Source organism: Proteus faecis (genome assembly GCF_030286765.1).
In the GTDB taxonomy this organism is placed as follows: domain Bacteria; phylum Pseudomonadota; class Gammaproteobacteria; order Enterobacterales; family Enterobacteriaceae; genus Proteus; species Proteus faecis.
Genome location: NZ_JASVWV010000012.1, coordinates 57,672 through 115,342 on the forward strand (window position 1 = coordinate 57,672; position 57,671 = coordinate 115,342).

The 57,671-nt window shown below is 38.2% G+C and carries 39 protein-coding genes and 1 pseudogene (1 of these 40 only partly in view); 29 read left to right on the top strand and 11 right to left on the bottom strand.

From position 1 onward, the window contains the following. Positions 1 to 371: 371 nt before the first annotated feature. From ribF to carB, 8 genes are all read left to right on the top strand, one after another. Positions 372 to 1,313: a bifunctional riboflavin kinase/FAD synthetase gene (gene ribF / locus QSH13_RS14635; protein ID WP_109397106.1), complete on the top strand. Its 942-nt coding sequence runs from the start codon at positions 372 to 374 to the stop codon at positions 1,311 to 1,313. A 29-nt stretch (positions 1,314 to 1,342) separates the two neighbouring features. Next, a complete protein-coding gene (ileS, locus tag QSH13_RS14640) occupies positions 1,343 to 4,153 on the top strand; it encodes an isoleucine--tRNA ligase (protein WP_286039319.1) in 2,811 nt (936 codons plus the stop codon). Positions 4,154 to 4,156: 3 nt separating this feature from the next. Next, positions 4,157 to 4,672, top strand: coding sequence for a signal peptidase II (gene lspA / locus QSH13_RS14645; RefSeq protein WP_069368642.1), 516 nt, complete (start codon positions 4,157 to 4,159; stop codon positions 4,670 to 4,672). A gap of 69 nt (positions 4,673 to 4,741) precedes the next feature. Beyond that, positions 4,742 to 5,212, top strand: coding sequence for an FKBP-type peptidyl-prolyl cis-trans isomerase (fkpB, locus tag QSH13_RS14650; protein ID WP_286039320.1), 471 nt, complete (start codon positions 4,742 to 4,744; stop codon positions 5,210 to 5,212). Continuing rightward, the gene (gene ispH, locus QSH13_RS14655) at positions 5,193 to 6,146 is read left to right on the top strand and encodes a 4-hydroxy-3-methylbut-2-enyl diphosphate reductase (protein ID WP_023580932.1); all 954 of its coding nucleotides are present in this window, start codon (positions 5,193 to 5,195) and stop codon (positions 6,144 to 6,146) included. Before fkpB ends, ispH begins: the two co-directional genes overlap by 20 nt. A 232-nt stretch (positions 6,147 to 6,378) precedes the next feature. Next, a complete protein-coding gene (dapB, locus tag QSH13_RS14660; RefSeq protein WP_286039321.1) occupies positions 6,379 to 7,200 on the top strand; it encodes a 4-hydroxy-tetrahydrodipicolinate reductase in 822 nt (273 codons plus the stop codon). Between the two features lie 433 nt (positions 7,201 to 7,633). Continuing rightward, positions 7,634 to 8,797, top strand: a complete 1,164-nt coding sequence (carA, locus tag QSH13_RS14665; protein WP_109406833.1) for a glutamine-hydrolyzing carbamoyl-phosphate synthase small subunit — start codon at positions 7,634 to 7,636, stop codon at positions 8,795 to 8,797. 17 nt (positions 8,798 to 8,814) lie between these two features. Further along, positions 8,815 to 12,042: a carbamoyl-phosphate synthase large subunit gene (gene carB / locus QSH13_RS14670; RefSeq protein ID WP_286039322.1), complete on the top strand. Its 3,228-nt coding sequence runs from the start codon at positions 8,815 to 8,817 to the stop codon at positions 12,040 to 12,042. 147 nt (positions 12,043 to 12,189) lie between these two features. Here carB and QSH13_RS14675 read toward each other — a convergent pair whose 3' ends face one another. The 5 genes from QSH13_RS14675 to metC form a co-directional block, all read right to left on the bottom strand. Further along, entirely contained in the window at positions 12,190 to 19,266 is a 7,077-nt protein-coding gene (locus QSH13_RS14675; RefSeq protein ID WP_286039323.1) for an Ig-like domain-containing protein, read from the bottom strand. A gap of 211 nt (positions 19,267 to 19,477) precedes the next feature. Next, positions 19,478 to 20,308 (bottom strand): 2,5-didehydrogluconate reductase DkgA, encoded by an 831-nt coding sequence (gene dkgA, locus QSH13_RS14680; protein WP_109397113.1) that lies wholly within the window; start codon positions 20,306 to 20,308, stop codon positions 19,478 to 19,480. A gap of 27 nt (positions 20,309 to 20,335) precedes the next feature. Beyond that, positions 20,336 to 21,493, bottom strand: a complete 1,158-nt coding sequence (locus QSH13_RS14685; RefSeq protein ID WP_286039324.1) for an iron-containing alcohol dehydrogenase — start codon at positions 21,491 to 21,493, stop codon at positions 20,336 to 20,338. Positions 21,494 to 22,131: 638 nt separating this feature from the next. After that, complete coding sequence (locus tag QSH13_RS14690) at positions 22,132 to 22,800, bottom strand: DedA family protein (RefSeq protein ID WP_109397115.1); 669 nt, start codon at positions 22,798 to 22,800, stop codon at positions 22,132 to 22,134. A gap of 124 nt (positions 22,801 to 22,924) precedes the next feature. Continuing rightward, a complete protein-coding gene (gene metC / locus QSH13_RS14695) occupies positions 22,925 to 24,115 on the bottom strand; it encodes a cystathionine beta-lyase (protein WP_109397116.1) in 1,191 nt (396 codons plus the stop codon). Positions 24,116 to 24,444: 329 nt separating this feature from the next. On the opposite strand from metC, the gene exbB reads away from it, so the two are divergent. The 14 genes from exbB to yedF all read left to right on the top strand — a co-directional run bounded on the left by exbB (position 24,445) and on the right by yedF (position 39,091). Continuing rightward, positions 24,445 to 25,449: a tonB-system energizer ExbB gene (gene exbB, locus QSH13_RS14700; RefSeq protein WP_109397117.1), complete on the top strand. Its 1,005-nt coding sequence runs from the start codon at positions 24,445 to 24,447 to the stop codon at positions 25,447 to 25,449. Between the two features lie 6 nt (positions 25,450 to 25,455). Beyond that, on the top strand, positions 25,456 to 25,884 hold the full coding sequence (gene exbD, locus QSH13_RS14705) for a TonB system transport protein ExbD (protein ID WP_109406831.1): 429 nt from the start codon (positions 25,456 to 25,458) through the stop codon (positions 25,882 to 25,884). A 1,882-nt stretch (positions 25,885 to 27,766) separates the two neighbouring features. Further along, entirely contained in the window at positions 27,767 to 28,891 is a 1,125-nt protein-coding gene (hybO, locus tag QSH13_RS14710; protein ID WP_109397119.1) for a hydrogenase 2 small subunit, read from the top strand. Beyond that, a complete protein-coding gene (gene hybA, locus QSH13_RS14715) occupies positions 28,888 to 29,901 on the top strand; it encodes a hydrogenase 2 operon protein HybA (RefSeq protein WP_036911746.1) in 1,014 nt (337 codons plus the stop codon). Before hybO ends, hybA begins: the two co-directional genes overlap by 4 nt. Then, positions 29,888 to 31,069: a Ni/Fe-hydrogenase cytochrome b subunit gene (gene hybB / locus QSH13_RS14720; protein WP_109397120.1), complete on the top strand. Its 1,182-nt coding sequence runs from the start codon at positions 29,888 to 29,890 to the stop codon at positions 31,067 to 31,069. The genes hybA and hybB overlap by 14 nt, the downstream gene beginning before the upstream one ends. Beyond that, positions 31,066 to 32,769: a hydrogenase 2 large subunit gene (gene hybC, locus QSH13_RS14725; protein WP_109397121.1), complete on the top strand. Its 1,704-nt coding sequence runs from the start codon at positions 31,066 to 31,068 to the stop codon at positions 32,767 to 32,769. Before hybB ends, hybC begins: the two co-directional genes overlap by 4 nt. Beyond that, positions 32,769 to 33,257 carry a HyaD/HybD family hydrogenase maturation endopeptidase gene (locus QSH13_RS14730; RefSeq protein WP_109397122.1) on the top strand — a complete coding sequence of 163 codons (489 nt, stop codon included), beginning with the start codon at positions 32,769 to 32,771 and terminating at the stop codon, positions 33,255 to 33,257. The genes hybC and QSH13_RS14730 overlap by 1 nt, the downstream gene beginning before the upstream one ends. Further along, positions 33,254 to 33,748, top strand: a complete 495-nt coding sequence (gene hybE / locus QSH13_RS14735) for a hydrogenase-2 assembly chaperone (protein ID WP_286039325.1) — start codon at positions 33,254 to 33,256, stop codon at positions 33,746 to 33,748. Before QSH13_RS14730 ends, hybE begins: the two co-directional genes overlap by 4 nt. A gap of 61 nt (positions 33,749 to 33,809) precedes the next feature. After that, entirely contained in the window at positions 33,810 to 35,021 is a 1,212-nt protein-coding gene (gene hypB / locus QSH13_RS14740) for a hydrogenase nickel incorporation protein HypB (RefSeq protein ID WP_109397124.1), read from the top strand. Then, positions 35,012 to 35,278 (top strand): hydrogenase maturation factor HybG, encoded by a 267-nt coding sequence (gene hybG, locus QSH13_RS14745; protein ID WP_006535180.1) that lies wholly within the window; start codon positions 35,012 to 35,014, stop codon positions 35,276 to 35,278. Before hypB ends, hybG begins: the two co-directional genes overlap by 10 nt. Further along, on the top strand, positions 35,265 to 36,401 hold the full coding sequence (gene hypD, locus QSH13_RS14750) for a hydrogenase formation protein HypD (RefSeq protein WP_109397125.1): 1,137 nt from the start codon (positions 35,265 to 35,267) through the stop codon (positions 36,399 to 36,401). Before hybG ends, hypD begins: the two co-directional genes overlap by 14 nt. Then, positions 36,398 to 37,417: a hydrogenase expression/formation protein HypE gene (hypE, locus tag QSH13_RS14755; RefSeq protein WP_249718404.1), complete on the top strand. Its 1,020-nt coding sequence runs from the start codon at positions 36,398 to 36,400 to the stop codon at positions 37,415 to 37,417. Before hypD ends, hypE begins: the two co-directional genes overlap by 4 nt. Before the next feature lie 208 nt (positions 37,418 to 37,625). Further along, positions 37,626 to 38,852 (top strand): selenium metabolism membrane protein YedE/FdhT, encoded by a 1,227-nt coding sequence (gene yedE, locus QSH13_RS14760; protein WP_286039326.1) that lies wholly within the window; start codon positions 37,626 to 37,628, stop codon positions 38,850 to 38,852. After that, on the top strand, positions 38,849 to 39,091 hold the full coding sequence (gene yedF / locus QSH13_RS14765) for a sulfurtransferase-like selenium metabolism protein YedF (protein WP_006535172.1): 243 nt from the start codon (positions 38,849 to 38,851) through the stop codon (positions 39,089 to 39,091). Before yedE ends, yedF begins: the two co-directional genes overlap by 4 nt. Positions 39,092 to 39,165: 74 nt before the next feature. Here the strand turns inward: yedF and rdgC are convergent, their stop codons facing one another. Continuing rightward, positions 39,166 to 40,074, bottom strand: coding sequence for a recombination-associated protein RdgC (rdgC, locus tag QSH13_RS14770; RefSeq protein WP_109397128.1), 909 nt, complete (start codon positions 40,072 to 40,074; stop codon positions 39,166 to 39,168). Between the two features lie 1,327 nt (positions 40,075 to 41,401). Here rdgC and QSH13_RS14775 point away from each other — a divergent pair. The 4 genes from QSH13_RS14775 to QSH13_RS14790 all read left to right on the top strand — a co-directional run bounded on the left by QSH13_RS14775 (position 41,402) and on the right by QSH13_RS14790 (position 47,125). Then, a complete protein-coding gene (locus QSH13_RS14775) occupies positions 41,402 to 42,580 on the top strand; it encodes a porin (RefSeq protein ID WP_286039327.1) in 1,179 nt (392 codons plus the stop codon). Positions 42,581 to 42,666: 86 nt separating this feature from the next. Continuing rightward, a complete protein-coding gene (locus QSH13_RS14780) occupies positions 42,667 to 44,622 on the top strand; it encodes a bifunctional 2',3'-cyclic-nucleotide 2'-phosphodiesterase/3'-nucleotidase (protein ID WP_109397130.1) in 1,956 nt (651 codons plus the stop codon). Positions 44,623 to 44,706: 84 nt separating this feature from the next. Then, positions 44,707 to 45,483 carry a ribonuclease T2 family protein gene (locus QSH13_RS14785; RefSeq protein ID WP_109397131.1) on the top strand — a complete coding sequence of 259 codons (777 nt, stop codon included), beginning with the start codon at positions 44,707 to 44,709 and terminating at the stop codon, positions 45,481 to 45,483. A gap of 19 nt (positions 45,484 to 45,502) precedes the next feature. Continuing rightward, the gene (locus tag QSH13_RS14790; RefSeq protein WP_286039328.1) at positions 45,503 to 47,125 is read left to right on the top strand and encodes a bifunctional metallophosphatase/5'-nucleotidase; all 1,623 of its coding nucleotides are present in this window, start codon (positions 45,503 to 45,505) and stop codon (positions 47,123 to 47,125) included. Between the two features lie 248 nt (positions 47,126 to 47,373). Here the strand turns inward: QSH13_RS14790 and QSH13_RS14795 are convergent, their stop codons facing one another. From QSH13_RS14795 to sbcD, 3 genes are all read right to left on the bottom strand, one after another. Further along, the gene (locus QSH13_RS14795) at positions 47,374 to 47,973 is read right to left on the bottom strand and encodes a nitroreductase family protein (RefSeq protein ID WP_109406826.1); all 600 of its coding nucleotides are present in this window, start codon (positions 47,971 to 47,973) and stop codon (positions 47,374 to 47,376) included. Between the two features lie 158 nt (positions 47,974 to 48,131). Beyond that, positions 48,132 to 51,833, bottom strand: a complete 3,702-nt coding sequence (locus QSH13_RS14800) for an AAA family ATPase (protein WP_286039329.1) — start codon at positions 51,831 to 51,833, stop codon at positions 48,132 to 48,134. Further along, positions 51,833 to 53,062 (bottom strand): exonuclease subunit SbcD, encoded by a 1,230-nt coding sequence (gene sbcD, locus QSH13_RS14805; RefSeq protein ID WP_185901692.1) that lies wholly within the window; start codon positions 53,060 to 53,062, stop codon positions 51,833 to 51,835. The genes QSH13_RS14800 and sbcD overlap by 1 nt, the downstream gene beginning before the upstream one ends. Positions 53,063 to 53,282: 220 nt before the next feature. Between sbcD and phoB the strand changes: the two genes are divergently transcribed. From phoB to brnQ, 3 genes are all read left to right on the top strand, one after another. Continuing rightward, positions 53,283 to 53,972 (top strand): phosphate regulon transcriptional regulator PhoB, encoded by a 690-nt coding sequence (gene phoB, locus QSH13_RS14810; RefSeq protein ID WP_109397136.1) that lies wholly within the window; start codon positions 53,283 to 53,285, stop codon positions 53,970 to 53,972. A 23-nt stretch (positions 53,973 to 53,995) separates the two neighbouring features. Continuing rightward, a complete protein-coding gene (gene phoR, locus QSH13_RS14815; RefSeq protein WP_109397137.1) occupies positions 53,996 to 55,294 on the top strand; it encodes a phosphate regulon sensor histidine kinase PhoR in 1,299 nt (432 codons plus the stop codon). 478 nt (positions 55,295 to 55,772) lie between these two features. After that, positions 55,773 to 57,116, top strand: a complete 1,344-nt coding sequence (gene brnQ / locus QSH13_RS14820; protein ID WP_286039330.1) for a branched-chain amino acid transport system II carrier protein — start codon at positions 55,773 to 55,775, stop codon at positions 57,114 to 57,116. A 53-nt stretch (positions 57,117 to 57,169) separates the two neighbouring features. Here brnQ and QSH13_RS14825 read toward each other — a convergent pair whose 3' ends face one another. Both QSH13_RS14825 and QSH13_RS14830 read right to left on the bottom strand, forming a co-directional pair. Further along, positions 57,170 to 57,463, bottom strand: a complete 294-nt coding sequence (locus QSH13_RS14825; protein ID WP_006535148.1) for a helix-turn-helix domain-containing protein — start codon at positions 57,461 to 57,463, stop codon at positions 57,170 to 57,172. Between the two features lie 179 nt (positions 57,464 to 57,642). Next, positions 57,643 to 57,671: pseudogene (locus QSH13_RS14830) on the bottom strand (IS200/IS605 family transposase); its annotated part runs 59 nt beyond the window's last position; the annotation flags it as partial.

Sequence of the window (57,671 nt, forward strand, 5' to 3'; positions counted from 1 at the left end):
TCAACCTAAGTTTGTCAATGGATTTATACAAAATTAGCGTCGTTGTACGCGACACTTGTTTCGTTGTGATGGCGCAAGATTTTATCAGTTAAGACGGGTAGAATACAGTCTTTTGAGTGAAAAAATCATCAAAATCGTGTATATGAGTAATAAATAATAGATTCTAAGAGGATCTACGCTTGATTTTATGCGATTTTATAACCAAGAAGTGAGTGATAGTCCATTTTTTGTTTGATGTGAGCAATCAAATCTAAGAATAGCAGTGAATCGACTTGTCGAAATATTACTCATCAATAAACATTGATATATTGGGTTACTCTCAAGCCTTTGACAAGGTATAATCCAATAATTTCCACGGTATTGAGCCAGTTATGGAGCTAATTCGCGGTATACAAAATATTAGAGCGCTACACCACGGTTGCGTTCTGACAATTGGAAATTTTGATGGTGTCCATAGAGGCCATCAGGCATTATTAAAACACTTGAAGCAAGAGGCGTCACAGCGAGGATTACCTACGGTTGTGATGACATTTGAGCCTCAGCCACTGGAGTTCTTTTTACCAGAAAAGGCGCCAGCGCGCCTGACTCGGTTACGAGACAAAATTAAGTATTTAGCTGAATGTGGTATTGATTACCTTTTGTGTGTCAAATTTGATAAACAATTTGCGGCACAAACCCCAGAGGAATTTGTTTCATCACTATTGGTGAATAAATTAGGGGTGAAGTTTCTTGCTATTGGCGATGATTTTCGCTTTGGCAAAAACCGTGAAGGTGATTTTCACTTTTTACAACAAGCCGGTGAAAGATATGGATTTGAAGTCGCTAATACTGAAAGTTATTGCGATAAAGGATTACGTATCAGTAGCACTGCAGTAAGAGAAGCGTTACTCAATGATGATTTAGTCCTTGCTGAATCACTACTAGGGCATCCTTACAGTGTTTGTGGGCGTGTTGTTCATGGTAATGAATTGGGCAGAACCATTGGTTTTCCGACAGCCAATATTCCTATGAAACGCTTAGTTGCACCAGTTAAAGGCGTTTATGCCGTTGATGTCTATTTATCAGATAATCAATCACCTTTACCTGGTGTGGCAAATATCGGAAGTCGTCCTACTGTAAAAGGGAAGGGCGTACAATTAGAAGTTCATTTAATCGACGTTAATATGGATTTATATGGACGTCGTATTGATGTTGTGTTACGAAAGAAATTACGTAATGAACAGCGATTTGCATCACTGGATGCATTAAAGCAGCAAATCGCAGATGATGTGGCTACTGCTAGGGATTTTTTATCGCAGCGGTCGGAGTCATAAACTAGCGGAAAATTGGAACTGAGAATCGAATGAGTGACTATAAAAATACCCTGAACTTACCAGAAACAGGGTTCCCTATGCGCGGGGATTTAGCAAAGCGCGAGCCAGAGATGTTATCACGTTGGTACAAAGACGGTTTGTATCAAGCAATTCGTCAGGCTAAAAGTGGTAAGAAAACATTTATTTTGCACGATGGCCCTCCATACGCTAACGGCAATATTCATATTGGTCACTCAGTAAACAAAATTCTCAAAGATATTATTATTAAATCCAAAGGGCTGTCAGGCTTTGATTCTCCGTATATTCCAGGATGGGATTGTCACGGATTACCTATCGAACTAAAAGTTGAACAAATCGTAGGTAAACCAGGAGAGAAAATATCTGCAGCGCAATTCCGCGAGGAATGCCGTAAATACGCTTACGAGCAAATTGAAGCACAGAAAAAAGATTTTATTCGTTTAGGTGTTCTAGGAGATTGGGAAAAACCTTATCTTACAATGGACTATAAAACTGAAGCGAATACTATCCGTGCGTTAGCGCGCATTATCGCAAATGGTCACCTGTTAAAAGGGGCTAAACCTGTTCACTGGTGTACCGCATGTGGTTCATCACTGGCAGAAGCTGAAGTTGAATATTACGATAAAACTTCACCTTCGATTGATGTGCGTTTCACCGCAGTTGATCCAAACGCAGTTGCTGCAAAATTCCATGCAACAACAGATAAGCCTATTTCTTTGGTTATCTGGACAACAACACCTTGGACATTACCGGCTAACCGCGCTATCGCATTAAATGCAGAATTTAATTATGCCTTAGTCTCTTTTAACGATGAATGCGTGATTTTAGCCGCTGATCTTGTTGAAGATGTAATGAAGCGTATTGGCATCACAAGTTGGACTGTTTTAGGCGAATGTAAAGGTGCTGATTTAGAGTTATTGCGTTTTAATCATCCATTTATGGGCTTTGATGTACCTGCAATTTTAGGTGATCACGTTACTTTAGATGCGGGTACAGGTGCTGTTCATACTGCACCAGGCCACGGCCCTGATGACTTCGTTGTGGGTCAAAAATACGGTTTAGAAGTTGCAAATCCAGTTGGCCCAAATGGTTGTTACTTAGCAGGCACTTACCCAACATTAGATGGTATTTTTGTTTTTAAAGCGAATGATGTCATCGTTGAAATGCTAAAAGAAAAAGGTGCTTTGTTACATCACGAAGCCTTACAGCATAGCTATCCTTGCTGTTGGAGACATAAAACTCCGGTTATTTTCCGTGCTACACCGCAATGGTTTATTGGCATGGATAAAAACGGATTACGTCAACAATCATTAAAAGAGATCAAAGGTGTTAAATGGATCCCTGACTGGGGTCAAGCACGTATTGAATCAATGGTTGAAAACCGCCCAGACTGGTGTATTTCTCGTCAACGTACTTGGGGTACGCCAATGTCTCTGTTTGTTCATAAAGAGACTCAAGAGCCACATCCACGTACTTTAGAGTTGATGGAAGAAGTGGCAAAACGTGTTGAAGTGAGTGGCATTCAAGCATGGTGGGATTTAGATATCCGTGAAGTGCTGGGTGATGACGCTGACGACTATATGAAAACGCCAGATACACTGGATGTTTGGTTCGACTCAGGATCGACACACTCAACGGTTGTTGATGACCGTCCAGAGTACCACGGCAATTCAGCAGATATGTACTTAGAAGGCTCTGACCAACATCGTGGTTGGTTTATGTCCTCACTGATGATCTCGACTGCAATCAAAGGCAAAGCACCTTATCGTGAAGTGTTAACACACGGTTTTACCGTAGACGGTCAAGGTCGTAAAATGTCTAAATCTATTGGTAACACAGTAAGTCCACAAGATGTGATGGATAAACTGGGTGCTGATATTTTACGTCTATGGGTTGCATCAACAGATTATACTGGTGAAATCGCCGTATCAGATGAGATCTTAAAACGTTCTGCAGATACTTATCGCCGTATTCGTAATACTGCGCGTTTCTTCTTAGCTAACTTAAACGGCTTTGATCCGGCTAAACATCAAGTTAAGCCAGAAGAGATGGTAACACTTGACCGTTGGGCTGTAGGCCGTGCAAAAGCAGCGCAAGCTGATATTTTAAAACACTATGAAAATTACGATTTCCATAATGTTATTCAGCGTTTAATGCAGTTCTGTTCAGTGGAAATGGGTTCTTTCTACTTAGATATTATTAAAGATAGACAGTACACCGCGAAAAGCGATAGTGTTGCTCGCCGTAGCTGTCAAACTGCGTTATTCCATATCTGTGAAGCATTAGTTCGTTGGATGGCACCAGTTATGTCATTCACAGCAGATGAGATCTGGAATGAGTTACCAGGTGAACGTGCAAAATATGTCTTAACGGAAGAATGGTATACCGACTTATTTGGCTTAGATGCGTCAGAAACTTTAAATGATGACTACTGGGCTGAGTTACTTGCCGTTCGTGGAGAAGTCAACAAGGTATTAGAGCAAGCTCGTACAGATAAACAACTGCGTGGCTCTTTAGAAGCATCAGTCACTCTATATGCAGATAAAGCTTTAGCAGATAAGTTAAATGCGTTAGGTAACGAACTGCGTTTTGTTTTATTAACATCTCAAGCGAAAGTAGCAGATATTAATGAAGCACCAGAAACGGCATTAGCTTCTGATATGGCGGGGTTAAAAATCGCCTTTAACAAAGCAGATGGCGAAAAATGTCCTCGTTGCTGGCATTATGCGACAGATATCGGTCAAGTAGCGGAACACGCTGAATTATGCGGACGCTGTGTTACTAACGTAGCCGGTAACGGTGAAGAACGTAAGTTTGCTTAATTAATGAAGAAAACACTTTGCTCTACAGGTTTACGCTGGCTATGGCTAGCCGTCGCCGTAGTGGTGTTGGATTTAGGAACGAAACAGTATTTCATGCAGACATTTCGTCTGTATGAATCTGTTGCTGTGATGCCTTTTTTCAACTTCACTTACGCCCATAACTATGGTGCTGCCTTTAGCTTTTTAGCAGATAAAGGGGGATGGCAACGTTGGTTTTTTGCACTGATTGCATTGGCAATCTGCATTACTTTATTGGTAATGATGTATAAAAACAAAGCGAGTGCCAAACTAAGTAACGTTGCTTATGCGCTAATTATTGGCGGAGCATTGGGTAATCTCTCTGATCGTCTGATCCATGGGTTTGTCATCGACTTTCTTGATATTTATATCGGAGATTGGCATTGGCCTACCTTTAATATTGCTGATATGGGGATTTGTATCGGTGCAGGGCTTATTATTATTGAGAGCTTTTTCCCTGATAAAAATGTCAGTCCACAAGATACAAAAAAGCAAAAGTAATCAGACAAGAAGTTAACTAAAATAACCCCTGCCTTATGGCGGGGGTTACGCTTAATAGAAGGTATTAGTATGGTTATGCAGGTACTCAACGACAGCGCAGTGTTGCTGAATTTCACTTTAAAGTTAGCAGATGGCTCTGTTGCTGAATCTACACAAGCGCATGGTAAACCCGCCCTTTTCCGTTTAGGTGATGAAAGTTTATCACCAGCCTTAGAAGCTGAATTATTGGGATTATCTACGGGAGATAAAAAAACCTTTACGCTTGCGGGTGAACATCTTTTTGGTAAATACAATCCTGACTTGATCCAATACTTTATGCCTTCTGACTTTGCTGAGTCTGGTGTGCCAGAGGCTGGCACTATCATGTTATTTACAGCAATAAATGGCAGTGAAATGCCAGGCATTGTAAGAGATGTCACTGAAGATTCTGTAACAGTTGACTTTAATCATCCGTTAGCGTCAGAAGAAGTGACATTTGATATTGAAGTGGTCTGTATTAATCCGGAGGAGGAAACGGCGCATGCAAATACTGCTGGCTAACCCACGAGGCTTTTGTGCTGGTGTTGACCGAGCTATCAGCATTGTTGATCGCGCTCTGGAAATCTATGGTGCGCCTATTTATGTTCGTCACGAGGTTGTTCATAACCGCTATGTTGTTAACGACTTACGTGAACGTGGTGCTATCTTTATTGAAGAAATTTCAGAAGTACCCGATAACGCGATTTTAATTTTTTCTGCTCATGGTGTTTCTCAGGCTATTCGCCAAGAAGCTCGCTCACGTAATTTAACCATGCTTTATGATGCAACTTGCCCATTAGTCACCAAAGTTCATATGGAAGTGGCAAGAGCGAGTCGTAAAGGCAAAGAAGCAATTTTAATAGGTCATGCAGGGCACCCTGAAGTTGAAGGTACAATGGGACAATACAATAACCCTGAAGGGGGAATGTATTTAGTTGAGTCGCCTGCTGATGTTTGGAAATTAGAAGTGAAAGATGAAGATAATCTTTGCTTTATGACTCAAACAACGCTTTCTGTTGATGATACATCTGAAGTGATTGATGCTTTAAATGCACGTTTCCCTAAAATTATTGGGCCTCGTAAGGATGATATCTGTTACGCAACAACCAATCGCCAAGAAGCGGCAAGAGAGCTTGCTGAAAAAGCGGATGTTGTATTTGTAGTGGGGTCTAAGAACTCATCAAACTCAAATCGTTTAGCGGAGCTTGCACAGCGAGCTGGTAAGCCTTCTTATCTTATCGATAGCTTTGAAGATATTGATGAGTCATGGGTAGCTAATGCAAATATTGTTGGTGTTACAGCAGGGGCTTCAGCGCCAGATATTTTGGTTCAACAAGTATTAGAACGTTTAAAAACCTTTGGTGCTGATGATGTGGTCGAATTATCAGGGCGTGAAGAAAATATTGTTTTTGAAGTCCCTAAAGAGCTTCGTCTAGATTATAAAGTTATCGAATAATTTCACTTAAATGTGATCGTGGATTTAAAAAGCAGAGTGAATAACTCTGCTTTTTTTATGCTTAAAATAAAGTTAAATGAATAATCATGCTGTTCATCTCTTTTACTGATAATCACTCGGGTTTTGTGTGTTTTTCTTATCTTGAACGTTAAATGCTGGCATCAAGTGGATGACCTCGTTAATCTGTAAACAATAAATAGAGATAATAAGTATTGTTTAGGAGAATTTAGTTATGTCTGCGAAAGAACTTCGTCTTGCTGTTGTTGGTGCGGGTGGTCGTATGGGGCGCCAATTAATTCAGGCAATTTCTCAACAAGAAGGAACGGTTTTAGGCGCTGCTTTTGAGCGTACTAATTCTTCATTGATTGGCGCTGATGCAGGAGAGTTAGCTGGTATCGGGCATATTGGTGTCACAATTACGGATAATTTGTTGGCTCAAGCGGGTGAATTTGATGTGTTAATTGATTTTACACGCCCCGAAGGAACGCTTTCTCATATTGCATTTTGTGTAGAACAGAAAAAAGGCATGATTATTGGTACGACTGGCTTTGATGATGAAGGCAAAAAAGCGATTGAAAATGCGGCCAACATTATCCCAATTGTGTTTGCTGCTAACTTTAGTGTTGGTGTCAATCTGGTGCTTAAATTACTTGAAAAAGCAGCTAAAGTGATGGGTTCTTACAGTGATATTGAAATTGTAGAAGCACACCATCGTCATAAAGTTGATGCGCCATCGGGTACTGCATTAGCGATGGGTGAATCTATTGCAGATGCATTAGGTCGTGATCTTAAAGAGTGTGCGGTTTATGAGCGTGTAGGGCATACGGGAGAGCGTGATCCTCAAAGTATTGGTTTTGCAACGATCCGTGCTGGGGATATTGTGGGAGAACACACCGCGATCTTTGCTGATATTGGTGAGCGAGTCGAGATAAGTCATAAGGCGTCTAGCCGGATGACCTTTGCAAATGGTGCTGTTAAAGCCTCTATTTGGTTAAGTGATAAAAAGTCTGGTCTTTATAATATGAAAGATGTTCTTTCACTGAAAAATTTGTAGTTTATAGAAAATATAGTTCATTGAAAACTCATGATTATTTTTATAATTATGAGTTTTTTGTTTTATATGTTATTTGTTTTGTTCTTATTTCTTTTTTTTGTTAGTTATCTCTATTTTTTGTTCGTTTTTATCGCTCTTGATACGCGAATTTCTCATTTTCTTCCTTCTTTCTTCGGTTTTTAAATTATTTTGGTAAGCAAACGGTTAAATTTGTCAGATTGATTGTATAAATTGTCACTTGATTAATTAAATTGCTAATGAATGATATTTTTTAAATTAAAAGGTGTTTTTTCTAGACATCTGCTCATTCGATCTTTAGAATGCGCCCAATTTGCCAAAAATTTGCCCAATTTTATGTTTTTGGCATTGATTTAGAGGCTTAAATCTGAATTAATATGCATGAAATGTGATTTGTTATTCTCTGGAGGGCGTTTTGATTAGAAAAGCTATACTGGTTCTAGAAGATGGGACCGAATTCCACGGCAAGTCGATTGGCGCAGAAGGCGCCGCTATCGGTGAAGTCGTTTTTAATACTTCAATGACCGGTTATCAAGAAATACTAACCGACCCTTCTTACTCCCAACAAATTGTTACTCTTACCTATCCCCACATTGGCAACACCGGCGTTAATCATTCAGATGAAGAATCAGAAACAATCCATGCTCAAGGCTTAATCATTCGCGATTTACCATTAGTGATGAGCAATTATCGTGCTCAAGAAACGTTATCTGATTATCTTAAACGCCACAATATCGTTGCTATTGCAGATATTGATACACGTAAGCTAACTCGTTTGTTAAGAGAAAAAGGTGCACAAAACGGTTGTATCATTGCCGGTAAACATCCTGATACCAAACTTGCTCTCGAAAAAGCTAAGGCTTTTCCCGGCTTAAAAGGCATGGATTTAGCCAAAACAGTGACCGTCAAACAGCCTTATCAGTGGACTCAAGGCAGTTGGACGTTAGAAAATGAATTACCAGAGGCGAAATTGGCGACTGAATTGCCATTGCATATTGTGGCATATGATTTCGGTGTAAAACGTAATATTTTACGTATGCTGGTGGATAGAGGATGCCAAGTTACTGTTGTACCTGCTCAAACGTCAGCTCAAGAAGTTTTAGCGCTTTCTCCTGATGGTATTTTCCTTTCTAATGGTCCCGGGGATCCAGAGCCCTGTGATTACGCCATTAACGCCATTCAAACCTTTTTAGCTACTGATATTCCGGTATTTGGTATTTGTTTAGGGCATCAGCTATTAGCATTAGCTAGTGGTGCTAAAACCATCAAAATGAAATTTGGTCATCATGGTGGTAATCATCCTGTTAAAGATTTAGATAAAAATACGGTGATGATCACAGCGCAAAATCATGGATTTGCTGTTGATGAAACATCTCTTCCAGCCAATTTACGTGTGACACATAAATCACTGTTTGATGGCTCTTTACAAGGTATTCATCGTACAGATAAACCTGCATTTAGTTTTCAAGGCCACCCAGAAGCCAGTCCTGGCCCTCATGATGCTGCACCTCTTTTTGATCACTTTATCGAGCTTATCGCGCAATATCGTCAAAACCTGCAACCAGTGATAACAAAATAAATCAGGAGTGAAAGAAAATGGCTAAAAGAACAGATATCAAAACAATCCTGATTTTAGGGGCTGGACCGATTGTTATCGGACAAGCGTGCGAATTTGACTATTCAGGCGCTCAAGCATGCAAAGCCCTGCGTGAAGAGGGATATCGGGTTGTTTTGGTAAATTCAAATCCTGCAACCATTATGACCGATCCTGAAATGGCCGATGCAACGTACATCGAGCCTATTCACTGGCAAGTTGTGAGAAAAATTATTGAAAAAGAGCGCCCTGATGCGGTATTACCGACAATGGGGGGGCAAACGGCACTGAACTGTGCGCTAGAACTAGAGCGCCAAGGTGTTTTAGCTGAGTTTGGTGTCACCATGATCGGAGCAACAGCCGATGCAATTGATAAAGCAGAAGATAGACAGCGCTTTGATAAAGCGATGAAGAAAATCGGCTTAGATACTGCTCGTTCAGGTATTGCACATAACCTTGATGAAGCTTTTGCTGTCGCTGAACAAGTTGGTTTTCCTTGTATTATTCGCCCTTCATTTACGATGGGTGGAACAGGTGGTGGGATAGCCTATAATCGTGAAGAATTTGAAGAAATCTGTATTCGAGGTTTAGATTTATCGCCGACCAATGAATTGTTAATTGATGAATCACTCATTGGTTGGAAAGAGTATGAAATGGAAGTGGTGCGCGATAAAAACGACAACTGCATTATCGTCTGTTCTATCGAAAACTTTGATGCAATGGGAATTCATACGGGAGATTCCATTACTGTCGCGCCAGCACAGACACTTACCGACAAAGAATATCAAATTATGCGTAATGCCTCGATGGCGGTATTACGTGAGATAGGTGTTGAAACTGGCGGTTCTAACGTTCAGTTTGCTGTTGATCCTAAAACAGGACGTTTGATTGTTATTGAAATGAATCCTCGGGTTTCTCGTTCATCAGCGCTTGCATCTAAAGCAACAGGTTTCCCTATTGCGAAGGTTGCTGCAAAGTTAGCGGTAGGCTATACCCTCGATGAGCTGATGAATGACATCACCGGTGGGAGAACGCCAGCCTCTTTCGAACCTTCTATTGATTATGTTGTGACAAAAATTCCTCGCTTTAACTTTGAAAAGTTTGCAGGAACCAATGACAGATTAACAACGCAAATGAAATCTGTTGGCGAAGTGATGGCAATTGGTAGAACACAACAAGAATCCTTGCAAAAAGCGTTACGAGGCCTTGAAGTTGGGGCGACAGGATTTGATCCTAAAGTCGATTTAGATGACCCTGAAGCATTAACGAAAATTCGCCGAGAGCTAAAAGATGCAGGCTCAGACAGAATTTGGTATATCGCAGATGCTTTCCGAGCAGGATTGTCTGTTGATGGGGTATTTAACCTCACTAATATTGATCGCTGGTTCTTAGTTCAAATAGAAGAAATCGTTCGTCTTGAAGAAAAAGTTAGCGAAGTCGGTATAAAAGGATTAAACGCTGATTTCTTGCGACAACTAAAACGTAAAGGTTTTGCTGATGCGCGTTTAGCGAGAATACTTAACGTAAAAGAGCATACTATTCGTCAATTACGTGAACAGTATCAACTCCATCCTGTTTATAAACGTGTTGATACTTGTGCTGCAGAGTTTGCTACAGATACGGCTTATATGTACTCGACTTATGAAGAAGAGTGCGAAGCAAACCCAAACCAAGATAAACCTAAAGTGATGATCTTAGGTGGAGGGCCAAACCGCATAGGTCAAGGGATTGAATTTGATTATTGTTGTGTTCATGCGGCGCTTGCATTACGTGAAGACGGCTACGAAACCATTATGGTGAACTGTAACCCAGAAACGGTTTCAACAGATTATGATACTTCTGACCGACTCTATTTTGAACCGGTTACATTAGAAGATGTGCTTGAAATTGTGCGTATCGAAAAACCGAAAGGGGTTATCGTGCAATATGGTGGACAAACACCATTAAAATTAGCCAGAGCGTTAGAAGCTGAAGGTGTACCAGTGATTGGGACAACACCAGATGCTATTGATAAAGCAGAAGATCGTGAACGTTTCCAAAAAGCCGTTGATAAATTAGGACTTAAACAGCCTGAAAACGCGACTGTGACCGCTTTAGAAGAAGCGGTAGAAAAAGCACAATCGATTGGCTATCCGCTGGTGGTTCGTCCTTCTTATGTACTTGGTGGGCGCGCCATGGAAATTGTTTATGACGAAGTTGATTTACGTCGCTATTTCCAAACAGCAGTGAGTGTGTCGAATGATGCCCCTGTCTTATTAGACCGTTTTCTTGATGATGCGATTGAAGTCGACATTGATGCGATTTGTGATGGTAAACAAGTCGTGATTGGCGGCATTATGGAGCATATCGAACAAGCAGGTGTTCACTCTGGAGACTCTGCCTGCTCATTGCCTGCTTATACCTTAAGCAAAGAAATTCAAGATGTGATGCGTAAACAAGTCCGTGAACTTGCTTTTGAATTAGGTGTAAAAGGGTTAATGAATGCACAATTCGCAGTGAAAGGTGATGATGTTTATCTTATTGAAGTTAATCCTCGAGCCGCTCGTACTGTGCCTTTTGTGTCGAAAGCTACAGGTGTGCCATTAGCCAAAGTCGCTGCGCGTGTCATGATTGGCCAAAGCCTTGAAGAGCAAGGGGTAACAAAAGAAGTTATTCCACCTTATTATTCTGTAAAAGAAGTGGTTTTACCTTTCAATAAGTTTGCAGGTGTTGATCCTATTTTAGGACCTGAAATGCGTTCAACAGGCGAAGTTATGGGGGTTGGAGCAACCTTTGCTCAAGCCTTTGCTAAAGCGATGTTAGGTAGCAACTCGACCATGAAGCAAAAGGGGAGAGCGCTTCTTTCTGTGCGAGAGGGTGACAAAAAACGAATTGTTGATTTGGCAACGAAATTGCTAAAAAGTGGATTTGAATTAGATGCGACACATGGTACCGCTATTGTATTAGGCGAGGCAGGAATTAATCCACGCTTAGTCAATAAAGTTCATGAAGGTAGGCCGCATATTGAAGATAGAATTAAAAATAGTGAATATGACTATATCGTTAACACAACTTCTGGTCGTCAAGCTATTGAAGATTCTAAAATTATTCGCCGTAGTGCTTTAAGATATAAAGTTCACTATGACACGACGTTAAATGGCGGATTTGCGACAACACTGTCATTAACGGCGGATCCTACAGCAAGCGTTATTTCGGTTCAAGAGATGCATAAAAAGATAAATAAAGCTTAAGTTTATTTATTGTCATAATAATGATCCCGAATATAAGGAATCTTGTATTCGGGATTTTTCTATTTCTCTTCAAAAAAGAAAATTTCATGGAAAAAAAGCCACATTATCTTAAAAATAATGTGGCTTTGAATCTAATTTGTTTGTTTATTAATAGGCGCCGTTTGAGCCATTCCAGTTGAAATTCTTAGTGACTACTTGTTTATTTCCATATACATCTAAGATTAGTTTAAATACACCATAACCTGAGTCATTAATCTTACATTCTTTATCAATAGCATATTGTGATGATGTTGTCTTAAATTCATAAATTCCCCCCAAGTTTTTATTCAAGGTAAAAGAATCTGGATAATTTACATTTTTATTAATTTCTCCTTGTGATAAATTCGATGAATTTAACGTTATATCATTTATTGTTGCAGTTAACGTGATTGGATAAAGTAATTTTTTAGCATCACCCTTAAATTCAATTCTAGGTACTACTGTAAAGTGTACGGCGCTTGTTCCCCATGCGTCTTGGCAATTTGGTGCTGAGCTACCACTATCTGTATATAAAAATTGAGAATTGAGATGAATTAAAAATAAATTTGCAGCCGTTTGTGCGGAAATAGATTTAACCGCAATGTTATATTCTTTAGGATAAGATTTATTATTGGAATCAAAAGTGATCACTTTTAATTTCAAATTTTGTGGCTTATTAATATAAGATTCTGGTGGAGAGATAATAACAGGATCAGTTATATTGTTTTTAGGGCTATAATTTTGTCTTTCCACTAATTGAATCAAATTATTCTTGTCATCATACAGTTCAAAGTTAATAGCATGAGGTGTTTTTATTGAGCTCCAATTAACAGTAAAGCTATTATCTGAGATGTAAACAGGTTGCCAAGATAAATTGTTAGCATTTGAAGCAAGCGTTTCTCTACCGGCAGACTGAAATTTTACTGAATCAATCGTAATATAAGGTGCAGGTTCTACCATAATATTATAACTATTATCGTTGTCATGATAATAAACATCATCTTTAATTGATAATGTGAGCGTGGCTTTTCCGACACCTAAGTGGGTGATTGTACCTTCCGGAGTCACTTCTACAACACTTGGTTTACTACTACTCCAAATGGCATTAATACCAGTAGGCAGTGTAGGAGTAGGTGCCTGAGCAGTCAATAAGCCACTCGACAATGCATCAACAATTAATGTTTCATCTGAATTTTTAAAATGATAATTTATTGTGCCTTTATCTTGTGTGTAATTAATGATTATACTCGATGACTTAAATTGTTCTGTTGCTTGAGATAACACGGTAATAGGTGTATCGCCTGGTTTTATCGGTGTAATTTTTCCTTGTTCATCGACTGCTATTATAGCTTGTTTGTAATTGACAAATTGTTTAGGTGGTGGGTTGTTTGTAGCATCTTTATTGCTATATAAAAGCACCACTTGTTGGGGAATATTATCATTCCAAATGGAGTTTAATTGAGTTTCTTTTGCTGCTAGCCCAACATCCGCTTTCTCAATCACCAACGGATAACTACTTTGAGCTGGTTGATATTGATTATTACCTGATGTTTGTAGTGTGATAACAGTAGTACCTGCTTTTTTCATCGCAATGCTACCGGTCGCCGTATCAATAGAGGCAATGGTCGGATCTGAGCTAGACCACATCACGTTAATATTATTAGGTACTCCCGTATAACCTAGAGCGCTAATAGGTGCTGAAGCATAGGTTTCTTGCTGGATTTGTTTATCAAAAATAATATCAGGTTTCGGGATAGTGACTTTAATGGTTAATGGTTTTGCAATAGTTAATCCTTCCGCTTCAGCTGTTAAGATGATATCTGTTTTAACATTTGAAGTAAGATTGGTTTGATATTTACCATTTCCTAATGAATTTAGTGGGTTATCACTAAAGTTAGGCTTACCATTGGTTGTTTTTATCGAAACTTTTTTGCCATCAATAGTATTATTGTATTTATCCATTAAATTTACAGTGAGTAGAGCGCTATCTTTATTATCTCCCCCTATTGATTGACGGTTACTGCTAAAGGTTGATTTATTAGTATCAATATTCGTTGGATTTACAGTGACATCTTGAATTGACTTATGATTATTTAAATCAAGATAAGCACTCATTTTTAAGATACCAGCAACAGTACTGGTGACTTTTGTTCTAGCAATACCATTTGTATCTGTATAAGTACTAAAGTCATAGTCATTAGCTAAACCTTGTAACTTCCAAGATACAATAACATTAGGCAATATATTGTCATTAGCATCGACAATGGTTGCTTGATAATTAACACCGTTATCTCCGGCAATCATGCTTATTCTATCGACATTGACAGATTTGATTTGCCAGGTTGTTGCATCTGCACGAAGTTGTAAGGTTTTTTGTTTTTTAAAATCAACACCATTAACTTTAACACTTAATTGTGCTGTACCTGATTTAGTTCCCGTAGCTTCAATTTCATAGTGGCCCGGTGAGACTTGTTTAGCTGGGCTAAACTGAATTATTGGATTGTTAGAGATCCCCTCCACTTGCTGATCTGGCAGAATATTACCGCCTTTATCTTTAATCGTTAAAGTGAGTAATGCTTTATCTGTGCCGTTAGCGATGATTGTTGCCGGGATTAAGTTGATTTCTGAACTGTTTTCATCAACATTATCAGCGACAAAATTAACATCGGGTGCTGGGTAACTACCTGAAATTAATACGGCATTAACTTTAGCAATACCTGCCGGATTACGTGTTAATTCAACATCAGCAATACCTTTGTTGTCTGTAAATGTCAGCGGTTTAGCAAGTAAGCTATCTTTATCCGTCGTCCATGTCACACTGACGCCACTGTTAACAGGATTGTTATTTTTATCGCTGATATAAGCGTGATAAACGATGGTATCGCCAGCATGAGGTTGTGTATTACTTATCACAAATTTATCAACTTTGGCTGTCTGGTTATTAGGCAGAACAGTTAATCGCGCTGTTTGTGTGAGTGTGGACGAATTAACTTTAGCACTGATTGTGGTTTGACCTGCTTTTAATGCACTAACTTGAGCTTGATAAACCCCAGTTGAGATTTCATTAAATGCAGTTGTAGTTGCGGTTAAATCAGTACTGTATTTAATGCTGATTTTGCTCGCCAGTCCGGTTAATAAATTATCGTATTTATCTTTTAACGTTAACGTAATTTGAGAGTGGCCCGTTTCAGAAATAATAGTATCAGGGATAAGTGATAATTGAGATTTATCAACAGAAATCACATCAGTATTAAAGTTAATCAGATGGTCTGCATCAAGAGATTGTTGGCTATCAAGCATCGCTGTAACTTGTGCCGTACCTGCTTGTGTACTGCTTAAGGCTATTTCTGCAATCCCATTTTTATCTGTTTTACTGATAGGTAATGAAAGTTTGCCTAGAGAAGTTAACCAACCCACAGCAATACCTTCCATACTTGGATTACCTTGTTTATCAACAATTTTTGCACGGATAACAACTTTATCTGTTCCATTTGCGGTGACATCAAAAGGCGCGATAACATTAACCGCATTAATTATGGCATTTTGCTTATCTGCGATAAAACCAAGAGGTTGAGTTAAATTAAAGGTATTACTTGCATTCGTATATTGGGCACGAATAAGACTAACACCTTCTTGTTTACCGTTGATGGTTGTTTGATAAATGCCGGTATTGATTTCTTTGAGTGCACTAAATTTAATGGTGTTGTTATCACCAGAGAGAGCGATAAATTTATTTTGTTTCGGAACTGGATTACCAAATTTATCTTTTAAGTTTATTGTACCAGTAGCAAGTGATTGACCATTGGCAATAATAGATTGAGGTTCAATCAAAAATGAACTTTGTGATGCATTGACTTGACCAGCAATAAAACGAAGATTTTTTGTGGCGCTTTGGCTATTTTCCAGTGTTGCTGTGACAGTTGTAGTTTGTGCTTCAGTTCCTTTTATTACAACTTGTACATTACCATTGTCATCAGTTTTCACCATATTCTCACTCAACACATTATGAGTTGAATGCCAGAATACAGATTGTTTTATTAATGGATTATTTTGAGCATCCGTAACATGTGCCATTAAAGTTATTGTATCGTTATTATCTGCAATCGCTTCTGTTTTGTTATTTACAGTCGTTAAGACAATATTGGCACTATTGGGATCGGCAATAGCGGTGAGTGTTACTTGTGCTTTTTCTTTATTTGAAAGAGTAGCAATAATCTCTGTTGTACCTGCTTTTTTGGTTTGAATTTTATTGGTTGTCTGCCCTTGATTGTCGGTCACACTCTTTTGTTTATCGAGAGTGGTTGAGGCACTAGATTGCCATTCGACGGTGACATTAGGTAATTTATTACCAAATTTATCTTTCACCACTGCGGTGAGTATCGCTTGTTCTTTATTGTCTGCAATTAATTCGGTTTTATTCGAAGTTAAAGTGATTAAACCTTGTTGGTTATTAGCAACAAAAGTAATAGGTAATGCATCGAGTGATTCATTACTGATACTGGCTGTAACAATAACATCAAAGGCTTGAGTACTCGTTACTGTTGTTTGAGCAATACCTTGGTTATTTGTTGTTGAAACATCATTAATCGAAACAATCTGTTGATCACGGTTCGTAGACCAAATGACTTTCGCATTCGGTAAGATGTTGTGATTTTTATCTTCAACGACAGCAGTAAACGTTACTGCTGTTTTACCATCAGCAATATAAGGGGGAGCCGATGGTGTCACTGATATAATTTTACCGTTGGATAGATCGGCAATAAATTGCGTTGTCTTTTTCGTGTCTATTTTATTAACCCGTGCTATTACTGTGGTTATGCCCGCTATTTTGCTGGTCATAGTTGTTGATGCATTACCTTCACTATCTGTCAGTAATTCAGTTTTTTTAAGTTGAGCTTGATTATCTGCAAATAATTGAATTTTGGCATTGGGAACAGGGTTGTTATTTTTATCAATGATATTGAAAGTAATTAATTTTTCATCCGTTCCATTGGCAAATGAACTATTTGGACTAATAGTGAAAGTATTTATTTTTGCTGAATTAATATCGGCAATAAAATTAACACTAGTTGAATAGGTAATATTTTTAACACTCACATTAATGATGCTTTTACCTATATGTGTATTGGTGATTGGAACAATGATTTTACCTTCCGCATCTGTATTTGCTTGCCCAATAATCGTTGCCCCATTATCCGCAGTAAAAGAGACGGGATAGTTAGGAATTCTATTCGCATTAATATCAGTGACGATAACTTGAATTTTATTTTGGCTTTTACCATCAGCAGAAGCATTGTTTTTGATTACGGTTAATCCTCCTTTTGCAATAATGGCGGAATGCGTATCAGCGACAAAAGTCACTTGTGCCTGATTAAAGGTGTTATCCCTAAATTTAGGTGTCAATGTTACAATTTCAGGTGTACTTCCTGCGGTGATGGTGACTTGATATTTCCCCGCATCAATTCTACTGAAATGTGAAACTTGGCTATTACTGGCTGGGTTATCAGATTGAATATTTAATGACAGTTCTTTTAGATTGATATCAATGGGAAGTTTATCATTATCAAGGATTGATAAAGTCAGATTTTGTGCAGAATGATTATCCGCAGGCAGTTGTGTTGTTTTTGGCGTAAATTGACTGTTTTGCGTATTAATCGCAGATTGATCAACCGTGACTTGACTCTGTACTGGATCAGAACGATTACCTTGTTCATCAATAGCAACGGCACTTATTGTGTAGCTATTTTTTTCAGATGAACCAGCAATATGACGAGGAAGAATAATTGAGTAATTAAGATTATTATTATGATTAATCTTACCTCCATTGGCGATTAAGCGACTCGCAGACCATTCAATATGTTTAACTGGGTATTTAGAGTGAACTTGCACACCTAAATCTTTTTCTTCTTTTGCGTAACCATTAATTGTTGGTGCAATAGAGAGGAATACTAAGGTTTTCTTTTTATATTCAAGAACAATGTCGTTGTTTCTATTGACAAAATCATAGCGACTTCCTGACATTAAACGTGTTGCTCGAACATTATCAGGATTAAGTTGTGAAGAGAGTGATTCTCCAAGTCGATATTGGATATTCACATCAAATTTATTATCACTATTATCGTTTAAACCAAAGCGACGTTCAGCACCGAAGGTAATTAAAGGCACTGGCGTATAAGTAAGGCCTGCTGTATAAGCGTGAGGGTTTTCTTGACGATTATCTTTGCCAAATAATCCGACTTCTTTACCATAATATTGTTCAAAAATCAGTTTTGCACCTAATTGTGGATAAGTCGGCAGGTAGCCTTCTGTTCGAATATCCCAACCATTAGCAGGACGTTCGTTATAATCTATAACATCGTCAGAGGTACGCCAGTTAGATAGACGGTGGTAGTGATTTATACTTAATTTAAAATAGTCTCGCCATACTTCAGCACCGACACCAAAACGGCTGTGATAACGACTTAAATCGTAGTCATAAAAAGCGTTAAGACCAACCATAAATTTATCAGTAAAATGTCGGTAACCAATACCTTGGTTGAATTGGCTACGAGAATCTTTGCGGTGATAGCTGGTTTGAGAAAAAACTAAGTTCTTTTTACTATCATAGAGTGGAATAAGAAGATCTGCAGAGCTTCCTTCCAAAGTGAATTTTTTATCCGTTGAAAGTGAAACTTGAGCATGACCAAACTGATTTAGCCACTGTTCTATTTGTTGATTGGCTTTACTTGATATTTTGCTTATTGCATATTGTGTTGCATCAGTATCTTTATTTAATAAAGATGAGTTATCGACAATAATTTGTGCAAGCTCTTGCTCATTTGTCGTTGGAATAGCGGTATTTTGATTGTTATCTAACCATTTTTTTGTTGATAAAGGTTCACTAGGTATATTAAGAGTAATACCTGTTTTTATTTTTAATTTTCCAACTAAAGAAACATAATCAGGATTAGCTTCAATAAGTCTAAATAATTTTATATTGAATTTTTTCGCAATAGATTCAGGGGTATCATTAGCTTGAACCTGATAAGTGTTTTGGCTTTTTATTAAATTAATCGTTTGTTTTTCTAGATTATTTTCTTTTGCAAAAACATTAGCAGGGATCGTTGCCGAGATGGGAAATGCTAATTGAATAAAGATATTAAACCAAGCAACTTTCTTTGTGATAGAAGAAAGTTGAGGTGTTAGTCCACTTTTAAAATTTATCATTTTTAAACTCACCGTAACAAATAATGATGAGATTCTCGTATTTATAGATGTATTAGATATCAGAAAGTGAACGTCAATTAATTAATTTATAGATATATAAAAAATTGAGACCAGAAAATAAAAATGGAAAGCGAAAAGAGGACGGAATATTTTGTTATAGAAGAGCCAATAGAAAATCTATTCTATTGGCTTTTTAATTAAGGAATAAAAATTAGATATCGACAAAGAGGTCAGGATCAGGGCCTAAACGTTTTTTCTGTTCAAGAACGGTAATTTCAGCGACTTCTTCTTTTTCTAATTTAAAATCAAAAATATGGAAGTTTTCTTCAATACGAGAAGGTGTAACTGATTTTGGAATAACCACAAGCCCGCTGTCTAAATGCCAGCGCAAAACAATTTGCGCTGGGGTTTTATGGTATTTTTCAGCCAGTTTTTGAATAATGGGCTGATCAAAGACACCTTCACCACCTTGTGCTAATGGGCTCCAAGATTCCGTCACAATATTATGAGTAGTGTTCCAGGCTCTTAATGGTGCTTGTTGCATTAATGGATGAATTTCAATCTGATTAATAACAGGAGTTACACCTGTTTCTGTAATGATGCGTTCCAGATGTTCTTCTTTAAAATTACAGACACCAATGCTTTTTACTAATCCTTCTTTTTGCAGAATAATCATTTGTTTCCAAGCTTCGACATAAAGCTCTCGAGAAGGTGCTGGCCAATGCATTAAATAGAGATCGACATAATCAAGTTGTAAACGCTGGAGACTTTCTAATAAAGCACCACGGGCATGAGACTGATCGTTATTCCATAATTTCGTTGTGATAAACAGTTCATCACGAGGAACGGTGAGCTGTTTTAACGCTTTACCTACACCTTCTTCATTGTGATAAATCGCTGCTGTATCGAAAAGACGATAGCCTGTATCAAGTGCATGATGAATAGCTTTAACAACTTGATGATTATCTGCTTTCCACACACCAAGACCAAGTTGTGGGATGGTATTTCCATCAGATAATTTGATCAGTTTAGGTTTATCCATTTCTACCTCCAGAGTCGCATAAAGTACTTAGAGTGCCGCTGTATAAATACGTTGACTGACTTCTAATGTGATATCTTGATGCTCACCCAGTGCAATTTGTCCATGTTCTTCCAATTTTCGCACTAATGCGGGAATATCTTCTTCACTGATTTTGAAATCAGCCAGTCGAGTTCTAAGTCCCATTAATTCAAAGAATTTTCGAGTTTCATTAATTGCAGTTTCAATTTTAAACGCGTCAGAACCTTGGTTTATGTCCCAAACTTTTTGTGCATATTGAATTAACTTGCCGTATTTAGCTTGGCGTTTTTCATTTAATAATGCAGGTAAAACAATAGCGAGGGTTTGCGCATGATCGAGTCCGTGTAAAGCCGTGAGTTCGTGACCTAATGCATGTGTAGCCCAATCTTGAGGAACACCCACACCAAGAATACCATTTAGCGCTTGTGATGCCGTCCACATTATATTAGCACGGATATCATAGTCTGTAGGTGATGTCAGTGCTTTTGGCCCTTGATCAATCAAAATACGTAAAAGGCCTTCGGCATACTCATCTTGTACACGAGCATTCACTGGATAAGTGAGATATTGCTCTAAGATATGAATAAAAGCATCAACAACACCGTTGGCTGTTTGTCTTGGTGGTAAAGAATAAGTGGTTGTTGGATCTAAAATAGCACAATGAGGATAAATATGAGGACTGGCAAAGCTCTGTTTATCCATTGTCTGTTTTCTGCTGATAACAGAAAAACTGTTGGTTTCAGTGCCTGTTGCCGGAAGTGTTAATACACAACTTAAAGGTATCGCTTTTTCAATGACTTTACCGCGACTTGTTACAATTTCCCATGGTTCGCCTTTATAAGGGATAGCGGCTGCAATAAATTTAGTACCATCAATAACGGAACCGCCACCGACGGCTAATAAATGTGTGATACCGTGATATCTGGCGTAAGAAACTGCTTTCATTAGTGTTTCATAGGAAGGATTCGGCTCAATACCGCCAAACTCATGTATTTGGTAGCCTGGCAGTGCAGTATAGATTTGTTCTAAAACACCATTGCGTTTAATACTGCCCCCACCATAAGTAAATAGAATTCTTTCATTTTTTCCGATTTCAGAACGTAGTTTTTCTATTTGCCCTTGACCAAAATGAAGGCGAGTGGGGGAGTAATAAGTAAAGTTTTGCATTTGGTATCCACCTTAATTCATTGTTCTGAATATACAGTTATGACAAATCATCAGGAAAAAGTGTTTTACTGTATCTAGATAAAATAACATGACATCAATATAACTATAAGGTTATGGAAATGAGAATGGAATGGCTTTTCTTATGACCATAACGGTTCATATTGTTATTAATTTATAAGGAGTGATATGGAAAGTCATTATTTAACATTAAACCAAGGACACTGGGATAAACAAGCAGCAATGGAAAATCAGTGGTCGAAACCTGTTAATGATGACGATATTATCGCGGCTAAAAAGCCTTGAGGAAGTCCATTTAACGTCAAATCCCGTTAAAAATGAGTGGGTAGCGAATAGGTGCGCTTTTATAATCCCATTGTTTTTATTGCAAGATTTTATTGAAGACTTCGCTTCTTATACACGTTTTTGGGTTGATAACTATATTCCTATGTTTCTCGCATCAAAAGCGATTAAGCTTTAACGATAAACAGATTAAGACAAGAAGAGGATAGTGATAAATATAAACGGATTTTTACTAAGATATTAATAAATAAGAGATAAGATAATGAACAACAGAACGTTGCCAGTGTTAGATGATTAAAAACACCATTATAATGATTAAAATAATGGTGTTTTTTAAATTATTTATTGCTAGTGCTATTTTTACGATGGCGAATGTACATTACGACAGAGCCAATTAAACCTGCGCTTAACAATAATACTGGCAATGTCATCAGAATATTCATCACTAATGTTTCATGCTTTTGAATAAAAGGAATTAAATTCAATACATAGCCCAGTGAAACAATAATGCCTACCCATAAAAAGCCACTTAACCAGTTAAATATTTGAAAGCGGCGTTGTTGTAATTCAGATAATCCCGCCAAAGTGGGTAATAATGTTCGTACAAAACCAATAAAACGACCAATTAATAAAGCATATAAGCCTTGACGATGGAAAAGATCATTCGCTTTATGGTGATATTGCTCAGGTAATTGTGCCATCCAGCGTTTAACTACTTTTGTGTCACTGAGCCATCGGCCTTGTAAAAAGCCTAACCAACTTCCAAAACTAGCAGCAGTACCTAATACAATGATGGTTGGAAAGAAATGTAAAACATCTTTCGCAATAAGTGCACCACATAGAATAAGTAGTGTATCTCCGGGTAAAAATGCTGCGGGTAATACCCCATTTTCCAGCATAATAATAACAAAAAGAACAATATAGATAACCCACAACACATTAGGATTAGCCAGCACCATATAATCATGTTGCATTAATGCGTGAATTATCTCTTTTAATGTTTCCATTAGCGAACTCGCATTAAAAAAGACTTTATGTTCGCTATTCTAACGCAAAATAAAGATAACAGTTTGATTTAATCCCTGTGGAGCCACAGGGATAGATTTTTTTTAATAAAAAATTCATTCTTTATTAAGAAATACGTAAAAATGCGTATTCGAGATCTGCAATTAGATCGTCTACATTTTCTAATCCAATATGAACACGGAATAATGTGCCTGTAAATTCCGGTTGTGTTTCATACTGGCGCATAGCTTTAATATCATTAGGTTGATAACCTAAAATTAAGGATTCGAATCCACCCCATGAAAATGCCATTTTAAATAATGAGAAATTATCTAAAAAAAGAGCAAATTCTTCAGCAGTTAGGATTTTCTTTAAACTAAAAGAGAATAGCCCGTTGCTACCTGAAAAATCACGTTGAAAATATTCATGACCTAGACAAGAAGATAAGGCTGGGTGATAAACACTATCGACTAAAGCGTGTTGTTTTAGCCAACGAGCGACTTCTAATGCACTCTGTTCATGCTGTTTCATTCTTACGGGTAATGTTCTTAGGCCTCTAGCTGTCATATACGCAGTATCAGGATCGACACATTGTCCTAATAAATAGGCATTTTCACGTAATTGTGCCCAACAACGTTTATTAGCAACGGCAAAACCTAACATACCATCAGAGTGACCAATAATGTATTTTGTTGCTGATTGAATAGAAATATCAACACCAAGCATTAATGGTTTAAGTAATATTCCCGCCGCCCAAGTATTATCAATCATAATAATGATTTCAGGGTTATATTGGCGAACTGAATTGACTATTCCTTGCAGGTCTTGAATTTCCATCGTGATTGATCCTGGCGATTCAAGAAAAACGATTTTTGTTTCAGGACGTAGTAATTGGCTGATCGCATTGCCGATTAAAGGATCAAAATAAGTCGTTGTGACTGAGAATTTACGTAAGATCTGATCACAAAAATTTTGTGTGGGATCGTAAGCCGAACCCGTTACAAGAATATGGTCACCTTGTTCAATAAACGCGAGTATTGATTGCGTGATTGCTGCAGCACCAGAAGGAAATAATGCGCATCCTGCACCTTGTTCTAATTCAGTGAGTGCTTCTTGCAAAGCAAAGTGTGTGGTTGTGCCTCTACGACCATAAAAAAGTGCGCCTTCAGCGCGTTTTTTTGTTGCATCTCGTTTTTGCGCAACGGAATCAAAAATAACGGATGATGTTCGTTGTATAATTGGATTTACTGCGCCTTGAGAATATTTTTTAGCTCGACCAGAAAGGAGGAGTGAGGTTTCTTGTTGTTTTAGCGTCATCCTTAATACCTTCTTTTAATTGATGGTGTGTTTACCTCAAGTTAATTCATTTTTTGGATAAGTACAAAAGAGTTGCTGGATAGTTGATAAAATTTCACGTTACGTGAAAGAACGATAATTTGTCTTAAAAATGGACGAATGGAAAAAAAATCGCCAAATAGTAATGATAATTACTATCAAAATGCTTCATGTTTGATATCATTTGAGCGTTTTCTCTTTCCTGATGGCAAACAGGATGATTGTAAGTAAACGATTTTGGGTAAGTAATGACGTAAAAATGTCATTACTGAATAAATAAATAGATAAAAAAGAGAGTAAAAGGCCAACTGATGCGTAATTTGACAGCTTCTATTCTATTGGCAATCGGTCTGACAGGCTCTGCTTTTGCGGATACGACTCCTGCCACACCAACTGAACAGCCAACAACTGCTGCCGTTTCTTCAACAGCTTCTACACCGATAACGACTACACAGACAACTGCCACTACAGCCTCAACAACAGGTAATGAAGTGAAAGCAGAAAATACTGCAAGCGCTAAGCCTGAAGGTGAAAATACAGCTGTAATAACGGCTGAGAATTCAGAGAATGCACCTTCAGCGACAGAAAACACACCATCAGAAGTACAGCCTGAAATGGTTGCTGGTGGCGGATTTGCAGAAGATTTGTCCGTCATGGGTATGTATCGTAATGCAGATTTAGTCGTTAAGAGTGTCATGATTGGCTTACTGTTAGCCTCTATTGTCACTTGGGCTCTATTTTTCGCGAAAGGAAGCTACCTGATCTCACTGCGTCGTCGCTTAAGAAATGAGACGGCTCAATTAGTTGAAGCTAAATCACTCAATGATGCATTAGCGATTAGCAAAAAATTTGGTCATAAGAGTGCAACCGCTGATTTCTTTAATGATGCGGAATTAGAGCGTACTTACTCTCAAGAAAGTAAAGTGGCATCAGGCATTAAAGAACGTGTTGAAATGCGTATGGAACGTCGCGTTGCAGCAATTATCCGTGAGTTAGGTCGCGGTAATGGTTATTTAGCTACAATCGGTGCAATCTCTCCTTTTATCGGCCTTTTTGGTACGGTTTGGGGGATTATGAATAGCTTTATTGGTATTGCACACTCTCAAACGACAAATCTTGCTGTTGTTGCGCCCGGCATTGCAGAAGCGTTATTAGCAACAGCGATTGGTCTGATTGCAGCTATTCCTGCGGTTATTATTTATAACATTTTTGCTCGTATGATCGCGGGTTATCGTGGTGAAATTGGTGATATCGCAACGGGTGTAGTGACATTAGTCAGCCGTGATTTAGATATCGAAAACAGCAAAGCAAGGTAATGAATTATGGCAATGCGTCTTGGTGATGATTCAGGTGATGATAATGAATTACATGATATCAATGTGACGCCTTTTATTGATGTCATGTTGGTTCTACTCATTATCTTTATGGTGGCAGCACCGTTAGCTACTGTTGATATAAAAGTAAATTTACCCGCTTCAAGTGCTAAACCACAGCCACGCCCTGAAAAGCCTGTTTATTTAACAATTAAGTCGGATAAACAGATTTTCATTGGTGAAGAGATGGTCACACATGAAACGATAGCGAATGTGTTAGATACCATGACACAAGCAAACAAAGAGACAACAATCTTTTTCCAAGCGGATAAAACGGTTGATTATGAAACGTTAATGGCTGCAATGGATTCGCTAAGAAAAGCGGGTTATCTCAAAGTTGGGCTAGTGGGAATGGAAACCGTCTCTACAGGTGGTTAATATTTAGCAAATAAGCTATTTATCTAAGTATTTTTACGCTATTTTAAAAGCACTTTATTTGTCGTTGTGAAATGATGAATAAAGTGCTTTTTTATTGTATAGACGATATAGAGTTTATATTTTTACCATTTTTAATAGTTGTCGATGTTATTAATAAAATTGAGTTAGAATAAAATTTAGCTTTAGTATTAAATAATATTAATAATGGATAGATTAAGTTACAGAATAAATAATTAATTAAGTTTATTGAGTGATGACGAGCTGAATCAATTAATGCTAAGTAGATGTCATTGTTTGAACCCTTCTAACATTAATATTCATTAACTCTTCATTTTTTTTCATTTTTAGATTTGTTGATATCGACTTCTTAAAGTTAAATTTATCTATAACCTTGTGATTTATAATGTCTTTATTTGAATTTGATTTAAGTGTAAAAACACTTGCGCAAAAAATCTTATTGGATATAATGCACTCACGTTACAAATTGAAATATCCTGTAACGTGTTATAACGCCTAATTTATTTATTATCTAAGTTATCCACATTTGGATACTTATTTTTTATTGCACCAGGTAGACCGTTGTTTTCAGTCATTCCAATTTCTGGTAAGTAGATTTTATTTACTTATTCAAACCGCTACTTATTTTTGATAAGCAGTGAGTAAAATAAAACGTGAAAGGCAGAGAACTACACATAGCATTTTATTATTTTAATAAATTTAGAAGCCATAACATTTCGGTGTTATGGCTTTTTTATTTTGTCTGTTATATAGGCTGTTACTGTGGTTTCTAAGATGAGCGCTTCTGAGTGTGTTTGTTGTGTATCATTTGGATACTGATCCTCAATTTATCGCTCATTATCCACGAAATCTTGCTTGATAAAAAAAACAAACAGTTAACAAAATATTTCTCAATCTTTTAGATTTATGATCACTTCTTTTATCTATTCTTACAAAAAAAGAAATAGGCCCCATTAGGGGATTATTTATCGATAAATTGTCTTTTTTTTATCCATAAAAACAACAGGGATTTAACATTAAATTTTATTTGCGTTAATTTCGTTATAGATTCGATATGTTATAAAATAACTTAATGAAATGATTACCATTATGTACTAATTAGTAATTATTAATGATCTTATCCTTTTGATGTTATCTCATGCCAATATGTATTTAATTTTATAACGATTTTATACTAAGCGAATTTCTTATTCCAAAAATGAATATACTTATAACTATATGAAAAATGATAGGAAAAATAGGTTAATATTTGGCTATAAAATAGACATTATCATGATGATTAAAAATTAATAACAAAAGAAGAGTCGCTAAATTGGTAATGAAAATAAGCTAAAGTTAAATATATTAATGTAATCATTTCTTGTTTATGAAATGCAATTTTTAACATTATTTATGATGTAATGTAAAGGTTGATAATATGAAAAAAAGATTCATCATTATAATTAAAAAATATATTAGAACTTATTTTTAATAATTTTTATTAGAAATTAGAAATAATGAATTATTAATTTTGTATTATTTTAAATATATTGTCTTATAATTTGGTTGTTTTTTGTCTTTTTTATAATCTATTGATTAATAAAGGTTTAAATTTTCTTTCCCTCTGTGTTTTTAAGATAATGATAATTATTTCTATTTTCTTTATCATTATTAAATAGTATTTTAATAAATTTAAAATGACGAAATATATAAAAATTAAGCATTAAACTTTATATTGCTGAAACGTTTTTACTCACATAAAGGGATAATTTATTTTTTAATGAATTATCGCTTGATAATGATCAAGTCATTATTGTGTCGGAGTGTTAAAAAGGCGGTGTTTTAAAATTATTCCAATTAAAAATCATCATATCAGGAGAGATATATGGCCTTGGGGAATAATGTTTTTTCCCATCATGGTATTAACCGACGCGATTTTATGAAATTGTGTGCTGCGCTGTCAGCTACCATGGGATTAAGCGGCAAAGCTGCCGCAGAAATGTCAGAAGCAATGGCATCACCTGAACGCCCACCTGTTATCTGGATTGGTGCTCAGGAATGTACTGGGTGTACAGAGTCTTTATTACGAGCAACTCACCCGACTCTGGAAAACCTCGTTCTTGATGTTATCGCACTCGAATATCACGAAGTGCTTTCTGCAGCTTTTGGTGATCAAGCTGAAGAAAATAAACACAATGCGATGGAGAAATACAAAGGTAAATACGTCCTCGTTGTTGACGGTTCAATCCCAGACAAAGACGGTGGTGTTTACTGTATGGTTGCAGGAAAACCAATTATTGAGCATATCAAAGAAGCTGCTGAAGGGGCTGCTGCGATTATTGCTATTGGTTCATGTTCTGCATGGGGTGGTGTACCTGCTACTGGGGGCAACCCAACAGGCGCTAAATCACTGGAAGCTATTTTACCGGGTAAAACCGTTATCAATATTCCAGGATGTCCACCAAACCCACATAACTTCTTAGCAACTGTTGCTCATATTATTACTTTCAACAAATTGCCTAAGTTAGATAGCAAAAACAGACCGCTTTTTGCTTATGAGCGTTTAATTCACGAAAACTGTGAACGTCGCCCTCATTTTGATGCGGGTCGTTTTGCTAAAGAATTTGGTGATGAAGGTCATCGTCAAGGCTGGTGTTTATACCATTTAGGTTGCAAAGGCCCTGAAACGTATGGTAACTGCCCAACATTAGAATTCTGTGATGTCGGTGGCGGGATCTGGCCTGTCGGTATCGGTCACCCTTGCTATGGTTGTAATGAAGAAGGTATCGGCTTTACTAAAGGTATTTTCCAATTAGCGAACGTTTATCAGCCAACACCAAAAGCACAAGTACCTGATGTTAATGCAAAAGAAGGTGGCGGTGTCTCTTATGGCGCTGCTGGTTTACTGGGTGCTGTCGTGGGTGCAGTTGCGGGTGTCAGTGTGATGGCTGTACGTCAATTAGGCCGTGACAAGAATGCCACAGGAGCCTCACAGGAGGATAAACGGTGAATAGGCGTCATTTCTTTAAGCTGGCATCAGGTGGGGTTCTCCTTGCGGGAATGGCTCCCACTGCGAGTCATGCTGCGGCGCAGAACCGTCCCCCAATTCCTGGGTCTCTCGGTATGCTCTACGACTCTACACTGTGTGTAGGCTGTCAAGCATGTGTCACAAAATGTCAGGAAATTAATCACCCGGAGCCAATGGAGCGTGGTGATACTTACGCTAATGGTGATCCGATTTGGTCAAACAATGACAAATTAAGTCCTTACACAAATAACATTATTCAAATTTGGCGTGATGGCACAGGTGAAAATAAAGACCAACTGGAAAACGGTTATGCCTTTATTAAGAAACAATGTATGCATTGTGTTGATGCAAACTGCGTTTCTGTTTGTCCTGTTTCTGCGTTAACCAAAGATCCAAAAACGGGTATTGTTCATTATCACGCGGATATCTGTACAGGTTGTCGTTACTGTATGGTGGGATGCCCTTACAACATTCCAAAATACGACTACGATGATCCATTTGGTAAGCTCTATAAATGTGAGCTTTGTAACCAAAAAGGTGTTGAGCGTTTAGATAAGGGTTTATTACCAGGCTGTGTTGAAGTTTGTCCTACTGGTGCAGTGATTTTCGGAACACGTGAAGAGTTGCTGGAAGAAGCAAAACGTCGTTTAGCGAAAAAAGCGGGTGAAGAATATCATTACCCACGTCAAACCATTAGTGGTGGTGATACTTATCTACACAAAATTCCTGAATATCAAGATCATATCTATGGTGAGTTTGAAGGTGGCGGTACGCAAGTCATGGTACTTTCTGCTGTTCCTTTTGACAATTTAGGAATGCCAGAAGTCGCACCATTATCAACGGGTGCACGTTCTGAACATATTCAACATACGCTTTATAAAGGCATGGTATTACCAATAGCAGCCCTTGCCGGGATCACCTATTTGGTTAACCGTAATAGTAAAAAACAAGAGCAGGAACACCACAAGGAGGATAACGATGTCGAGTCATGATCCTCGTCCACTTGGCGGTAAGTTATTTACTCTAGCAGTAAGAGTATTTTTACCGCTTGCTGTGCTCGGTTTTATTCTTATTGGTAAGCGTTTGGTATTTGGTCTGGGCGATGTCTCTGATCTGAATGGGGGATATCCTTGGGGTATCTGGATTGCTTTTGACTTATTGATAGGAACAGGCTTTGCATGTGGTGGTTGGGCACTTGCATGGGCTGTTTATGTCTTTAATAAAGGGGAATTTCACCCATTAGTACGCCCTGCATTGTTAGCGAGCTTGTTCGGCTATTCATTAGGTGGTTTATCCATCGCTATTGATATTGGTCGTTATTGGAACATGCCTCACTTCTTTATGCCACAATACTTTAACGTTAACTCAGTGTTGTTTGAAACGGCGACCTGTATGACCATCTACATTATGGTGATGGCATTAGAATTCTTACCTGCGTTATTCGAACGTTTAGGTTGGAAAGTGTCGTTGAAACGTCTTAATAAAGCGATGTTCTTTATCATTGGTCTTGGTGCTTTACTGCCAACAATGCACCAATCTTCAATGGGATCGTTAATGATTTCAGCAGGTTGGAAAGTACATCCACTGTGGCAATCTTATGAGATGTTACCGCTGTTTTCTCTGTTAACGGCTTTCCTCCTTGGTTTCACTATCGTTATTTTTGAAGGCTCTTTATTAAAAGCAAGCCGTACCATGAATGATGATGAAACACCGCTATTTACCAAATTAACTAAAGTGATCGAAGTGTTACTGATCGCATTCTTGGTATGTCGCTGGGGTGAAATCATTTGGAACGGTAAACTGAGTTATATCGGAAATGGAGATATGTTCTCGTGGTTATTCATTGCTGAAAGTGCATTATTAGTACTTCCTCTTGTTTTAATGCATTTAAATAATAACCGCCGTAGTCCAAAAATGCTGTTTGTTTGTGCTCTATTTATCTTAATTGGCGCAGCAATGTGGCGTATGAACTACTCTTTAGTTGCTTACAATCCAGGCAATGGTTACCACTATTTCCCAACAGCAAGTGAATTGCTGATTTCTATTGGTTTCGTTGCATTTGAAGTAACAGCTTACATTCTTATTATCCGTTTATTGCCGGTTTTACCTGCACAAACAGATTCAAATATACAATTAAAAAAGGCTGAGGTTAAATCATGAGCCAACGCATTACTATTGATCCTATTACCCGTATTGAAGGGCATTTACGCGTCGATTGTGAAATTGATAACGGAAAAGTTGTTAAGGCTTGGTCTTCCGGTACCATGTGGCGCGGAATGGAGGAGATCCTAAAAGGAAGCGATCCTCGTGATGCATGGATTATCGTGCAACGTATTTGTGGTGTTTGTACGACAGTTCACGCAATTGCCTCAGTACGTGCTGTTGAAGATGCCTTAGGTATGGATATTCCTGTCAATGCGCAGTATATCCGTAATATTATTTTGGCTTCTCATATTCTTCATGACCATATCGTTCACTTCTATCAGCTTTCTGCGATGGACTGGGTTGATATTACTTCAGCGTTACAAGCAGATCCTGAAAAAGCGTCAGCGATGCTGAAAGGTGTTTCTAAGTGGCAATTGAACTCTGCTGAAGAATTCAGAAAAGTTCAGAAGAAAATTCAAGGTCTGGTTGACAGTGGCCAGCTAGGTATTTTCGCTAATGGCTATTGGGGTCACTCAGCCATGAAATTACCACCAGAAGTTAACTTGATTGCCGTTGCTCACTACCTGCAAGCGCTTGAATGTCAACGTGATGCGAACCGTATTGTAGCGGTTCTTGGTGGTAAAACACCTCACATTCAAAACTTGGCAGTGGGTGGTGTTGCTAACCCAATTAACCTTGATGCACCAAGTGTTCTTAACTTAGAACGTTTAATGTATGTGAAGCACTTTATCGACAATCTTGGTGATTTTATTGAACAAGTTTATAAAGTCGATACCGCTATTTTTGCTGCTTATTATCCTGAGTGGCTAAAAATTGGTAAAGGTGCTAACTACTATTTATCTGTACCTGAATTACCAATCAACGGTAATAACACCGAGTTTTTACTGTCTGGTGGTTATATGGAAGGCGTTGATTTCTCAACGTATCGTCCAATTAAAAACTGGAAAGATGAAAACCTGAAAGAGGGTATTGAAGAAAGTGGTAAACACGCATGGTATGAAGATGATGAACCATTAAAACCATGGGAAGGTTTAACTCGTCCTAAATATACTGGTTGGGATGAAAACAATAAATACTCATGGGTTAAATCACCAACATTCTATGGTAAACCTGTCGAAGTGGGAACATTAGCATGGTTAGTATGTGGTTTAGCAGGTAAGCATGAAGGTACTGTTAAACACTATAACGAAGTTAATGAAATCTATACTAAGTTAACAGGTGAAACACTGGTTAACGAGCAGCTAGAATCAACTTGGGGACGTATTATTGGACGTACTGTTCATGCTTGCGTATTACAAGATTCTCTAAACTTCTTATGGCAATCATTGGTTGATAATATTGGTCGTGGTGATACGACTTCCTTTATTAAACCAGAGTTTGAACCAGGCAAAGAGTATCGCGGTGTTGGTTTTGAAGAAGCCTCTCGCGGTATGTTATCTCACTGGATCGTGTTTAAAGACGGTAAAATCACTAACTATCAGGCAGTGGTTCCATCAACATGGAATGCGGGTCCTCGTAACTTTAATGATGAACCGGGTCCTTATGAGTTATCACTTGTTGGTACTCCTGTTGCTGATCCGAAAAAACCATTAGAAGTGGTAAGAACGATCCACTCCTTTGACCCATGTATGGCATGTGCTGTGCATATGGTTGATTTAACAGGAAAAGAACTCAGTAAGGTGAAGGTATTATAATGCGAACTCTTGTCTTAGGTATTGGTAATTTATTACTAAGCGATGAAGGCATTGGTGTTCGTATAGTAGAAGCGCTCGAAGAGCGCTTCTCTTTACCAGAGAACGTCGATGTTATTGATGGTGGCACATCAGGTATGGAAATCTTGCAAGATATCGCAGCAAGGGATCTCCTGATTGTTGCCGATGCGGTAAGAAGTAATCATGAACCAGGCAGTATTTTTGTGTTACATGATGATGATGTTCCCGCACTTTTTACACAGAAGATCTCACCTCATCAGCTAGGTTTATCTGATGTATTAATGGCACTGCGTATGACAGATGAATTTCCACGTAAACTGATTTTAGTGGGAATTGAGCCTGCATCATTAGAGCCAAGCATGTCGCTGTCTGACATTGGTAAGAAATCAATGGAAGTTGCACTAGAACATGTAGTGAATATTTTGCGTGAATATGGCATTTCTGTCACACCTAAAGAGGTAACAGCATGAGTGAATTAAGCTGGGATATCATAGGATATGATGAACCGCCTGTTGATCAACTTGAAGCGCGTTTTAGTGAAATCGCTGACAAAGAGATGAAAGGACTTCCTTTTTATCGTGAAGGTGTTCCTGTAAAAGCGGGAGGTTTTACCTTATTTGAAAATCAGTGGATTGGTGCTGTTCTTACTCCTTGGATGTTAGAACTGGTTGTTCTCCCAGGGCCTTCACAAGAATGGCCACACCGAAAAGTCGGTGATCGCATTGGGTTGGAATTACCATGTGGTCAGATTAAATTCGTTGTGGGTGAGCTTGCTGAGGGAATGCAGTACCTTGCTTGTTCATTAATGTCGCCACTTGATAGACATTTAGCAGCGGAACATGCTGTTGAGTCGGTTGAAAATAGTGTAAAAATGGCTCTTTCTCTTCCTGTTCAAACACAATCCGTAGCAGAAGTTGATTTAAGTCGTCGTTCTCTCTTCCGTGGTCAGTTAAGATCATAGGGTAGATATTTTCGCGACACAGAGTCACATTCTTCTTATTGAATAGTACAGGAGTCAGAATATGTGTAGCACTTGCGGTTGTGGTGAAGGCAATGTCAGAATTGAAGGTGTAGAACCTCATTCACATGAGCACCACCATCATCACTCTCATGACCATGATCATCACGACCACGGTCATCATCATGATCACGGCCATCATGGGCATGATCACCATCATGAACACAATGCTACTCCAGCGAATACTGTTCATAAATATATTGATAAGTCTGAACAAAAGCATAAGCATAACTACGAAACACATGGTCAGCCTATCATCGTTCATCACCACTATTATCATAACAGTGGTGATGTTCATCTTCACTTTCATAACGATGCACAGCTAAACGAAACCCCTGTTTTCCATGAACACCATCATGGCAATGACGATCATCATGCACATGATCATTCACACAGTCATGATCATGCTCACGACCATACCCACGATCATAACCATGAGCATTCACATCACCATTCTCACAGCCACGATCACGAGCCTGAAGAGCAATTTAGCCCTGTGATTGAAAATCAGAATATGCATTATGGCCAAGGTGAAGCAGGCACACATGCTCCCGGTATTAGCCAAAAGCGTATGCTGAAAATTGAAATGGATGTGTTGGATAAAAATAACCGCATTGCTGTTCATAACCGTGAACATTTTGAACAACAAAATGTACTGGCATTGAATTTAGTTTCAAGTCCCGGTTCTGGTAAAACGACACTATTAACACAAACCTTAAAGCTATTAGCGCAACGCGTGCCTTGCGCTGTGATCGAAGGCGATCAGCAAACCACGAATGATGCGGATCGGATCCGTGAAACAGGTGTGCCTGCTATCCAAGTGAATACAGGTAAAGGTTGTCACCTTGATGCACAAATGGTGCATGATGCGACACACCAACTAGGCTTACAAGATAACAGCGTTCTCTTCATTGAAAACGTGGGCAACTTAGTTTGTCCTGCCAGTTTTGATCTGGGTGAAAAACATAAAGTTGCTATTCTTTCTGTCACTGAAGGTGAAGATAAGCCTCTGAAATATCCGCATATGTTTGCTGCGGCTGATTTAATGATTATCAACAAAATTGATTTAGTGCCACATTTGAATATTGATGTTCAAGCCTGTATTGAATCAGCTCGCCGTGTTAATCCAAATATCGAAATCATTGCGTTGTCAGCAACAACGGGTGAAGGTATGAAAGAGTGGTTAACTTGGTTGGAGAGTCGTCTATGTGCTTAGGTGTTCCAGCTAAAATAGTTGAGGTGGGCGAAGACGTTCACCAACTCGCTTATGCCGAAGTCAGTGGCGTTAAACGTGCTGTTAATATTTCGATGGTATGTGAAGGCGAACCTAGTGAATTATTAGGTAAATGGGTACTGATTCATGTGGGATTTGCCATGAGTATTCTTGATGAACAAGAAGCACAAGATACCCTTGATGCATTACAGCATGTTTATGGTGTGACCCTTGAAGAGGCTGATGATGCAGTACGTTGATGAATTTCGTGATCCCGAACTTGCGAAAGCCTTACTGGCCCAAATTCGTGAAACTATTTCACAATGGCCCCATCCGATTAAACGTCCATTACAAATTATGGAAGTGTGTGGTGGCCATACACATGCCATTTTTAAATTTGGTCTAGACCGCTTATTGCCAGAAGAAATTGAATTTGTTCATGGGCCGGGTTGTCCTGTTTGTGTATTACCGATGGGACGAATTGATGCATGTTTAGAAATAGCCGCCCGTCCTGACGTGATTTTCTGTACTTTTGGTGATGCAATGCGAGTACCGGGACGTAATGGCTCAATGCTTGATGCGCGCCGTCGTGGCTGTGATATTCGTATTGTCTATTCACCGCTCGATTCACTCAAAATTGCACAAGATAACCCAGATAAACAAGTTGTTTTCTTTGGTTTAGGTTTTGAAACGACGATGCCAAGTACTGCCATGACGCTACAACAAGCGAAATTGCGCGGACTCAAAAACTTCTCTCTGTTTTGTCAGCATATTACTATCGTGCCGACTTTACGTTGTCTACTAGAGCAAGATGATGTTCGCATTGATGGCTTTATTGCACCGGGGCATGTCAGTATGGTGATTGGCTGTACGCCATATCAACCGCTATGTGATGAATTTGAAAAGCCTTTTGTGGTGACAGGATTTGAACCATTAGACTTATTACAAGCTATACTGATGGTCATTAAACAACTTAAAGCAAAAGCAGAAAATACAGATTATGTTTTAAGTATTGAAAACCAATATAGTCGCATTGTACCGAATGAAGGTAATAAGTTGGCTCAAAAAGCACTTAGTGAAGTGTTTATGTTAAAAGAAACCAGTGAATGGCGTGGACTGGGTGAAATTCCAATGTCAGGTATTCAATTAACACCTGCTTATTCTGAGTTTGATGCTGAATTACGTTTTACTCCTGCACCGCAGAAAGTGGCAGATAATCCGCAATCTCGCTGTGGCGATGTATTAACAGGACGATGCAAACCTTCCGATTGCCCACTCTTTGGTAAAAGTTGTACACCAGAAACGGCGTTGGGTGCCTTGATGGTATCATCAGAAGGTGCATGTGCGGCTTATTATCAGTATCGCCGTGAAGGTAATATATGAAACAACCTGATGAAATCACCTTAGCCCAAGGAAATGGTGGGCAAGGTATGCAACAACTTATCGAAGGACTGTTTTTAAAAGCGTTCGATAACCCATTATTAAATGAAAAAGAAGATCAAGCACGGATCGCGTTAAATGAGTTAACTACTCTTGGCGATCGTCTTGCATTTAGTACAGACAGCTACGTTATTGATCCGATTATTTTCCCTGGTGGAAATATTGGTAAATTATCTGTTTGTGGTACGGCTAACGATCTTTCTGTTGGTGGTGCGGTTCCTCGTTATCTTTCATGCGGTTTTATTCTTGAAGAAGGGCTTCCATTTGAAACTCTAGAAACCCTTGTTATGGCGATGGCGAAAGCAGCAACGCAAGCTGGAATACAAATTGTTACCGGAGATACAAAAGTGGTTCCTCGTGGTGCTGCGGATAAGATCTTTATCAATACTGCGGGTATTGGGGTTATACCAACCACCATTAATTGGGCTGCAAGTAATATCAAAGCTGGCGATAAGATCTTAGTGAGCGGTACTATTGGTGATCACGGAGCAACAATCCTGAATCTTCGTGAAAACTTAGGACTGGAAGCCGATCTACAAAGTGACTGTGCTGTTCTTGAACCAATGATTGCGCCACTACGTCAAATTAAAGGTATTCGTGCATTACGTGATGCAACACGAGGCGGAGTGACTGCAATTTTACATGAATTTGCTCAAGCCAGTGGTTGTGGCATGAATGTGCATGAAAATAAATTACCAATGAAACAATCTGTTCGTGGTGTTTGTGAACTATTAGGGCTTGAAGCGCTGAATTTTGCTAACGAAGGAAAAATTGTTTTAGTGGTGTCTCCAGATGCTGAAGCCCAAGTACTTGAAGCATTACATCAACATACTTTAGGTAAAGACGCTTGTACTATCGGTGAAGTTACCGAGGATAATTATATTCGATTAACGGGGATTTTCGGGACTAGCCGTATTCTTGACTTACCTTATAACGAACCATTACCTCGTATTTGCTAATCACTTCTTTCCCACTTATAGATTGAATGATCAGACGATTTATAAGTGGGATAAGTCTCCTATCTGTTACAAAAAATTTGTTATAACGCAAATTTCTCTCATTTATCTGAATACTGACTCTTTGATAAAAAAATTATCGGAGTAACATGTGCAACCAATCCTACTGCGTGGAGAGGGTCTCTCGTAGAGGTAAGCTCTAGGAAAAAACATGTCTTGGTCAGAATTTAAATCTCAGTACCTGATCCGTTTTTGGAAGCCTCTTCCAGCAGTGATCGCGGCGGGTATCTTATCCACTTACTATTTTGGTTTAACCGGCACTTTTTGGGCTGTCACTGGTGAGTTTACTCGCTGGGGTGGTCACGTTATGCAATGGTTTGGCGCTCATCCTGAAGAATGGGGTTACTTTAAAATCATCGGGCTTGAAGGTACGCCATTAACGCGTATTGATGGCGTTATGATTATCGGGATGTTTGGGGGTTGTATTATGGCTGCTCTTTGGGCTAACAACGTCAAACTTCGTCATCCTCAACATAAAATTCGTATTCTTCAAGCAGTTCTAGGTGGGATCATCGCCGGTTTTGGTGCTCGTCTAGCAATGGGCTGTAATCTTGCCGCCTTCTTTACGGGGATCCCTCAGTTCTCTTTACATGCTTGGTTTTTTGCGGTTGCAACGGCAGTCGGTTCTTACTTTGGCGCCAAGTTATCATTGATGCCTCTGTTCCGTATCCCAGTAAAACTACAAAAAGTAAGCCAAGCTTCACCAATTACTCAAGATAAACAACGTGCGAAACGTCGCTTTAGATTGGGAATGGTTATCTTTTTTGCCATGATTGCGTGGTCTTTAATTATTCTCTTTGATTCACCAAAATTGGGTTTCGCTATGCTAGGCGGTATTGGTTTTGGTATTTTAATTGAACGTGCGCAAATCTGTTTTACTTCTGCTTTCCGTGACTTATGGATAACTGGCAGAACCCATATGGCAAAAGCGATTATTATCGGTATGGCAGTTAGTGCCATTGGGATCTTCAGTTATGTGCAATTAGGTGTCGCACCGAAAATTATGTGGGCGGGCCCGAATGCCGTCATTGGTGGCTTGCTTTTCGGTTTCGGCATTGTTCTTGCTGGTGGGTGTGAAACGGGATGGATGTATCGTGCTGTTGAAGGTCAAATTCACTTTTGGTGGGTTGGATTAGGTAACGTAATCGGTTCAACATTACTGGCTTATTATTGGGATGATTTTGCCTCTGTGATCGCAACGGATTATGACAAGATTAATTTACTTGATACCTTTGGTCCTGTGGGAGGATTGGGGGTGACGTATCTGATGCTCGGTCTGTCATTTGCACTATTACTTTTGTGGGAAAAACACTTTTTCCGTAAAAAAGCCCAACAAGAAAAAGCGAATTCAACACAGTTCAATAAGGAAATCGCATGAGCCAGAAAGACACTATTATTCCTGATTATCGTCTAGATATGGTTGGTGAGCCTTGTCCTTACCCTGCGGTGGCAACGCTTGAAGCTATGCCATCACTGAAAAAAGGCGAAATATTAGAAGTAGTGAGTGATTGTCCTCAATCAATCAATAATATTCCACTTGATGCGAAAAACTACGGTTATACCGTGTTAGATATTCAACAAGATGGTCCAACTATTCGTTATTTAATTCAAAAATAAATTATATTTTTATTAGATAAAAAAACAGCCTATACATCGTGTGAATGATAGGCTGTTTTCTTGAGAAGAGGTTATTATTCGGCTTCGCCACCTAGCACGTCAATTACTCGTTCAATCAGTGCACTTAATTCACCTGTCATTAAAACAAAATCAGCATCAAAACGTTGGGCAAAATCGGCTTTATCAATATCATCATTTTGCTCACGTAAAGTTTCACTGAATTTAATACGTTTGATAGAACCGTCATCACAAAGCATAAACTGAAGGCGATCCTCCCAGTCGACAGAAAGCTTGGTGACAAATTTACCTGCTTCAATATGTGTCGCAATTTCGTCAGAAACTAATTCCTGTTTCTTACAACGAATAACGCCACCTTCATCTAGCACCGCTTTTAGTTCTGCTTCATCCATTAAGGTAAAACCTGATGGGAGTTCTCCAGAGCGTACCCACTCAGTCATTTTTAATTCAACAGATTCATTAAAGTTCAGTGGCACTACGGGTAATGAACCTAGTGTTTTACGTAACAAAGCTAAATTGTCTTCGGCTCGTTTTGCACTGCCTGAATCAACAATAACGAGTTGTTTTTCTAAATCTAGCCAAATAAATGTTTGTGAGAATTTACTAAATGCACGAGGTAGTAGGGTATGTATCACTTCATCTTTTAAGGTGGCTTTCTCTGTTTTTTTCAGTTTACGGCCTTGTTCACCTTCAAGTTTTTCAACTTTGTCTTGCAGGGCTTGTTTTATGACTGTCGCAGGTAAGATTTTGTCTTCTTTTCGTGCACACATCATGACTTGTTTGCCTGCAACATGGATAAGCGCTTCACCACGATCGCCCATTGGTGAAATCCAACCTGTTCGAGTCATATCTTGGCTACTGCAAGGTGTGAATGCCAATGAAGCAAGCTGTTGTTCTAACTCATCCATTGACAGTGCTATCTCTTTATTTAAGCGATAGACCAAAATATTTTTAAACCACAGCATTTGACATTCCCCTTAATCATTATTTACCGCATTATGATACTGAATGTTGAGGGTATCTAAAAGGTAATATCCCTTAAAAGAAAATATCCATAATGTTATTTAATAAAAAAAGAAAAAAGCTGAAACGAATAATCAGTAAAATTACTCTATGATAATGAGTTTTATTCTTATTTAAATTGAACTAACTAAGAATATTAATGATGAAATAACGTAATTTTTAGCATAAATTTTCATGTGATGTTAATCACATAATTTTATCTTTACACTGTTTTTTATTTACAATATGAAATCACTTTCAGATTTATCTCTGCATTAATTTACAAAACAAAAATCTTCTTGACGGACTGATGTGATAATTGTCACAAAAATGAGAAAATATAAAGAGTGATTTTTCATAAATAACATAGTGACTTAGATCACGAATCTGAACATTTATTTTTTAAATATTGTCAAAATAGCACGATTGGTCTTTTTATGTTAACTTGAGTTATAGTTTAACATTTGTAATGTTTTTCAGTGTTTCTTTGCCACTTTTACGTATTGATTAGATATTGTGATTGAATGGTATTCTTGTGCTCCTCTTTTTAATATTTGTAGTTAATTATTCTTTTTTTGAGTGGGTGTTACTCGTTACCACAAGTTAAATTGTATTTAAATGTGATTTTGCTTTTATTTAAATAAGAAATAAATATAAAGATAAAAAATTATTAATTAAGAAGAACAATATTTAAATCTTTAGTGTTATTTATTTAGTGGTTAAAATTAATACTTCCTTTTAAATATATTAAATAAGGAGATAAATTTTTTATTAGCAAAAAAATGTGTCTTATAAAGAAATGAAATATAAAAGAAAAATCAAAAAGTGCTATTTTAAAAAAGTTGATTAAGTTCAAAAAACACGTATCTTTACCTTTAATTGTGATAGCTATCACTTAGGTATGTAACCATGAAAATACACATTGGTGTAATTGTGGGCTACATCACGAAAGCTGGGCTTTTTTTTGAGTAACATGCCATCGAAAACTCAACAACCTATTTCTTTTCCTGACAGAAATAAAAGCAATGCCCTTATTTAAATATAATGAGGATATTATTTTTGTGTCTTATTGGTGATTACGTCTGTGTCAAGGAAATTAAAGCCTTTAAGAAAATTTTGTAGAGTCATAATTAGTAGCTATAAAAATTATCAATTGTGAGAGCGATTTTCTTTTTCGAAATTCGTGGCAGAGATCTTTTGTCTGAATCTCAGGTCAACTATATACGGCGGTATTATTTTTGGCCTTAAAGAAAATCATAAAACTATAGAAAATAGATGGGTATTTTAATCATGAAAAGCTTGAAGCCTCTAGCAGCACTGGTTGGGTTGTTGGTTCTTTCTGGATCGGCAAACGCAGTAAACGTGTATAACGATAAAGGTACACGTTTTGATGTAAATGGTCAGTTTCGTTTAAAAACACAAGTGACCAGCCAAAATCATGAAATGAAAATGAATGATGATGGTAGCCGTATTGGTTTCTTCGGTTCACACGAACTGACTAACGATATCAAAGTGTTTGGTAAATTAGAGTGGGGTTCAGATACTCAAAAAACTAACAGTGATAACCCTAAATCAAACTTTGAAATGTACAACCGTGTGGGTTATGTCGGCTTCTCTCACCGTGATTATGGTCAAATCCAATTTGGTCGTACTTATATCCCAATCGACTGGGTTAAAAAATCAAGCTACGGCTACGGTAACACCGGTGTATTTTACTTTAGCGATGTATTAGGTCGTTCAGTTGGTTACCACAACGGTTATGCAGATGGTAAAGGTGTTGGTAAAAACAACTTTATGACTCGTTTACCACAAACTATTTTCTTAGAAACTAACCGTTATGAAGGCTTTAAATTAGCAGGTACTGTAACTGGTAAAACTGGTGAAGATGGTCGCCGTGTAGCCGGTGATATCACACGTGCATACTCTATTGTAGGTTTCTATAAATCAACTTTCGGTTTAGAGTTTGATGCAGGTTATTCTTCTGCAACGGGCGAAGCAACGACTTCTAAAAATAGCCCAAATAAAGGTAAAAACCCAGAGAACAGTATTTTAGCTTTTGGTGCGGAATACTTCTTCCCAGGACGTGAGTTCTCTATCGGTTTAGATTATGGTCAGTCACGTGGTAAAAATAATGGTTTTGCTTTAGATAAAAACCAAGCACCTACTAGCTGGAGTTCAGTTAAAGGCGACTGGAAAGCAGATTTATATGGTGTTGGTGTAAAATGGCATTGGGATCGTATCGAAAGTGGTATGTATGCGGGTTACTACCTGCGTGATGGCGATGCCAACACATTCAACTACAAAAAAGAAACCTATACTGTGGGTGTAGATAAACGTTTTGCTGTATCTAAATACAACAATTTACGTCTATTTGCTGAAATGGCATATGATGATGCACGTAGCGAAAACCCGAAATATGAAGATAAAAAACAATATATCTTCGAAACCGGTATGCGTCTGTACTTCTAGTCTTAGTAAAGGCATTACCGTTTGATAGAAGTAACCAAAGGAGAGCCATTTTGCTCTCCTGTTAACCAATATATAAGGGGTGTGTAATGGTTAAGAATGTGTTGAAGATTTCAACATTAGCAATGTTTGTCGCATTCAACGTGAATGCTGCGACAGTCGATCTTCGTATTATGGAGACGTCTGATGTTCACAGTAACTTAATCGACTTTGATTACTTCAAAGACAAACCAACAGAACAGTTTGGTTATGTTCGTACTGCTAATTTAATTAAAGCAGCAAAAGCTGAAGCAACCAATGCGATTTTAGTTGATAACGGCGACTTGATCCAAGGGAGCCCGCTGGCTGACTATCAAGCAGCTAAAGGCTTAGAAAAAGGCGAATCTCATCCAGCTCACCAGCTGATGAACACCATGGGCTACACTGTAGGTAACTTTGGTAACCATGAATTTAACTATGGTTTAGATTACCTGAAAAAAGCCATTGCCGGTGCTAAATTCCCTTACATCAACGCCAACGTGATGGATGCGAAAACAGGCAAAAACTATTTCACACCTTATATCATTGTTGATACACCAGTAAAAGATCGTGATGGTAAAGAACACACTATCAAGATTGGTTATATCGGCTTCGTACCACCACAGATCTTAATCTGGGATAAAGCCAATCTGGATGGTAAGGTCGTTGTAAACGATATTACAGAAACAGCGAAAAAATTCGTTCCTCAAATGAAAAAAGAGGGTGCTGACCTGATTGTGGCTATTCCTCACTCTGGTTTTGCGTCAGAACCTTACAAAGCAATGGCTGAAAACTCCGTTTATTATTTAAGCGAAGTTGAAGGTATTAATGCCATCATGTTTGGTCACGCTCACGGTGTATTCCCAAGCAAAGAATTTGAAGGTATTAAAGGCGTAGATACAGAGAAAGGTACTGTAAATGGTATTCCTGCTGTTATGCCTGGCCAATGGGGTGATCACTTAGGTGTCGTTGATATGGTTATCAATAACGACAGCGGTAAATGGGTGATGACTGAAGCAACGGGTGAAGCGCGTCCTATCTTTGATAAAGCAAATAAAAAAGCATTAGTTGAACGTGATGCTGAATTAGCTCAAATCATCGAAAAAGCACACCAAGGTACCCGTGATTTTGTGGGTAAACACATTGGTAAAGCTTCTGCCAACATGTACAGCTTCTTAGCATTAGTACAAAGCGATCCAACTGTACAAATTGTTAATGATGCACAAGTTGATTACACCAAACACTTTATTCAAGGTGATCCGAACTTAGACGGTTTACCAGTATTAGGTGCAGCCGCGCCATTTAAAGCGGGTGGCCGTAAAAATGCACCAGCAGACTTTGTTGAAGTTGAAAAAGGTGATTTAACATTCCGTAACGCTGCAGATTTATACCTGTATCCAAACACATTAGTGGTTGTTAAAGCAACCGGTGCGGATGTTGTTGAGTGGTTAGAGTGTTCAGCAGGTATGTGGAACCAAGTTGATCCTAACTCAACTAAACCACAAGAACTGATCAACTGGGATGGTTTCCGTACTTATAACTTCGACACCATTAGTGGTGTGAACTATAAAGTTGACTTAACTCAACCCGCTAAATATGACGTGGATTGCCAAGTTGTTAATAAAGATGCGAATCGTATCAAAGAAGTAACTTTCGAAGGCAAACCAATCGATCCTAAAGCAACATTCCTGATCGCAACAAATAACTACCGTGGATACGGCGGTAAATTTGCAGGTACAGGTGAAGCTAATATTGCATTTGCATCTCCAGATGAAAACCGTGCAATTTTAGCGTCTTATATTGCAAAACAAACGAAAGAAAACGGTGAAGTGGTAACTAAAGCCGCGAACAACTGGTCATTCTTACCTATTAAGACTGATAAAGTATTGGATGTACGTTTTGAAACTTCTCCAAGTGAAAAAGCCGCTGCATTTATTAAAGATTTCGCTCAATATCCAATGACCTTTGTGGAAAATGATGAAATCGGTTTTGCAATTTACAAAATTGATTTAACTGAGAAGAAATAAGCTATTAAGCCTGCCCATTCAGGGCAGGTTTTCCTTACCTTTTTGAACCAAGAGAGTAAATTTATTGCTCTTTAAGGGGATTTTATGCGCTTTATGAAGCTATTACCTGCTGCTTTTGCTTTAGTGCTAGCAGGATGTGCAACGCAAGCACCTGAAATTACAGAACCATTAAAACCTCAAGCTAAATTAGTTGAAGGCGTATCTTGTATTGTACCTGATGCACCAACAGCACCTTACGACTACATCGCTTCTAATGATCGCTATGGTCAAAATAGCACGGCATCAACAGATTACTTTAAGTTAGCAATTAACTACTCACCGGCTTTTTGTGATTATAAAAGTAATAACATTAAACGTTTAAATAACGATAATGAAAAAGATCGTGCAAAACGTGAGTACGATAAATTTGAAATCCAGTGTTTCTCTGATAACAAATTTGGCTGGATTGTTCATGGGCTGTGGGCTGAAACCTGTGATGGTAAATCATGGGAAGAGTGCCGTGATTGGAAAGACATACGCAAGCATCCTCGTTTATGTAAAGGTGATTTACCGCCTTTAGAATACTCTACTATCAAACCTTATCTGTGTGATTCCCCGGGTATCGATCTACTACAAGGCGAATGGGAAAAACACGGTGTGTGTGCGTTTGATACACCAGATGCATTTTTTGGTAAACAAAAAGAGTTGTATGAAGCGTTAGTATTACCAGAAGGCCGTCCTTCAAACAGTGCATTGATTAAGTTCTTAAAAGAACACAATCCATCACTGAAGGATAAAGAAATTCAAATTAATCGAGATGAATTCTATATCTGTTATAGCAAAGATTTCGAAGTAATTGATTGTCCGAAACGTGAATTTTGATCTTAGGGATAAATTTTAAATGAATCATAAATATAAACTCGTTGCACTGGCGGTAAGCTCAGTCTTATTAGCTGGTTGTGCTAAGAACTACGACGAAGCTAATGTTGTGGATGTGCGTGTTATCGCAATGAATGACTTCCACGGTGCGCTAAAAGCGCCAGGTCCAAACAAACCTGGTGGCATCGAGCACATGGCTACGTTAATCAAAGAAATGAAAAAAGATAACCCGAACAATATCGTTGTTGCGGCGGGGGATATGGTTGGTGCAAGCCCTCTGTTATCTTCAATGTTCCATGATGAACCTTCAATCGAAGCATTATCATTAGCAGGCTTAGAAGCAACGTCTGTGGGTAATCACGAATTTGATAAAGGTATGGGCGAGTTACTGCGTAAACAAAACGGTGGTTGCCACCCAGTAACGGGTTGCCAAGGCCCAACTGAATTTAAAGGTGCTGATTTTCAATACTTATCAGCAAACGTAACTGTTAATGAAACAGGTAAAACGTTATTCCCTGAATATGTTATCAAAGAATTTAACGGCATCCCGGTTGCTTTTATCGGTGTGACTCTAGAAGGTACGGCGGCTATCGTAACCCCTAAAGGCACTGAAGGTTTAAGTTTCCATAACGAAGCCAAAACAATCAATGCATTAGTGCCACAGTTAAAAGCACAGGGTGTTCAAGCGATCGGTGTATTGATCCACGAAGGTGCAGCACAGCGCCGCGATGGTGGTCCTGTTAATATCAACGCATGTAATGGTATTACAGGTAAAGTATTAGATGTTGTTGACCAATTAGATCCAGCGATTGACTTTGTTGTGACAGGTCACACTCACCAAGCTTATAACTGTACTATTAATGGTAAATCAGTGACATCTGCACAATCTAACGGTGCAATGTTAACACGTATCGACCTGAAATTAGATAAAACAACAAAAGACGTTGTTGATGTAGAAGCACGTAATATTTGGGTTGATAACCGCAAATATGAAAAAGATCCTGCAGTAACTAAACTGTTAGAAGCTTATGAAAAAATCGCTACCCCATTAGCTAATCGTATTATCGGTAAGTTAGAAGGTAATTTAACTAAGCAAACTAACGACGCAGGTGAGTCTGCTCTGGGTCAAGTGATTGCTGATGCGCATTTATATACGGCAAAACCCAAAGATATGGGTGGCGCACAAATCGCATTTATGAACAGCGGTGGTATTCGTGCTGATATGACCGGTGGTGACGTTTCTTATAACGCAATCTACACTGTACAGCCGTTCTCTAACGTACTGTTAACTCAGACGTTAACGGGTGAGCAAATCAAACGCCTGTTAGAGCAACAGTGGGATCGTTCGCGTCCACAAGTATTAGCCGTATCTGGTAACTTCCAATACACATGGGATAGCAAAGCATCGAATGGTAATCGTGTTATCGTTGAATCAATGAAAATTGACGGTAAACCAGTAGATATGAAAGCGAACTACCGTGTTGTGGCTAACGAATACTTAGCAACGGGTGGTAGTAACTTCTCAGTACTGAAAGAAGGTAAAGATCCAGTTTACAGCGTGCCAGATGTTGATGCAGTAGTGAAATACTTTGCAGAGCAGTCTCCAATTGCTCAACCAAAAGCGAATAACATCACACGCAAATAACGTATTTTCATACGCCTTGTGAAAATCGCACCTTTTATTTCGGTAAGAGGTGCGTAAATAAATAAAGAGAGCAAAGTGTTGAACACAAAGGGTCCATCCCTACCTTTGTATTCATTACGCACTTTGCTCTTTTTTTATGGATGTGTAATAAAAAAAGCCCACAGAGGCTTGTGGGCAATGGAATGAAAGTAAAGAAAAGAGGGTATTACTTATTGCTAGGGTATTTTGTCAGATGTCTGTTCTAACACTTATTTGAAGATTTTAAAGCGTGCATCATCTTCCATATAATTCTTTTCACCAGCCTCTTGTTCAATTGAACCAAAGACCATTTGTGCTCTTAATTTCCATGTTTTTGGCAGATCCCAAGTTGTATGAACTTCGTCATCAATAATTGGGTTGTAGTGTTGTAATGAAGCACCTACGTTTTCTGCTGCTAATGCAGTCCAAACAGAAAGTTGCGCCATACCACTAGCTTGTTCTGACCATATAGGGAAGTTATCCGCATACAGTGGGAATTGCTCTTGAAGACCTTTTACGATATCAGTATCTTCGAAATACAGAATTGAACCTGCCCCTGCGGCGAAACTATTAATTTTTGCTTCAGTTGCACTAAATGCTTCTGCGGGTACTAATTTTTTCAGTGTATTTTTAACGATATTCCACAGTTTTTGGTGTTGTTCACCAAACAGAATAACAACACGAGATGTTTGTGAGTTAAATGCTGTTGGGCTCTCTTTAACGGCTTCTTTGATAATCGCAGTGACCCTGTCTTCGCTAATTGGAAGTTGATTACCTAAATGATAAATTGTTCTACGTTTTTTCATTAAATCAGTAAATGCGTTAGACATGGTTGTCTCCTTGATAAATTTTAGCGCTTAAAGCGTGTTTTAGCTTGAGCTAATCTATAGACACACTATAGAGCTTAGTCGTGATTTATTGATATATAAAAAATTTAATCAGTTACGTCAAAATATTCGACCTAGTTTTTAACTAATTGATTTATATTTTATTTATCTACATATCTAAATTCGGGAGCAAGTTGGCTGATACCTAATCCTCCGGCTTTCTTCACTTTAATTTGTACTGGAATGCGCTCTTTCATGGCTTCTACATGACTAATTACGCCAATAATTTTGCCGGATGCATTAAGGCTATCAAGTGCATCTAATGCAATATCTAAGGTATCAGGATCTAATGTGCCAAAGCCTTCATCAAGAAAGAGTGATTCAATTTGAGTTTTGTTACTGACCAAATCCGAAAGCGCTAAGGCGAGTGATAAACTGACTAAGAAACTTTCGCCACCAGAGAGCGTGCGAGTATCACGCAGTGCATCTGCTTGCCATGTGTCTGCAATTTGTAGTTCAAGGCTTGCTGGTGTTTTGCGTTGCAAGAAATAACGTCCATGAAGCTTTTCTAAACGACGGTTAGCCAAATAAATGAGATGATCAAGCGTTAAGCCTTGGGCAAAGCGGCTAAACTTATCTCCCGATGCAGATCCCACTAATTCATTTAAGTAGCTCCAATCGTCAAACTGAGATTGTTGTTTGGTAATATGAGTCAGTAGCGCCTGTTGCTCTTTACGCTTTTCTTCGTCAGCTCGTAGTTGCTCTTGAATACGAAATTTCGTTTCTTGTAATTGAATAAGTTGTGTTTCTAACAGCAATAACTGAGCGGTAATTTGTTCAAAATTTTGTTGTGTTATCAATATTGGTTGTTGTGATAAGTGTTGTTGATAGGCATTTTCTTGTGTATCTAAACGTGTTTTTTCTTGTAACAGCTTATCAAGACGTTGTTTTTGTTGCTCTTGTAAACGATGTCTTTCCTCGACGGATAACAATGAAGCGAGAAATGCCTTTTCATCAGTAAACGGGCTGTTTTTTAACGCATGTTGATATTGTTCAACGATAGCTTGTGAGTGAACATGAAGCCGTTGTAGTGATTTTTCGTTTTCTTGATATTGGCCAATAAGCTGATTTAAACGGATTTCGAGTCGGTTTTTTTCTTCACTATATTGCTCAATTTGCTTTTGTAACAATAGACTCCGTTTATCCAACTCATTACGTGCATCTTCGGTGGTTTGTGTTCCGAATAAAGTTTGCCGTTGTGTTTTTAGCTGCTCTTGTTGCTGATGTAGTTGTTGTAAATGGATGAGAACAGTATCAAGTTCTTTTTGAATTTCAGATAAATAGCGTTTTCTCTCTTCCTGTGTTGATAGCAATTCGCGGATGATTTGTTGTAATTCGTGATGGGTTTTTAAGGTTGATTGATATTGTTGGCTCTCTTCTTTGCGTGCAGTAATCCATTGAATTTTATCTTCAAATTCTTGTAATTCATAACCTTGCTGTTTAACAAGGGATTGAAGATCCTGCGCTAACTGAGTTTGTTGTTGAAGATATTGCGCTGTCTGTTGCTGTTTATTGGAAACTTCTTTCTGTTGCTGAGCATATTCATTTTGTTGATGAAGAACAGTTTGTTGTTGTTGATTAAATTGCTCTTTGTTATCAGATAATAGTTTGTATTCCTGCTGAATTTTGGCTTCTAATGCTTGATAATTAATTCGTTTTTGTGTCAGTAAATCATCTTCTTTCTTAAGTTCTACATCTAATTGAGTTAAAACTGCTTCTTCACAGCCGACATCTGGTAATGCATAAGTTTGCGCTACATCCCGCCATTGTTGTGTTAATGACGTAATATCTTGTGTGAGTTGTTCAAGTTCGTTACTTAATTTTTCGTTTTGAGCTTGATAGTTAGCAGACTGTGTTTTTTGTTCTACTAACTCTATTGTTAATGCATGAACTTGTTGCGTTAAAATATCTAGCCGTGTTTTTGTTTCATCTGGTTTAATTTTTTTATATTTTTCAACATAAGGATGTTCAGTTGAACCACAAACAGGACATGGGGTGTTTTTAACTAAACGCTGTCTCTCTTCTTCGTACTCGGCTAATTTTCGTATTAAAAGATAATTGTCATTTAAATCTTTAAGATGTTGCTCTTTTTCTTTTAAAACGATGCTATTTTTACGGATATTTTCAGTTAGCACCGCTATGTTTTGCTGGTTTTCTAAATAACTTTTTTGCTGCTGATGTTCAGCTTTTATAGCACGCTCTAATTGAGCCTGTAATCCCATTAGTTTTGCGAGAGCATTTCTTTGCTGATAAATTTGTTGCAAACGATGAGGAATATCCGCAATGGCATCTGCTTTATTTTGTTGCTCAAGTTGCGTTTGCAATTCGCTTAATTGTTGTTGCTGTAAATTAAGCTTGTGTTGTTGTGCTTCTAGCGTGTGTATCGTTTTTTCGAGGGAAAGTTTAAGAAATTGCGCTTTTTCTTGTTCTATTTTTTCATTTTTCTGACTCGTTAGATATTTCTCTGTAATTTCATCATATTGCTCAAAATAACGTTGCCATAAAGGTAAGTTTTCAGCAAGTTGAGCATGAGCTGCATGCTGATTTAAATATTCATTTAATTCATTGAATTGCTTTTGTGAACCAGCTAATTTGACATCTGTTGACTGTATTTTTTCCAGATATTCTGATTGTGTTTTTTCTAGTGTATTTTTTTGCTGTGTTTTTACTGAAATATCTTGTTGTAGCAAGATTAACTGATTATCTAATGGCGCGACTTGTTCACGAATAAGTTGCAATATTTGCTGTTTTTTCTCATCGTGTTGTTTAAATGTTTCATGAGCTTCGACTAAATGCTGATTAATAGGTTGGCTCTGTTGTTCAATACGCAGTTTTTCTGCTTTTAGTGTTGATAGTTGTGATTCAATATAGGTTTGTTCTTTTAATAGACGATCCTTTTCATCATAAAGTGGACGGATTTTTTCTGCTGGTTCACTATTTTCAAGACGTTGAATATCGGGCTTGGCAGCAACTAACGCTTCTTGTGCTAAATTAACTTCGGTTTGTGCTAATACTTTATTTTTATTGAGTTCAATTTCTTTTTCTTGCCACTGCTTTGCTGTTTGATATTCCTGTTGTTCTTTTTGTAATAGGTTCTCTTTGGCAACAAGATTAGTCTGTTCGGTTAATAAAGCTTGGCGAGCATTTTCATCTAATAATGCCATCATTTCGGCTTGCTGTTTTAGTGTTTTTAATGCTTGTTCTTCTTCACGCCAATGTTTAAAGATAGATTGGGATATATGACGATAAATATCGGTACCTGTGAGTTCTTCGAGTAATTCAGCGCGGGATTTATCATCTGCATTTAAAAAAGCCGCAAATTGTCCTTGAGAAAGCAACATAGATTTAGTGAAACGCTCAAAATCAAGGCCAGTAATATTAATGATCATCTCTTTTACTTGGCTTATCTTGCTTGCTAATATTTTGTCTTCGCCTCCGGCCGTATTTATTTTAACAAGTTCGGCTTGTGGTGCTTGAAGATTGCCATCTTCTTTATAATTAGCACGGCGTTGTTCCCAAAATGCTCGATACGCTACACCTTTGACTTCAAATTCAACTTCGGTCAAACATTCCGCGGTATGGCGTGTCATTAACTCATTTTGTGATTGTGTGACTTTATCTAATCTTGGCGTTCGATGATAAAGGGCTAAACTAATCGCATCTAATAGGGTGGTTTTTCCCGCACCTGTAGGGCCTGTAATCGCAAATAACCCGTTGCTGATAAAAGGTTCTTGGTTGAAGTTAATTTTCCATTCACCTTTTAAAGAGTTAATATTTTTAAATCGCAGACTTAAGATTTTCATTATGCTTCGTTATCCTCTTTCTCTGCCATTTCAACTGCTTGTTTAAATAATGTTGTTAAACGAGTTTTCGTTTCTTCTGAATCAAACTCATGTTGTTCTAAGCGCCTTTCAAAAACATCATAAACGGTTAATTCGGTCAGTGTTTCGTTCTCATTTTGAGTAAATGCTTGGCGCTGTTTTCTGGCTCTTCTTAATAAAATTACTTCAAAAAGCGGGTCATTAGTGAGCTCTTGAATGCGGGTTTGTATATCACTGAGATAGTCTTGGGTTGAGACTTCGATATCCAACCAAATAGTGGTATCTATTTCACCGTATTGTTTTTTTAGATCTTCAAGTTTTATAGCTATCTCTTTTAATGAACCACTGATAGTGCGTAGTAACTGAAATTCAGGGATGGGTAATAGTGTGAGGTTAGTTAATTTATCTTGTTCAAAATCGATAAGGCAGACACTTTTCTGTTGTCCGCTCTCATCAAAACTTAAGGGGATAGGGGAGCCACTATAACGAATATGGCCTGATTTATTCACCACTTGAGGGCGATGAATATGACCTAGAGCAATATAGTCAAATTCTGGGAATAGGGTGGCAGAGAAAGCTTCTAAAGTACCAATATAAATTTCTCGTACCGAGTCCGTCACACTCGCACCAATGGTTGTAAGGTGGCCTGTTGCAATAATGGGAATGTTGACATTTAATTGCTGACGTAATTCGAGAGCTGTTTGATATTGCGTTTGATAATATTCAGCAATCGCGTCTTTTAAGGCAGTTTGTTTTTCAGCACCTGATTGCCCACTTTTACTGCTGATCATGTCTCTAGGCCGTAGATAAGGGATTGCACAGAGTAATGCGCCTGGCGTGTTATCTTTTTGAGGAAGAATGATCGGGGCTTGTGGTGTTTCTGCATGAACATTGGCAATAACTGTCGTATTTAAACACGCCAATAGTGATTTTGATTCATTGAGTGTCGCGACAGAGTCGTGGTTACCACCTAGAATAACGAGCTGACATTGTGTGTCTCGGATAGCGACAACAAAACGATTATATAGCTCTCGAGCATAACTTGGTGGGGAGCCTGTATCAAAAATATCACCAGCAACAATTAGTGCATCGACTTGATAGTGTTTAATTTGTGCTAATAACCAATCAAGAAACTGCTGATGCTCTTTAGCTCGAGTTTTAGTAAAAAAATATTGCCCTAAATGCCAGTCCGATGTGTGAATAATCCGCATTGCTATCCCTCTTTTTTATTTGATGAAGAGTATAGCGCACCTTCGTTTTTTCGTGAAAACTCAACAATACGTCCTCTTTTTGAGTGATATTTCACCAAAAAATGGTTTATTTACCTTAACAACAGGGATCTATTTCAGTAATGTTAAGGTTAGTCATAAATCTGTCATAAAACTGCATCATAATCATTTTGACCCTCTATAACATTACACAGGATAGAGTATGGCAAGGCGTATTCTTGTTGTTGAAGATGAAACCGCAATTCGAGAGATGATCTGTTTTGTTTTGGAACAAAATGGTTTTCAACCGATTGAAGCAGAAGACTATGATTCTGCATTGAGCTTTCTTATTGATCCTTACCCTGATCTGGTTTTATTAGATTGGATGATCCCCGGAGGATCTGGTTTGCAGATAATAAAACAGATGAAACGGGAAAGTAACACCCGCGATATTCCAATTATTATGCTAACAGCAAAAGGGGAAGAGGAAGATAAAGTCCAAGGATTAGAAACGGGTGCTGATGATTATGTTATCAAACCCTTTTCACCTAAAGAGCTTGTCGCCCGAGTGAAGGCGATCTTACGGCGTTTATCACCGATGTCAGCGGAAGATATCATCGAATTCAATGGATTAGGACTTGATCCTGTTTCTCATCGGGTAACGAGTCAAGACAAACCGATAGATATGGGACCCACCGAATTTAAACTCCTGCACTTTTTTATGACACATCCTGAACGTGTATACAGTAGAGAACAACTGCTAAACTACGTTTGGGGAACGAATGTTTATGTCGAAGACCGTACTGTTGATGTGCATATTCGTCGTTTACGTAAGGCCATTGAAGAAGATGGTCATGACAAAATGATACAGACAGTACGTGGAACGGGATATCGTTTTTCTGCCCGTTTCTAAGTCAATATGGGAGTAATCGTCTGGTGTTAGAACGACTATCATGGAAAGCCCTCGTTTGGGGGCTATGTCTATTTTGCTTACCTGCTTTTATATTATCGCTTTTTATCGGGCATCTTTCTTGGTTGCTGGTGGCCTCGCTTTTCAGTGCTCTTGTGTGGCATGCCTATAATTTGCTGAAATTATCTAAATGGCTATGGTTAGAGCGCTCTGTATTGCCCCCAGAAGGAAGTGGGGGATGGGAGCCTATTTTTTATGGTATTCGACAGACCCAACAACGTAATCGTAAACGACGCAGAGAATTAGGCGACTTAATTAAACGTTTTAGAAGTGGTGCTGAAAGTTTACCCGATGCAGTCGTGATGATGACGAATGAAGGGAATATTTTTTGGTGTAATAGTCTTGCTCAACATTTATTGGGTTTTCGCTGGCCTGAAGATAATGGGCAAAATATTTTTAACTTATTACGTTATCCTGATTTTTTGCATTACTTTACCGCAGGTGATTTTAGTCGTCCCTTAACCATTTCACTAAATAGTGGTTCTATTGTTGAGTTTCGTGTGATGCCATATAGCGAAGATCAGCGTTTGATGGTGGCTCGCGATGTAACAGAAAAAAATAAACTAGAAAACTCACGACGTGATTTTTTTGCTAATGTCAGTCATGAGTTAAGAACACCACTAACCGTTATTCAAGGCTATCTTGAAATGATGGAAGAAAATAGTGTAGCAAAACCCGCAGAGCATAAGGCGATAGTCACAATGCAAGAGCAAGCTAAACGTATGGATACGCTTGTTCAGCAACTTTTACAGCTTTCTCGTATCGAATCTGCTCCGCATATTGATTTAAACAAGATTGTTGATATTCCTGCCATTTTGGCGTTATTACAACAAGAAGCGAACTCATTAAGTCAAGGTCGGCATCAGATTGTTTTTGATGTTGATGATCAGTGGGCTGTTCGTGGTAATGAAGAGCAATTGCGTAGTGCTGTTTCTAACTTAGTGTATAACGCCATTAATCACACTGAAGAAGGTACAACAATCAAAGTCAATTGGAAGAAGATTCCCCAAGGTATGTTATTTAGCGTTTCAGATAATGGATCGGGGATCAGTGCTGAACACTTAACACGTTTGACAGAACGTTTTTATCGCGTTGATAAAGCTCGCTCTCGTCATTCTGGTGGTACCGGGTTAGGTTTGGCTATTGTGAAAAAATCGTTGCTCCATCATCACTCTCAATTGAATATTGAAAGTAAAGTGGGGGTTGGGAGTACATTCTCTTTTATCCTTCCTCAAACATTGCTTAGCGCTAAAGAAACACACTAGCTGTATGTCTTTTTTAAAACCTTTATCATCTGTATTCAATCAGTGATAAAGGTTTTTTGTTCCTTTCTTCATCTTTTTAATATCAACAAAAACTAATATCGTAGCGTTAAATTTTAATATTATTAATTAATGTTAACTTTAAATGATGCCGATATTCAATATTATTGGTGATAAAATGCACAAATCATATCATGTATATTCGATAATATATGATAGTTATAACTAGTGCTGAAAAATAGTTTAGATGATTATTCTGGTTTTTGGATTGGCTATTGCCTTTTTTCATTATAAAAGTTTTACTTGTGACCAGTTATCGGCAATTTTTTCTATTTAGTACTTAATTGCTCTACATGAAATGATTATATATGGATATTATCCTGAATAATGATGATATGAGCCTAAATAGATATTGTTGATTTTATGTTGCGCCATATCGGCGTAATTAAATCATTATTGTAAATACATATTAACAAAACTTATGGCACATAGATTAACTTCCAGAGATATTCTGGCATTAGGGTTTATGACATTCGCCCTATTTGTTGGCGCTGGCAACATTATTTTTCCTCCAATGGTGGGGTTACAATCAGGCGAATTTGTTTGGACCGCAGCGATTGGCTTTTTGATCACCGGTGTTGGTTTACCTGTTTTAACGGTTGTCGCATTGGCAAAAGTTGGTGGTGGCATTGAGGCATTAAGTACACCTATTGGTAAATCAATGGGATTATTATTAGCTATTGTTGCTTATCTTGCTGTTGGCCCCCTTTTTGCTACTCCTCGTACTGCAACCGTTTCTTTTAAAGTGGGTATTGCTCCTTTAGTGGGTGATACAGAGATGTCATTGTTGATTTACAGCATTGTCTATTTCTTAATTGTTATTGGAATTTCACTTTATCCGGGAAAATTACTAGATAGTGTTGGTCATATTCTTGCACCGATTAAAATTTTGGCATTAGCAATATTAGGTATTGCCGCGGTATTTTGGCCTGCGGGTGGCGCTATTCCTGCTACTGATGCTTATCGTGATATGGCGTTAACTCAGGGCTTTATTAACGGTTACCTCACCATGGATACATTGGGTGCTATGGTTTTTGGTATTGTTATTGTTAATGCGGCTCGCTCTCGGGGTATTGATAATTCATCATTGTTAACACGTTATACTATGTGGGCGGGAATTATTGCGGGTGTATTGTTAACTGCGATCTATTTGAGTCTATTTAAATTAGGCTCTAGCAGTGGCAGCATTATTCCTGGTGCTCAAGATGGCGCTGATATTTTACATGCCTATGTACAGTACACTTTCGGTAACTTTGGTAGCTTCTTCTTAGCCGTATTGATTTTCTTAGCCTGTATGGTGACTGCTGTTGGCTTAACTTGTGCATGTGCAGAGTTTTTTAGCCGTTATTTACCTATCTCTTATCGTGTATTGGTATTGATTTTGGCGATATTCTCAGCCGTTGTTTCAAACTTAGGCTTGAGCAAGCTGATTGCGTTTTCTATTCCTGTACTGATAATGATTTATCCACCTTGTATTGTGATTATTTTAATGAGTTTCACATTACGTCTGTGGAATAACCCAAGTCGTATTATCGCGCCAGCAATGGCTGTTAGCTTATTTTTCGGTATTTTTGATGCAATCAAAGCGTCTGACTATCTGAAACATTTATTACCCGATTGGGCTACAAAGTTACCGTTAAGTGAGCAAGGTTTGGCGTGGTTAATTCCTGTTCTCATTACTATTGTTGTGTGTGGTATTTACGATAAAGTGGCAGGCTCTCCGAGTAAAAAAGTGATCCATACTGAAGCCATCCATAAGCAATAAAGTACATTGGGTTAAAGATAAAAAGGGAAACGAAAGTTTCCCTTTTTGTTGATTTAAAACTCATCTTGTAATACCTCTTCAATCGTCCTTGGCATACGTGGTTTATTCACTTTCTTTGGATCAACAACTGCATAAAGATTATTTAAATCATCAAGGCATTGCCAAAGTAACAGTAGCTGGCGTAGTGAAATTTTACCTTGTAACTCAAACTTTTTGATAGTTGAAGCAGGAACTGTACTACGCTCGGCAAGTTGTTCACGTGACCATTTTTCTTTTTCACGCAACTTTCGTAAATGAGAGGCAAAGGCTCGACTAACATCGAGATCAGTAAGTAATGAGAGTTTCATTTGTTAGCCTCAAATAGATACTATAATGTCTAATTATAGCAAAAAATAGCTATTTTGGACATTATAGTATCTATTTGATTTAAGAGTAGAGCAAACAGTTTAGCTTAGCGAAAAACGCCGTAAACCCTCGCCCAATGCGGGCGGGGATATAAGGCGAAAAGCCCGCAGGGCTTTAAAGATCAATCAGACGTTGACTGACTCTGAACGT

Excerpts from the sequence above, each read along its gene's own strand:
- ribF (WP_109397106.1), top strand. The coding sequence starts at position 372 with ATGGAGCTAATTCGCGGTATACAAAATATTAGAGCGCTACACCACGGT.
- ileS (WP_286039319.1), top strand. The coding sequence starts at position 1,343 with ATGAGTGACTATAAAAATACCCTGAACTTACCAGAAACAGGGTTCCCT.
- lspA (WP_069368642.1), top strand. The coding sequence starts at position 4,157 with ATGAAGAAAACACTTTGCTCTACAGGTTTACGCTGGCTATGGCTAGCC.
- fkpB (WP_286039320.1), top strand. The coding sequence starts at position 4,742 with ATGGTTATGCAGGTACTCAACGACAGCGCAGTGTTGCTGAATTTCACT.
- ispH (WP_023580932.1), top strand. The coding sequence starts at position 5,193 with ATGCAAATACTGCTGGCTAACCCACGAGGCTTTTGTGCTGGTGTTGAC.
- dapB (WP_286039321.1), top strand. The coding sequence starts at position 6,379 with ATGTCTGCGAAAGAACTTCGTCTTGCTGTTGTTGGTGCGGGTGGTCGT.
- carB (WP_286039322.1), top strand. The coding sequence starts at position 8,815 with ATGGCTAAAAGAACAGATATCAAAACAATCCTGATTTTAGGGGCTGGA.
- QSH13_RS14675 (WP_286039323.1), bottom strand. The coding sequence starts at position 19,266 with ATGATAAATTTTAAAAGTGGACTAACACCTCAACTTTCTTCTATCACA.
- dkgA (WP_109397113.1), bottom strand. The coding sequence starts at position 20,308 with ATGGATAAACCTAAACTGATCAAATTATCTGATGGAAATACCATCCCA.
- QSH13_RS14685 (WP_286039324.1), bottom strand. The coding sequence starts at position 21,493 with ATGCAAAACTTTACTTATTACTCCCCCACTCGCCTTCATTTTGGTCAA.
- QSH13_RS14690 (WP_109397115.1), bottom strand. The coding sequence starts at position 22,800 with ATGGAAACATTAAAAGAGATAATTCACGCATTAATGCAACATGATTAT.
- metC (WP_109397116.1), bottom strand. The coding sequence starts at position 24,115 with ATGACGCTAAAACAACAAGAAACCTCACTCCTCCTTTCTGGTCGAGCT.
- exbB (WP_109397117.1), top strand. The coding sequence starts at position 24,445 with ATGCGTAATTTGACAGCTTCTATTCTATTGGCAATCGGTCTGACAGGC.
- exbD (WP_109406831.1), top strand. The coding sequence starts at position 25,456 with ATGGCAATGCGTCTTGGTGATGATTCAGGTGATGATAATGAATTACAT.
- hybO (WP_109397119.1), top strand. The coding sequence starts at position 27,767 with ATGGCCTTGGGGAATAATGTTTTTTCCCATCATGGTATTAACCGACGC.
- hybB (WP_109397120.1), top strand. The coding sequence starts at position 29,888 with ATGTCGAGTCATGATCCTCGTCCACTTGGCGGTAAGTTATTTACTCTA.
- hybC (WP_109397121.1), top strand. The coding sequence starts at position 31,066 with ATGAGCCAACGCATTACTATTGATCCTATTACCCGTATTGAAGGGCAT.
- QSH13_RS14730 (WP_109397122.1), top strand. The coding sequence starts at position 32,769 with ATGCGAACTCTTGTCTTAGGTATTGGTAATTTATTACTAAGCGATGAA.
- hybE (WP_286039325.1), top strand. The coding sequence starts at position 33,254 with ATGAGTGAATTAAGCTGGGATATCATAGGATATGATGAACCGCCTGTT.
- hypB (WP_109397124.1), top strand. The coding sequence starts at position 33,810 with ATGTGTAGCACTTGCGGTTGTGGTGAAGGCAATGTCAGAATTGAAGGT.
- hybG (WP_006535180.1), top strand. The coding sequence starts at position 35,012 with ATGTGCTTAGGTGTTCCAGCTAAAATAGTTGAGGTGGGCGAAGACGTT.
- hypD (WP_109397125.1), top strand. The coding sequence starts at position 35,265 with ATGCAGTACGTTGATGAATTTCGTGATCCCGAACTTGCGAAAGCCTTA.
- hypE (WP_249718404.1), top strand. The coding sequence starts at position 36,398 with ATGAAACAACCTGATGAAATCACCTTAGCCCAAGGAAATGGTGGGCAA.
- yedE (WP_286039326.1), top strand. The coding sequence starts at position 37,626 with ATGTCTTGGTCAGAATTTAAATCTCAGTACCTGATCCGTTTTTGGAAG.
- yedF (WP_006535172.1), top strand. The coding sequence starts at position 38,849 with ATGAGCCAGAAAGACACTATTATTCCTGATTATCGTCTAGATATGGTT.
- rdgC (WP_109397128.1), bottom strand. The coding sequence starts at position 40,074 with ATGCTGTGGTTTAAAAATATTTTGGTCTATCGCTTAAATAAAGAGATA.
- QSH13_RS14775 (WP_286039327.1), top strand. The coding sequence starts at position 41,402 with ATGAAAAGCTTGAAGCCTCTAGCAGCACTGGTTGGGTTGTTGGTTCTT.
- QSH13_RS14780 (WP_109397130.1), top strand. The coding sequence starts at position 42,667 with ATGGTTAAGAATGTGTTGAAGATTTCAACATTAGCAATGTTTGTCGCA.
- QSH13_RS14785 (WP_109397131.1), top strand. The coding sequence starts at position 44,707 with ATGCGCTTTATGAAGCTATTACCTGCTGCTTTTGCTTTAGTGCTAGCA.
- QSH13_RS14790 (WP_286039328.1), top strand. The coding sequence starts at position 45,503 with ATGAATCATAAATATAAACTCGTTGCACTGGCGGTAAGCTCAGTCTTA.
- QSH13_RS14795 (WP_109406826.1), bottom strand. The coding sequence starts at position 47,973 with ATGTCTAACGCATTTACTGATTTAATGAAAAAACGTAGAACAATTTAT.
- QSH13_RS14800 (WP_286039329.1), bottom strand. The coding sequence starts at position 51,833 with ATGAAAATCTTAAGTCTGCGATTTAAAAATATTAACTCTTTAAAAGGT.
- sbcD (WP_185901692.1), bottom strand. The coding sequence starts at position 53,062 with ATGCGGATTATTCACACATCGGACTGGCATTTAGGGCAATATTTTTTT.
- phoB (WP_109397136.1), top strand. The coding sequence starts at position 53,283 with ATGGCAAGGCGTATTCTTGTTGTTGAAGATGAAACCGCAATTCGAGAG.
- brnQ (WP_286039330.1), top strand. The coding sequence starts at position 55,773 with ATGGCACATAGATTAACTTCCAGAGATATTCTGGCATTAGGGTTTATG.
- QSH13_RS14825 (WP_006535148.1), bottom strand. The coding sequence starts at position 57,463 with ATGAAACTCTCATTACTTACTGATCTCGATGTTAGTCGAGCCTTTGCC.